This is a genomic window from Devosia nitrariae, assembly GCF_030160115.1.
GTDB classification, from domain to species: Bacteria; Pseudomonadota; Alphaproteobacteria; order Rhizobiales; family Devosiaceae; genus Devosia; species Devosia nitrariae.
Genome location: NZ_BSNS01000014.1, coordinates 1 through 55,193, shown reverse-complemented (window position 1 = coordinate 55,193; position 55,193 = coordinate 1). Strand labels below are relative to the sequence as shown.

General features: G+C 64.0%; 52 protein-coding genes and 2 pseudogenes. 32 read left to right on the top strand and 22 right to left on the bottom strand.

Annotated elements, in window-relative coordinates:
- Positions 1-202: 202 nt before the first annotated feature.
- Positions 203-1,279 (top strand): mechanosensitive ion channel family protein, encoded by a 1,077-nt coding sequence (locus tag QQK18_RS15815; RefSeq protein WP_284341325.1) that lies wholly within the window; start codon positions 203-205, stop codon positions 1,277-1,279.
- A 147-nt stretch (positions 1,280-1,426) separates the two neighbouring features.
- Here QQK18_RS15815 and QQK18_RS15810 read toward each other — a convergent pair whose 3' ends face one another.
- Entirely contained in the window at positions 1,427-2,878 is a 1,452-nt protein-coding gene (locus tag QQK18_RS15810) for a sulfatase family protein (RefSeq protein WP_284341324.1), read from the bottom strand.
- A gap of 146 nt (positions 2,879-3,024) precedes the next feature.
- On the opposite strand from QQK18_RS15810, the gene QQK18_RS15805 reads away from it, so the two are divergent.
- On the top strand, positions 3,025-3,936 hold the full coding sequence (locus QQK18_RS15805; RefSeq protein WP_284341323.1) for a LysR family transcriptional regulator: 912 nt from the start codon (positions 3,025-3,027) through the stop codon (positions 3,934-3,936).
- A 28-nt stretch (positions 3,937-3,964) separates the two neighbouring features.
- Here QQK18_RS15805 and QQK18_RS15800 read toward each other — a convergent pair whose 3' ends face one another.
- Entirely contained in the window at positions 3,965-5,491 is a 1,527-nt protein-coding gene (locus tag QQK18_RS15800) for an ABC transporter substrate-binding protein (protein WP_284341322.1), read from the bottom strand.
- Positions 5,492-6,017: 526 nt separating this feature from the next.
- Here QQK18_RS15800 and QQK18_RS15795 point away from each other — a divergent pair.
- The 4 genes from QQK18_RS15795 (at position 6,018) to QQK18_RS15780 (ending at position 8,500) form a co-directional block, all read left to right on the top strand.
- Complete coding sequence (locus QQK18_RS15795) at positions 6,018-6,842, top strand: DUF6544 family protein (RefSeq protein WP_284341321.1); 825 nt, start codon at positions 6,018-6,020, stop codon at positions 6,840-6,842.
- Positions 6,843-7,035: 193 nt separating this feature from the next.
- Positions 7,036-7,512 (top strand): COG4315 family predicted lipoprotein, encoded by a 477-nt coding sequence (locus QQK18_RS15790; protein WP_284341320.1) that lies wholly within the window; start codon positions 7,036-7,038, stop codon positions 7,510-7,512.
- Between the two features lie 48 nt (positions 7,513-7,560).
- Positions 7,561-8,160: an NADPH-dependent F420 reductase gene (locus tag QQK18_RS15785; protein ID WP_284341319.1), complete on the top strand. Its 600-nt coding sequence runs from the start codon at positions 7,561-7,563 to the stop codon at positions 8,158-8,160.
- Positions 8,161-8,332: 172 nt separating this feature from the next.
- Positions 8,333-8,500 (top strand): hypothetical protein, encoded by a 168-nt coding sequence (locus QQK18_RS15780; protein ID WP_284341318.1) that lies wholly within the window; start codon positions 8,333-8,335, stop codon positions 8,498-8,500.
- Positions 8,501-8,576: 76 nt separating this feature from the next.
- On the opposite strand, the gene QQK18_RS15775 is transcribed toward QQK18_RS15780, so the two are convergent.
- Together QQK18_RS15775 and QQK18_RS15770 are read right to left on the bottom strand one after the other, a co-directional pair.
- Positions 8,577-9,524, bottom strand: a complete 948-nt coding sequence (locus QQK18_RS15775) for an ankyrin repeat domain-containing protein (RefSeq protein ID WP_284341317.1) — start codon at positions 9,522-9,524, stop codon at positions 8,577-8,579.
- Positions 9,525-9,598: 74 nt separating this feature from the next.
- Positions 9,599-10,210, bottom strand: coding sequence for a hypothetical protein (locus QQK18_RS15770; protein ID WP_284341316.1), 612 nt, complete (start codon positions 10,208-10,210; stop codon positions 9,599-9,601).
- Between the two features lie 480 nt (positions 10,211-10,690).
- Here QQK18_RS15770 and QQK18_RS15765 point away from each other — a divergent pair, with 480 nt between their 5' ends.
- Both QQK18_RS15765 and QQK18_RS15760 read left to right on the top strand, forming a co-directional pair.
- Positions 10,691-11,038: a helix-turn-helix domain-containing protein gene (locus tag QQK18_RS15765; RefSeq protein ID WP_284341315.1), complete on the top strand. Its 348-nt coding sequence runs from the start codon at positions 10,691-10,693 to the stop codon at positions 11,036-11,038.
- 3 nt (positions 11,039-11,041) lie between these two features.
- Positions 11,042-11,617, top strand: a complete 576-nt coding sequence (locus tag QQK18_RS15760; RefSeq protein ID WP_284341314.1) for an RES family NAD+ phosphorylase — start codon at positions 11,042-11,044, stop codon at positions 11,615-11,617.
- 13 nt (positions 11,618-11,630) lie between these two features.
- On the opposite strand, the gene QQK18_RS15755 is transcribed toward QQK18_RS15760, so the two are convergent.
- Positions 11,631-11,990, bottom strand: a complete 360-nt coding sequence (locus tag QQK18_RS15755; protein ID WP_284341313.1) for a YybH family protein — start codon at positions 11,988-11,990, stop codon at positions 11,631-11,633.
- 216 nt (positions 11,991-12,206) lie between these two features.
- Here QQK18_RS15755 and QQK18_RS15750 point away from each other — a divergent pair, with 216 nt between their 5' ends.
- Positions 12,207-12,983 (top strand): SDR family oxidoreductase, encoded by a 777-nt coding sequence (locus QQK18_RS15750; protein WP_284341328.1) that lies wholly within the window; start codon positions 12,207-12,209, stop codon positions 12,981-12,983.
- A gap of 96 nt (positions 12,984-13,079) precedes the next feature.
- Here QQK18_RS15750 and QQK18_RS15745 read toward each other — a convergent pair whose 3' ends face one another.
- The gene (locus QQK18_RS15745) at positions 13,080-13,886 is read right to left on the bottom strand and encodes a DUF1206 domain-containing protein (RefSeq protein ID WP_284341312.1); all 807 of its coding nucleotides are present in this window, start codon (positions 13,884-13,886) and stop codon (positions 13,080-13,082) included.
- A gap of 88 nt (positions 13,887-13,974) precedes the next feature.
- Positions 13,975-14,772 (bottom strand): phosphatase PAP2 family protein, encoded by a 798-nt coding sequence (locus QQK18_RS15740; protein WP_284341311.1) that lies wholly within the window; start codon positions 14,770-14,772, stop codon positions 13,975-13,977.
- A 465-nt stretch (positions 14,773-15,237) separates the two neighbouring features.
- On the opposite strand from QQK18_RS15740, the gene QQK18_RS15735 reads away from it, so the two are divergent.
- Positions 15,238-17,034 carry a DEAD/DEAH box helicase gene (locus QQK18_RS15735; RefSeq protein ID WP_284341310.1) on the top strand — a complete coding sequence of 599 codons (1,797 nt, stop codon included), beginning with the start codon at positions 15,238-15,240 and terminating at the stop codon, positions 17,032-17,034.
- A 55-nt stretch (positions 17,035-17,089) separates the two neighbouring features.
- On the opposite strand, the gene QQK18_RS15730 is transcribed toward QQK18_RS15735, so the two are convergent.
- The 3 genes from QQK18_RS15730 to QQK18_RS15725 form a co-directional block, all read right to left on the bottom strand.
- Complete coding sequence (locus tag QQK18_RS15730; protein WP_284341309.1) at positions 17,090-17,437, bottom strand: DUF3088 domain-containing protein; 348 nt, start codon at positions 17,435-17,437, stop codon at positions 17,090-17,092.
- 140 nt (positions 17,438-17,577) lie between these two features.
- Entirely contained in the window at positions 17,578-18,009 is a 432-nt protein-coding gene (locus QQK18_RS27585; protein WP_431307857.1) for an NUDIX domain-containing protein, read from the bottom strand.
- Between the two features lie 182 nt (positions 18,010-18,191).
- A complete protein-coding gene (locus QQK18_RS15725) occupies positions 18,192-18,497 on the bottom strand; it encodes a hypothetical protein (protein ID WP_284341308.1) in 306 nt (101 codons plus the stop codon).
- 397 nt (positions 18,498-18,894) lie between these two features.
- On the opposite strand from QQK18_RS15725, the gene QQK18_RS15720 reads away from it, so the two are divergent.
- From QQK18_RS15720 to QQK18_RS15710, 3 genes and pseudogenes are all read left to right on the top strand, one after another.
- Positions 18,895-19,452, top strand: coding sequence for a TetR/AcrR family transcriptional regulator (locus tag QQK18_RS15720; RefSeq protein WP_284341307.1), 558 nt, complete (start codon positions 18,895-18,897; stop codon positions 19,450-19,452).
- A gap of 115 nt (positions 19,453-19,567) precedes the next feature.
- A complete protein-coding gene (locus QQK18_RS15715) occupies positions 19,568-19,789 on the top strand; it encodes an alpha/beta fold hydrolase (protein ID WP_284341306.1) in 222 nt (73 codons plus the stop codon).
- Positions 19,728-20,342, top strand: a pseudogene (locus QQK18_RS15710) (alpha/beta fold hydrolase); the annotation flags it as partial. The gene QQK18_RS15715 and the pseudogene QQK18_RS15710, both read left to right, overlap by 62 nt.
- On the opposite strand, the gene QQK18_RS27580 reads toward QQK18_RS15710, so the two are convergent.
- The gene (locus QQK18_RS27580; protein ID WP_431307858.1) at positions 20,243-20,641 is read right to left on the bottom strand and encodes an alpha/beta-hydrolase family protein; all 399 of its coding nucleotides are present in this window, start codon (positions 20,639-20,641) and stop codon (positions 20,243-20,245) included. The pseudogene QQK18_RS15710 and the gene QQK18_RS27580 sit on opposite strands and share 100 nt — an antisense overlap.
- Positions 20,642-20,862: 221 nt before the next feature.
- Here QQK18_RS27580 and QQK18_RS15705 point away from each other — a divergent pair, with 221 nt between their 5' ends.
- The 5 genes and pseudogenes from QQK18_RS15705 to QQK18_RS15685 all read left to right on the top strand — a co-directional run bounded on the left by QQK18_RS15705 (position 20,863) and on the right by QQK18_RS15685 (position 26,900).
- The gene (locus QQK18_RS15705) at positions 20,863-21,975 is read left to right on the top strand and encodes a helix-turn-helix domain-containing protein (RefSeq protein WP_284341305.1); all 1,113 of its coding nucleotides are present in this window, start codon (positions 20,863-20,865) and stop codon (positions 21,973-21,975) included.
- 179 nt (positions 21,976-22,154) lie between these two features.
- Positions 22,155-23,183 carry a glutaminase A gene (glsA, locus tag QQK18_RS15700; protein ID WP_284341304.1) on the top strand — a complete coding sequence of 343 codons (1,029 nt, stop codon included), beginning with the start codon at positions 22,155-22,157 and terminating at the stop codon, positions 23,181-23,183.
- Complete coding sequence (locus QQK18_RS15695; protein ID WP_284341303.1) at positions 23,180-24,805, top strand: MFS transporter; 1,626 nt, start codon at positions 23,180-23,182, stop codon at positions 24,803-24,805. Before glsA ends, QQK18_RS15695 begins: the two co-directional genes overlap by 4 nt.
- Before the next feature lie 37 nt (positions 24,806-24,842).
- Positions 24,843-25,556 (top strand): annotated as a pseudogene (locus tag QQK18_RS15690) (META domain-containing protein); the annotation flags it as partial.
- 84 nt (positions 25,557-25,640) lie between these two features.
- Entirely contained in the window at positions 25,641-26,900 is a 1,260-nt protein-coding gene (locus QQK18_RS15685) for a metal-dependent hydrolase family protein (RefSeq protein ID WP_284341327.1), read from the top strand.
- A 150-nt stretch (positions 26,901-27,050) separates the two neighbouring features.
- Here the strand turns inward: QQK18_RS15685 and QQK18_RS15680 are convergent, their stop codons facing one another.
- The 6 genes from QQK18_RS15680 to QQK18_RS15655 form a co-directional block, all read right to left on the bottom strand.
- The gene (locus QQK18_RS15680; RefSeq protein ID WP_284341302.1) at positions 27,051-28,109 is read right to left on the bottom strand and encodes an ABC transporter ATP-binding protein; all 1,059 of its coding nucleotides are present in this window, start codon (positions 28,107-28,109) and stop codon (positions 27,051-27,053) included.
- A gap of 20 nt (positions 28,110-28,129) precedes the next feature.
- Complete coding sequence (locus QQK18_RS15675; protein ID WP_284341301.1) at positions 28,130-30,238, bottom strand: ADP-ribosylglycohydrolase family protein; 2,109 nt, start codon at positions 30,236-30,238, stop codon at positions 28,130-28,132.
- 27 nt (positions 30,239-30,265) lie between these two features.
- Positions 30,266-31,099 (bottom strand): carbohydrate ABC transporter permease, encoded by an 834-nt coding sequence (locus QQK18_RS15670; RefSeq protein ID WP_284341300.1) that lies wholly within the window; start codon positions 31,097-31,099, stop codon positions 30,266-30,268.
- Positions 31,096-31,941 (bottom strand): carbohydrate ABC transporter permease, encoded by an 846-nt coding sequence (locus tag QQK18_RS15665; RefSeq protein WP_284341299.1) that lies wholly within the window; start codon positions 31,939-31,941, stop codon positions 31,096-31,098. Before QQK18_RS15665 ends, QQK18_RS15670 begins: the two co-directional genes overlap by 4 nt.
- Positions 31,942-32,002: 61 nt before the next feature.
- Positions 32,003-33,319 (bottom strand): ABC transporter substrate-binding protein, encoded by a 1,317-nt coding sequence (locus tag QQK18_RS15660; RefSeq protein WP_284341298.1) that lies wholly within the window; start codon positions 33,317-33,319, stop codon positions 32,003-32,005.
- A 26-nt stretch (positions 33,320-33,345) separates the two neighbouring features.
- Entirely contained in the window at positions 33,346-34,353 is a 1,008-nt protein-coding gene (locus tag QQK18_RS15655) for a LacI family DNA-binding transcriptional regulator (RefSeq protein ID WP_284341297.1), read from the bottom strand.
- A 384-nt stretch (positions 34,354-34,737) separates the two neighbouring features.
- On the opposite strand from QQK18_RS15655, the gene QQK18_RS15650 reads away from it, so the two are divergent.
- Positions 34,738-35,535, top strand: a complete 798-nt coding sequence (locus QQK18_RS15650) for a glycerophosphodiester phosphodiesterase (protein WP_284341296.1) — start codon at positions 34,738-34,740, stop codon at positions 35,533-35,535.
- A gap of 100 nt (positions 35,536-35,635) precedes the next feature.
- Here the strand turns inward: QQK18_RS15650 and QQK18_RS15645 are convergent, their stop codons facing one another.
- On the bottom strand, positions 35,636-37,291 hold the full coding sequence (locus tag QQK18_RS15645) for an MFS transporter (protein WP_284341295.1): 1,656 nt from the start codon (positions 37,289-37,291) through the stop codon (positions 35,636-35,638).
- 394 nt (positions 37,292-37,685) lie between these two features.
- Between QQK18_RS15645 and QQK18_RS15640 the strand changes: the two genes are divergently transcribed.
- From QQK18_RS15640 to QQK18_RS15630, 3 genes are all read left to right on the top strand, one after another.
- The gene (locus QQK18_RS15640; protein WP_284341294.1) at positions 37,686-38,060 is read left to right on the top strand and encodes a hypothetical protein; all 375 of its coding nucleotides are present in this window, start codon (positions 37,686-37,688) and stop codon (positions 38,058-38,060) included.
- Positions 38,061-38,178: 118 nt separating this feature from the next.
- Positions 38,179-38,607 carry a VOC family protein gene (locus tag QQK18_RS15635; RefSeq protein WP_284341293.1) on the top strand — a complete coding sequence of 143 codons (429 nt, stop codon included), beginning with the start codon at positions 38,179-38,181 and terminating at the stop codon, positions 38,605-38,607.
- A 92-nt stretch (positions 38,608-38,699) separates the two neighbouring features.
- Complete coding sequence (locus QQK18_RS15630; protein WP_284341292.1) at positions 38,700-39,506, top strand: helix-turn-helix domain-containing protein; 807 nt, start codon at positions 38,700-38,702, stop codon at positions 39,504-39,506.
- Between the two features lie 72 nt (positions 39,507-39,578).
- Here the strand turns inward: QQK18_RS15630 and QQK18_RS15625 are convergent, their stop codons facing one another.
- On the bottom strand, positions 39,579-40,472 hold the full coding sequence (locus QQK18_RS15625; RefSeq protein WP_284341291.1) for a LysR family transcriptional regulator: 894 nt from the start codon (positions 40,470-40,472) through the stop codon (positions 39,579-39,581).
- Positions 40,473-40,735: 263 nt separating this feature from the next.
- On the opposite strand from QQK18_RS15625, the gene QQK18_RS15620 reads away from it, so the two are divergent.
- Genes QQK18_RS15620 through QQK18_RS15605 form a run of 4 tightly spaced genes read left to right on the top strand, consistent with a single transcriptional unit; the run spans position 40,736 to position 45,375 of the window.
- A complete protein-coding gene (locus QQK18_RS15620) occupies positions 40,736-42,013 on the top strand; it encodes an ABC transporter substrate-binding protein (protein WP_284341290.1) in 1,278 nt (425 codons plus the stop codon).
- Positions 42,014-42,039: 26 nt separating this feature from the next.
- Positions 42,040-42,981 carry a carbohydrate ABC transporter permease gene (locus QQK18_RS15615; protein ID WP_284341289.1) on the top strand — a complete coding sequence of 314 codons (942 nt, stop codon included), beginning with the start codon at positions 42,040-42,042 and terminating at the stop codon, positions 42,979-42,981.
- Between the two features lies 1 nt (position 42,982).
- Positions 42,983-43,831 carry a carbohydrate ABC transporter permease gene (locus QQK18_RS15610; RefSeq protein WP_284341288.1) on the top strand — a complete coding sequence of 283 codons (849 nt, stop codon included), beginning with the start codon at positions 42,983-42,985 and terminating at the stop codon, positions 43,829-43,831.
- A 50-nt stretch (positions 43,832-43,881) separates the two neighbouring features.
- Positions 43,882-45,375 carry a sulfatase gene (locus QQK18_RS15605; RefSeq protein ID WP_284341287.1) on the top strand — a complete coding sequence of 498 codons (1,494 nt, stop codon included), beginning with the start codon at positions 43,882-43,884 and terminating at the stop codon, positions 45,373-45,375.
- A gap of 53 nt (positions 45,376-45,428) precedes the next feature.
- Here the strand turns inward: QQK18_RS15605 and QQK18_RS15600 are convergent, their stop codons facing one another.
- Positions 45,429-46,385 carry a GlxA family transcriptional regulator gene (locus QQK18_RS15600; protein WP_284341286.1) on the bottom strand — a complete coding sequence of 319 codons (957 nt, stop codon included), beginning with the start codon at positions 46,383-46,385 and terminating at the stop codon, positions 45,429-45,431.
- 88 nt (positions 46,386-46,473) lie between these two features.
- On the opposite strand from QQK18_RS15600, the gene QQK18_RS15595 reads away from it, so the two are divergent.
- Positions 46,474-47,358: an alpha/beta fold hydrolase gene (locus QQK18_RS15595; protein WP_284341285.1), complete on the top strand. Its 885-nt coding sequence runs from the start codon at positions 46,474-46,476 to the stop codon at positions 47,356-47,358.
- Between the two features lie 359 nt (positions 47,359-47,717).
- Here QQK18_RS15595 and QQK18_RS15590 read toward each other — a convergent pair whose 3' ends face one another.
- Together QQK18_RS15590 and QQK18_RS15585 are read right to left on the bottom strand one after the other, a co-directional pair.
- Positions 47,718-49,118, bottom strand: a complete 1,401-nt coding sequence (locus QQK18_RS15590; RefSeq protein WP_284341284.1) for a sulfatase — start codon at positions 49,116-49,118, stop codon at positions 47,718-47,720.
- A 25-nt stretch (positions 49,119-49,143) separates the two neighbouring features.
- A complete protein-coding gene (locus tag QQK18_RS15585) occupies positions 49,144-50,055 on the bottom strand; it encodes a LysR family transcriptional regulator (protein WP_284341283.1) in 912 nt (303 codons plus the stop codon).
- Positions 50,056-50,269: 214 nt separating this feature from the next.
- On the opposite strand from QQK18_RS15585, the gene QQK18_RS15580 reads away from it, so the two are divergent.
- From QQK18_RS15580 to QQK18_RS15560, 5 genes are all read left to right on the top strand, one after another.
- The gene (locus QQK18_RS15580; RefSeq protein WP_284341282.1) at positions 50,270-51,553 is read left to right on the top strand and encodes an extracellular solute-binding protein; all 1,284 of its coding nucleotides are present in this window, start codon (positions 50,270-50,272) and stop codon (positions 51,551-51,553) included.
- A gap of 13 nt (positions 51,554-51,566) precedes the next feature.
- Positions 51,567-52,487 (top strand): carbohydrate ABC transporter permease, encoded by a 921-nt coding sequence (locus QQK18_RS15575; protein WP_284341281.1) that lies wholly within the window; start codon positions 51,567-51,569, stop codon positions 52,485-52,487.
- The gene (locus QQK18_RS15570; RefSeq protein WP_284341280.1) at positions 52,487-53,377 is read left to right on the top strand and encodes a carbohydrate ABC transporter permease; all 891 of its coding nucleotides are present in this window, start codon (positions 52,487-52,489) and stop codon (positions 53,375-53,377) included. The genes QQK18_RS15575 and QQK18_RS15570 overlap by 1 nt, the downstream gene beginning before the upstream one ends.
- Before the next feature lie 84 nt (positions 53,378-53,461).
- The gene (locus QQK18_RS15565; protein ID WP_284341279.1) at positions 53,462-55,027 is read left to right on the top strand and encodes a sulfatase; all 1,566 of its coding nucleotides are present in this window, start codon (positions 53,462-53,464) and stop codon (positions 55,025-55,027) included.
- A 30-nt stretch (positions 55,028-55,057) separates the two neighbouring features.
- Positions 55,058-55,193 (top strand): ATP-binding cassette domain-containing protein (locus QQK18_RS15560; protein WP_284341326.1); only part of this gene is annotated, 136 nt, incomplete at its 3' end.

Here is a 55,193-nt window from a genome sequence, read left to right as displayed (position 1 = left end):
GGCCATGACAGCAATGTGACAGGCAGCCGTTAACCGCCAATGACCCGCAAGGTTACAATGGAGGGTGAGACTGGCGGGCAAAATCCCGTTTTGCGGCAGCGGTGGGAGCTTCGATGAGGCGAAGCGCGACGCGCTCATATCCAGGTGCTATCCTACTGGTGCTTGTTCGCGCCCCATTCGTCGGCGACATCCGGGTGAACCCATGGAACAAGGCGACAAGGAACAGGAGAACCTTGCCCGGCTCGAACGGGCCGCGCAGGAGACTGCTGATCCAAAAACCATGCAGCGAAAGGCGAAGGAGCCCGCGGAAAAATTCCGTTTCACCCTGACCAGGGAAGGCGTCTGGTGGACGGTTGGCTATGCTGGCGCTGCATTGCTGCTCTTTGGTATCCAAGTCCTGATCAATTGGCTGGAATGGCTTGACGCGCCCTTGCGCGCTCGTGTGCTGAATTACCTTGGGGGCGGCCTTCTCATTTTCCTTATGCTGACCGTCGCCAATGTCATTGAAGTCGTTCTCATTGGCGGAATTCCCAATCGCGTTTCACGGTTCAACCTGAAGCGTATCTTTCGATTGCTCGTCGCCATCACCATCGTCTTCGTGGCCATTTCGATCTTATTTGTGAACTGGTACGCCGCGGTGGTTTCGCTGGGTCTCATCTCGCTGATCCTCGGCTTTGCGCTGCAAATGCCGATCTCGAGTTTCATCGCATGGATTCATATCCTGATCAGGGCGCCTTATCGCGTTGGCGATCGCATTTTCATCGGCGATGCCCATGGCGACGTCATCGATGTCAGCTATCTCGACACGACGTTATGGGAATTCGGCGGGGAACATCTTTGGACCGATCATCCAAGCGGACGCGTCATCAAGTTTCCCAACTCCACCGTATTCAACACGCCGGTCTTCAACTATTCCTGGCCGCTGTTTCCCTATGTCTGGAATGAAATCAAGTTCCAGGTCGCCTATGAAAGCGATCTGGAATTCGTGGCGCAAACGATGAGAGAGGTCGTGGACGAGCAGATCGGCGACGTCATGAGCCAGAAGGTGAAGATCTATAAGCACATCCTGTCGAAAACTCCGGTGGACGAACTCGAGGTGAAGGAACATCCCGTGGTTCATTTTCGCGTCAGTGAATACGCTTGGCTCGAGGCGATCGTGCGTTACCTGGTGCCGCCGAAGGTAGCGGGACGGACCAAGACACGCTTGATCAAGGAAATGCTGGCGCGAATGAATGCAGAACCAGATCGCGTGCTGTTTCCGAAGAGCAATTCGAGGTGAACGTCCTCGCGGCACGTCGGCGAGGAGCCATCCCCCGCGCGCGGTCAAAGGAGCTGCAGAAGAGCGCGGTGGCGCCGGCCATCAGAGTGAATTCGAGCACCCTATCGATCTCCCCTGTTGGTTCCGATGCAGTTGAGGAGTCGTAAGTCACTGGCACCCGTGCCCGTCGTGAAGGCGGGCGACGATGCGATCGGCGTCCCCGGTGCGCCCTTTGGCACGCAGGCGCGCCAGCCATGGTTCGAGCCGCACATATTTGAATGGCCCCGTTCGGATGACTTCGCCCATGGGGTCAGGCATGCTGCCGGGGCCAAGATTTTGCTGCAGCCAATCGTTCAAGACGCCGTCGAGGTCACGCGCGACCTCGGGCTTGTCCTTGATCAGATTGCGCGTCATGCGGCGGTCAACGCGCATGTCGTAGAGCATCACGTCGTCCCAGGGGAACAGCCCGGGATGATAGTTGCGGATGTAAAGCCATTCCGGCGTGCGCACTGCTCGCTGGCAGGTATAGAGGCAATGGTCCCAGACGAGATAAGGCCGGCCGGCCCACGGTTCGCCGCGCAGGGCGTCCGTGAAGCTCTCTCCGTCCCAGCCCTGAGGCACCGGAAGGCCCAACAGCTCGCACAGCGTCGGATGCACGTCGACATTGTAAAGCAGGCCGTCGTGAGACCTGTCCGGCGGCGTGACACCCGGCCAGCGGATAATCAGAGGCACGTTGTGGACGGGTTCGGAAGCCGAGACGTGGTCCCCGTAGATCCCTTGCTCACCCATGGATTCGCCGTGGTCGGCGCTGATGACGATCGCGACGTCGTCGAGCACGCCGAGGCGGTCGAGCACGGAAAAGACCTCGCCGATGCGGTCATCCATGTAGCGGATGGAGGCATCATAGCCATCGACGAACTGCTTGAAATCCTCGACGGTGTCGATACGCGCCGGCATCAACTCGTTTGGGGGAGTGCCGTCACGCGCCGGGTATAACTCCGTGGCCGCAAACGGCCCGTAATTGGCCGCGTGCTCACGAATGGCCCCGGCGTCCGGCCAGTCCGGGGCGGGCTGATCCCTGAGCGCATCGAAATACGCTTGCGGCGGTTCGTAGTTTCGATGCGGATCCCAGTACTGGATGTGCAGGAAGTAGTTTTCGCTCGCGCCGTTCCTTTCGAGCCAGGGCAGCACGGCGGCGTTCACCTCGTCGGCCGTTTCGTCGCCGCGCTTGAGGGTTGAGGTGTTGAATTCCTCCCAGCCGGCATAGAACCAGTTGGCGAGATGCCGGTCGGCGAAAGACGAGAAGCTGACCGTACGGTATCCGTTCTCGCGAAGGTATCGCGGCAGCAGCGGTGCGAAGGTGTCGTATTTGTCGATGCCCGGGAAGCGGAACTCACTTCCCGGCCCCCAATGGGTGAGCGCGCCATGATGAATGCCGAAGCGCCCACTCATGAAGCTGGCGCGCGAGGGCACACAGGGCGAGCTGTTGACGTAGCACCGGTTGAAGCGAACGCCCTGGCGGGCGATGCGATCCATGTTGGGCGTGATATCGCGGTGATAGCCGTAGCAGCCGAAATGATCGGGCCGCATGGAATCGATGTCGAACCAGATTACCCGCATGAAAACAGATCCCGCAGTTCATTTGAACGAGCACCGGGCGGGACGCGCCGCGTCGGCTTCAACCGCCCCTACCAATTGCAGGGATAAGAAACAAATGCCATTATGAGAGCGAATGATTAAAGAGGGTTATCGCTGTGCTTGACCGGATGAACCTGCTGTTCCGATTTCGCACTATCGCGGAGGCCGGCAGCATCCGGGCAGCGGCCGAGAGCCTGAACATCACCCAGCCCGCGCTTTCGCGTTCTCTCAACCTGCTCGAGGCGCACTATCGTCAGCCGCTTATGGAGCGGCATGCACGCGGCGTGCGGCCGACCGCCTTCGGGCACAAGCTTCTGTCGACCGTCTCGCGCATGTCGCGGGAATGGGAACTGGCCGAGTTGGACCTCGCAGCCGAAGACATCAGCGTCGAGGGTGTCCTGCGTATCAATGGCGGTCCGCTGTGGACCTCCTCCGTGTTGCCGGTCGTCGCCACCCGGCTGCAGGAGAGGTTCCCCAATCTGACGCTGGAGATCGGCTACCATACGGGAGAACTTCTGCTGGACGACCTCATGCAGGGCCGCGTTGACGTGGCGCTGGGGGGCTTCCCGAGGCTCGGCCGCCTCGCTTCCCAGTTGGTGGCCCATCAATTCACCAGCGTGCGCGACCGTATCGTGGCGAGAGCTGACCACCCGATCCACCAATGCAAGCCCGACGATTACGCCGCCATCCTTGCCTATCCGTGGATTGTGTTCTCGGCCGATCCGATCTACGGAGCGCAGACTCAGCACGCGGTCGTCGAGCGCACCGGTATGTCGCCCAATATTCGCATTCGATCGACATCGCTGCTCGCGATCATCAGGCTGCTGCAGGAAGGCGACTATCTCTGCATGCTTCCTGCGGCTGCCGTCACGGAACTGCACGGGCCGCAATTGCGGCCCGCGCCGGTTGAAGTGGGCAGGGTCGTGGCCGCCTCCGGCGCCCTCTATCTAAAGTCGATCGCGCACTACGAGCCGCTTCGCGTGCTCATCGACCTGTGCACGGCTTACTTCGAGGAACAACAAAAGGAAGAGGCGGCCTGAACGAGCCGAACGTCGGCGCAGGCGCGGCCTACGCCGCCTTGTAGTCCTCGGCCGTGTAGTCCTTCGACGGATCCCAGTTGCCGAAGACGAAGTCGTCCCGGCTGACCTCGGCTCCGTTCGCCTTTGCCGTTTCGATCGCGGCGTCGAGCGCCGTGTTGGTCGCGGAAACCAGCTCGGTGAGGCTCTCCTTGACTCCCTGGATCTGGCCCGTGACCAGGCCCTGCACCGTCTCGGCGAGACTGGGAGTCGGCGGTGAGTAGGCCTTGGCGACCTCAGACAGCTGGGCGTTGGCCACAAACGGATTTGGGCCGACCCGCACGAACTTGTCGAACAGGGCCACCACGGCTCGCGATCGCTCCGACATCTGCGAGTTTTCGATCGCGGAGCGGAAAACCGGAGCGTCGGCGACGCCGTCGATGTTGGCCCAGTCGATCTGGCCCTGCTCGGTCCCCAGATAGTGGAACACGTCGGCGGCGATCTCCGGGTTCCTGGACAGCGCGTTGATGTAGACGGTAACGCCCTGCGAGGCGACACCTTCGCCAGTGGTGTATCCCTGTTCGACGCCTTGCGGGGTTGGCGGCTGAGCCAGACCGAAGTCGAAATCCGGATTCTCGCGTTCCCATTGCGGAACGTTCCACGGACCCTGCAGAATCATGCCGGCCGCGCCCTGAGGCATGAAGGCGCGCGCCTGCGGCGCATTCATGCTCATGGAACCCGGGAAGATACTTCCGTCTGATTGCATGGCGATGAGCAGCTCGACGGCCTCGACGAACTGGTCGGCGTCGAAGACGACCTCGCCGGTGCGAAAGTCGATGCCGGCATAGATGGAACCCGCTCCGCACGAGGCTCCCGCCAACTGCGCCAGGGTCCTCACGACGTCGTTCCAGCGATTGACCTGCGCGCCGCCTATGATGAAGCCATAGGTGCGACCGCCGCTGCCTTCGGTGATCTTGCGCGCCGCCTCGCGAAAGGTATCCCAGGTCAACGGCTCCGACTCGGGATCGAACCCGGCATCGTTCATCAGCTTCCGGTTGAACAGCAGGGTCGCCGCACAATAGCGCCCGGACGTGTATGGCAACCCATAGGTCTTGCCATCAAACATGTTCAGGCCTTCGAGGAATGCGCCGGCAGGGAATTTCGCTTTCCAGCTCTCGATGTCGGGGATCAGATCATCGTATGAGCGCACCCAGCCTTCCTGCACTGCGGAGCTCGGCTGGGCCCCGAGGGGCAGACAGAAAACGTCCGGCGCCGTGTTGTTTCGGATGCCAAGTGGCAGGACAGTAGCGATTTCGGTGAAGGGGAGGCCATCGTAAACGGTCTCGATGCCGCGCTCCCTGCCGTACTGCTCGAAGAACTGCCTGAAGAACACGGCCTTCTGGTCGCCGCTGTCCAGCCAGCGGAACGGACCGTCCGCCTTCAGCTCGCCGATCGGCTCGGGAATGTTGAAGTCATAGGCGGAGGCGCGGCGGGTGCCCAGGAACGTGGCCGCGCCCAGCGCGGCGGTACCGGCCAAAAAGGAGCGTCGGCTCAGGCCCCTTCGAATGATCGAGTCCATTGTTACCTCCCTTGGATAAGTGATGCCGCCGCAGCGTTACGGTTGCGCTCTCCCAGTCGGCCCAGGGCTCGTGTATCAATGGGGGGTATAAACCACAAATACCATTATGTTGGGCACTGCCCGTGTTTCTTTATCGCAGTTGCGAGCCTTCCGACGCAAAGAGGCTGAGTTAGCCTGGAACATCTGGTCCCTCGACTGGCCCGATCCCGCGTCTGGAAGCCACGCCGTGACCTCGCGCGCGATCGATACCCAGTGGCAACATCCAGCCGGCGATGGACGACCCCCTGATGACCACGAAAGTGACGTTCTGGGAGACGAATGGGCAGGTGACGCGGAACGTCGTCATCGGCTGAAGATGGGTGGCCGGATCCAGGGTGTCGCGATCGATATGATCGCCCCCCCGCGCGGTCTTGCCGTCCCGTCGGCAGAGCCTTGAGAGGACCTTCGAAACTGGTCCAGGGGGCGCTACATTTGTGGCAAGCACCTTGATGCGACCGGCCAGGCCTTGCCCATGTGGAAGTGGATTTTGCTCGCTGTCGTGGTGGCACTCATCGCTGCCGTGGTGGTTGCCTATGGTCTCTATCGCCGGGCTACTTCGGACGCCGAGGCCGCCATGGCCGATGTCGCCGCGCGAGCGAGACCGGCTGGCCGCACCTTCGATAAGGCCATGCTCTCTGTTCTGCCGGAGATCGCACAACGCTACTTCACGCACGCAATCGCCCCGGGGACCCCGCTGAGTTCGACGGCGCGCCTGGAGATGCAGGGCACCTTCCTGCTCGGTGACAAGAGCCGGTTCCAGACCTATGAGATGCAGGCCCGTCAGATACTCGCTCCACCGGCGGAGTTCGTATGGATACCTGAGATGAAATCGGGACCAATGCACATCTCGGGTTCCGATGCGCTCGTTCGAGGAGCGGCCTGGACCCGCTTCTGGATCAACGGGCTGCTCCCGGTTGTCAACGCGCAGGCGTCGCCGGACCTCTATCGCTCTGCACTTACGCGTGCCGCCATGGAGGCCATCTGGGTGCCGGCAAGCCTGTTGCCGGAACACGGCGTCAGATGGGAGCAGACCGGCCCCAATACGGCCCGCCTTTTCTTCACCACCGACATCGAGCCGGTCGACATGACTTTGGATGCCGATGGTCGGGTGATCGAAATCGTCACCATGCGCTGGAGTGACGTCAACCCTGACAGAACCTTCCGCCTACAGCCCTTCGGCGGGACAATCGAGGTCGAAGCGACTTTCGGTGGCTTCACTGTTCCCAGCCAGATCAAGGTGGGCAACCACTACGGCACCGACCCGTATCTACCCTTCTTCCAGGTTCGCCTCATATCGGCGGACTACCTTTGAGAGTTGCGGCCGCCGCTCGGGCTCATGGCCAGTCCGTTGATCGCCGAACGCGGGTCCAGCGGTGGTGCGGTACGCGCAAAGACGAAGAAGAGACCAGCTGCCGGGAACTCCAACGGCGTTGCCCATTCGAACCTCAGCTGCGTTGTGCCGTTACTCTATGCGCCGCTCGAGCGCGACCTCATGGAGAAATCCGATGCGCACCTTCCTGATCACCCTTGCCGGCCTCAGCACACTTGCCGGATCTGTATTGGCTCAAACGACTGATGCACCCCTGACCACGGCGACCAATGCCGAAGAAGGCGAGTACCTCGTGGACGCTTCCGGGATGGCTCTCTACATGTTCAAGGCCGACACACGGGGCGTTGAAGGCACGCCCGCTGCAAGTGCCTGCGAAGGCGATTGCCTTGGCGTCTGGCCACCATTGATCGTCGTCGATGAGCCGGTCGGCGACGCCAAGGTCAGGGCTGAGCTGCTCGGTACCATCACGCGGCCCGACGACCTGCTGCAGGTCACCTATAACGGTTGGCCGCTCTACTACTATGCGCAGGATCTCGCGCCCGGCGACATCAACGGCGACGACATCGAAAGCTTCGGCGAGGACTGGTACCTGATTGGACCGAACGGCAATCGTCCCGATCGAGACGATGAAGAGGATGACGACAACGACTAGAACGGTCGGCTCGACTGATGCCGGGCGTGGCGACCAAGGAGAACGGATATGAAGATCGGAATTCTGGGAAGCGGCCAGGTCGGGGGCGGGATCGCGCGAAAACTGTTGGCGCTCGGCCATGACGTGATGATGGGTTCGCGCAACGCATCGACGAAGGCGGAGGAGTTCCCCGGTATCAAACTCGGCACCGCCCCGGAGGCGGCCGCCCATGGTCGTTGGGTGATCAATGCCCTGCCCGGCGAAGTCGCGTTGCGGGTGATCGGCCAGTGCGAGGTCGACGGCAAGATCCTGATCGATATCGGCAACTACGAAAGTGCCATCGATCAACCGATCACGACGCCGCTCGGCGAAGCGATCCAAAAGGCGCATCCGCGCGCACGCGTTGTGAAGGCGCTCAACAGCGTCAGCGCGCATCTCATGATCGATCCTGGCAACCTGCAACAGCGGCATACGGTCTTTCTTGCGTCCAACGACGAGCCGGCCAAACGTGAGGTCACGACATTGCTCGAGAGCTTCGGCTGGAAGGACGTCATCGATCTCGGTGACCTGGGAGCGTCGAGGGCGATGGAACAGCTCATTCCGCTGTGGATGCGCCTTGAGGGGAAACTCGGGGGACCACAGTTCAATCTTGCCGTCGTGCGTGGATAGGATTCCTCGCGCGGGCCGAGGGGGTAGCGCTCACGGAAGGAACGGGTCGAGCCAACAGTGCGGGGGAGGCCATCAAACACTCCTTCTGGGGCCTGCATTTGACGCTCTCTCCGCGTGACGCCCCGATGGAACGGTCGGCTCGACATTCACACGAACTCGTCAGGAGGATACGATGAGCGGAATCATTGTCGCGCTGATCGCGCTCGGAGCCGCGCTCCTTGCGGCACTGGCTGTTCACTTGACTGGCGGCGGCGTCTCCAACCGGCGGAGCCGCACAACGCTGACGATCGTTGTCGGCTTCGTCGTCTTCGTCGCCGTCGTCAGTTTCCTGCCGACGTAGTCATAGACGGGCGTGGGTGAGCTTGCCGCCTCGTCCGGGTCTACAGCCGCAAGCTCAAAACGACCGCACTACGCAGTCAGCCTGAGACGCCGGATTGGTCTTCGCCCAGGAGGAATGCGGTGACGTCCTCCGAGAACTGGCGGCGCGTGCCGGCGACAACGACGTGTTCGGGATGTTGGGGATCTCGCTCCGCCCTCGGCATCCCGTACTCAACGAGAGCCTCGGCGCAAGCTACCCAATCGCCGTCCTCGACCGGACGGTTGAGTGAGGCCCAGCTCAGCGTGCCGCACACATTGTCCCCGTATCCATGCTTTTCCGTCCAGGCGGCGCCACGCCCGAGCAGGTGGCGCGCCAGCGTGGCGTCGCCGCGGAATACCGCCTGGTTCAGAACGCTCGCGCGCCAGTCGCCGCCCTCTATGTCGATCGGCCAGCCGAGGTCGGCCATCAGCATGGCAGGCCCGGTACAGCCCGCCGCCGCGAGTTCGGGAAGCATCCGTAGACGGGCCTCGCCGAGCGCGCCTGGAAGGTCGGGCCGCCTGGCACCGATAAGCCGGGCCGCCTCCGCGTCGCCGCGCGCGCAGGCGGCCACGAACAGGTCCTCGTCATCGAGCTCCGCGTTGTCGCCTTCCCCTTCCAGGATCGCGGCGACCTCCGGCAGGCCGTATCGCAGAGCCTGCACATATGCGCTGACGCCGTCCTTCGTCCTGGCCGCAGGGTCGACGCCCGCGGCGAGCAGGGCCTCGACATGGGCGGGCGAACGCCGCCGCCGGATCGCCCAGAGGAGCAGCCGGCCGCCTTTCAGATCCTCGGCGCCGACCGCATGCGACAGGAGCAGCTTGAACGTGCCGATGTCGTCGAGATCGAGACACCGAAAGAGCGCGTTCGTACCGCCGACCACGGCGCCGGCCTCGAGCAGAAGCGGTGTGCAGACCGGGTTGTCGAGCGAATGGTAGAGCGACTCGCCGTCGTTGGGATCGGCGCCGGCCGCCAGTAGCCGGCGAGTGAGGTCCGGGTCGAAATTCACGCCGGCGGCGCCATGAAGCGCCGAGACCCGCCACTCCTCGGGCGGCGCTTCGGCGGAGGGCGCCCAGCGCTTGGTTACGGTGCGGTTGGGGTCGGCGCCGCGTCGAGCAAAAGATCGACCGTGCGATGAAGGCGGTCGCGATATTGCGGTATCGAGAGCAGGCTCGAATGGCCGGCGGCTATAAGAGGCGTCAGCTCGAGCGGGCCACCGGGCCGGTCGATCCATGCCGCGTCCGACTCGATCCGCCGGCGGACCGTCTCGGCGTCACCGACGGCGCAGGCGATCCAGGGGTCCTGCCGGGGCAGTTCCGGATTCTCCTCCAGCAGCCGCGCCGCGATCTTCGGCCTGGCGCGGTTCGTGCCGCCGGCGATGTCGCCGGAATAGACCAGCCTCAGGAAGGCGGTCACCAGCGTGGCGGGATCGGTCTCCCGCACCCGGCTGATCTCGACAAACGTCTTGAGATCGGCCCAGGACGCAAAACCGTATTCGCGGGCGATGCAGGACTGCGCGTCGTGCAGGCGCAGGCCCAGCGCCAGGATTGCGTCGTGATCGCGGCCCGCCGCGGCGGGCAGGCCATCTCGGCAGCGCTGGACCGCGTCGGGCGCATTGCGCCTGTAACCGGCCAGCAATTCCTTGGCCTGACGTTTCAGGTGATCGATATCGGGTCGGCTGGGAAGCGACTTCATGGGAATCTCCGTGCATCTTACGCCGACGACCCGCAATTCGGCTGCACAAAGGGTTGGAAGATGTCAGCTCTTGGCTACAAGTGGGCTCTGCCCTTTCCGCGGGTCCGGATGCGGCTTGTACCGCACCGCAGAACCTTTGTGGGCGCGCCGACCCTGTCAAACGGCGCGAACTATCGGGAGGTTCGCGCGCGAACTCAAACACGACCGTTCTCCGACCGGCAGCTCAACGGCGGGCACGCCCGACCGCGAGAAATTGCTCAGGCTGCTGGGGCGGCGTGAGCATCGACGTTTGGCTCGTTCACTTGAACGTCAAAAGCTTGACTTTGCATATGTGTTTCAGATAGTGTCCATTGTGAAACCGATATGGAACGAACCCTGTGTCTGGTAATGTCACGCACGCTGCCCGGCAAGGGCGCTCCGCGTGCGAAAACGGTGGCAGCCCTCGGTCATAAGCCACGGCAGTAACCTTGAACAAAAGCGATGATTGGTATGCAGGGAGCGGTTCCAAGATTTCTGGACGAGATTGGCAAGTCGGGTGGCCTGAAAGGCACCGACATCGCCAACATTATGGACGTGTCGAAAGCGACGGTTTCCAGATGGCGCGCTGGTGACATCAAGCCTCAGCCGCGCAATGAGCTCATCCTTTCCGACCTGCATTACGTCGTAATGAGACTGACGGACTATTATTCGTCCGATGAGATTCGCATCTGGCTTTACGCTCGCCATCCTCAGCTAAATGGGGAGCGTGCCATCGATTTCATCCATCAGGATCGCGCTATCGAGGTCCTTAAAGTCATCGATCGCCTCGATAACGAAGTCTATCTCTAACATATGGTGCACACTCGCAAACGGCGCGACAACGCGCTGATCGACGCGATCGAAGCACACACGCCGGCCGCCTTCGCCGGAACGGCATGGCGTGTCGTCAAGGAGGGCAGGTCTCCCCTGGTCTGCTCCCGCGCCGGTGGTCGTTGGGACGATGGAACATTCGACGTTCTCTACACCTCAAGGGAACGCGATGGCGCCATCGCCGAGGTGTACTTCCATCTCGGGCGGGGACAGCCTGTGTTTCCGTCGCAGGTGAGGTACGGCATCCACGAACTGGATGTGTCGTTGGCAGGGGCACTGAAGCTGGTCGACCTGTCAGCCTTGTCGGCGCTGGGGCTCGACACGTCTAGATACGGCCAACTCTCCTACGATCGGGTAAGCAACGAGTATCCGCGCTCACAAGATATCGCAGAGGTTGCACATTTCCTTGAATTTGATGGTCTGATTGTCCCCAGCGCGCGGTGGTCGTGCATGAACATTGTGCTCTTTTGCGACCTCGTTCTCCCTGACGCAATGGATGCCATTACCGATCACGGCACAATCGACTGGACGGAATGGGCTGAGCGCAGCGTCCGCTAACGGTTCTTCGCGATCACGTTGCTGGTCCGATGAATGGGTGATCGATCGCCCACAGCCATGTTCCGTCCTCCTGCTGCGCTGCAACCTCGGCGGTAACCGTGCCGTTCGCCAGGACGGTCGACGTCAAGGCAACGCGGCCATTGATCAGTGGTGCAGACTGCTTGCCGGGGGGAAACTGCGGCCGATCCCTGCACAATTTTGCGTAGAATGACCTGATCTCGCCGTGGCCACGAGCGGTTTCCCCATCAGGCAGAACCAGGACCGCGTTCTCTGTATAGAGGCTGACAATAGCTTCCACGTCAGCGTTGTTGAGCGCGGTCAACAAGAGCCGCGAAAGGTTACCAGGGCTGAGGGCAGGGCCGGTTCTTTGCATGCGCGATCCTCCAAACATTGCCGCTACTGCAACAATGATCGACCTGGCGTCGGGTTCACTGACCTCCAGCCATCGCTCCCGGGGTCCGGAGCTTATATTTGCGGGAACGCCGAGCAGCTTTCGCGGCTGGAAAAACCAGCGTACCGTGGGTGGGCAATCTCTCTACGGGGCCGAGCAAACAGATGCCCCGCGGACCGCGCTGAGGGGCAGGACGTGATGCGGCTAAACGCCAAGACGGCAATCATTACCGGAGGTACGAGCGGTATCGGACTGGCAACGGCGCAGGCGTTCGTTCGCCACGGGGCGGACGTCACCATCACGGGCCGGGAGCCGCGGCGGCTCGAGGTGGCGCTGGCTCGCATCGAACACAACTGCACGGGCGTGGTCGCGGACGCCGGCGACGATGAGGCCATGGAAGCGGCCATGCGCAGCGCGGCGGCACGGTCGGGCGGCATTGATATCGTGTTCGCCAATGCCGGGCACTACGTTCATTCGGCGCTCGGGCACACGACACGCAAGGACCTGGAAAATCAGCTCGGGGTCGTTGCCAACATTTTCATGACCGTTCAGCTGGCGTTGCCGCATCTTCGCGACGGCGCCTCCATCATCCTCATGGGTTCGGTCTATGCCTCGATGGGCCCGCCCGGAGCGGGCGCCTATGCTGCCAGCAAGGCAGCGTCGGCCGCTCTGGCCCGCTCGCTGGCATCGGAACTGTCTCCCCGCCGTATCCGTGTCAATGTGGTTGTTCCCGGAGCGGTCGATACGCCGAGCTGGGGCATGGACGCCATGGAAACGTCCGCTCGCGACGGGCAAAAGAAGCGACTTGGTGAGCGTGCGCCGCTCAATCGCATGACCACCGCCGACGAGGTGGCCAACGCCGTGGTTTTTCTCGCCTCGGACGAAAGCTCAGGCGTGCAGGCGGCCGAGATCGTCATCGATGGCGGGACAACCGGGGCGCCGGCAGGTTCTCCCCGTTTCATCCGAGGGGAATGAGGCTCGGGCCCTGATCGGGCACTCTCCGGAGATCGCGGCCGCTCAACCGCCGGGAACGCGATGCGATCTGCGCGCTCCAGCCTGTTGTGTCGCGGGTCACTTACCAACGTCCGCCAAGGTCGGCGCGTCGATCGACCTGTACCGCGCCTCGATGAGACCATAGACGCCAAACGCCATAAGGCCGAGGGCGATGGCGCCGTAGAGCCATGGGCCGAACGGAAGGCCACGCACATAGGCGAGCGCTTCGGCAACGCCGCCGGCCTGCTCGGGCGAAACCGTGAACGCCGCATAGCCCAGGAACCCGCCGATGATGGCGATGACCACGCCGCGCGCAATCAGGCCGAATTTGCACGCCCGGTCCATCCAGGTCCTGTGCTCTGCCGGCAGGTGCAGGCGATCGCGATAGCGGCCGCTGCCGCCATACCAGATCTGAACCAGCGCGGCGGCGATCACGCCGGCAGCCACCAGCCCCAGGAGCAATGGGCCGAACGGCTGCTGCAGCACCCAGGCCGATGCACTCTCCTCGCCATTGCTGTTTCCCCCGCCTCCGCCGCTCCAGGCCAGCCTCGCAGCCGTCAGCATCAGGAAAAGATTTGCGCCGGCGCTGACCAGCTGTCCGGCCCGGTTGAGAAAACCCTTGGCGTCGTCGTCGACGTTGTCGGCATTGAGCAGGCCCTGGGCCAGCTTCCAGAGGACGTACCCCAGAAGCCCGAAGGCGACCAGGCCGAGCCATATCCGACCAAAGGGCGCACGCAACAGACCCGAAAGCGCACCGGACGTATCCTCTGATCCGCCGCCGCCCCAGAATGCCGAGGCCAGCGCGAAGCCGCCCAGCAGGAGGTAAACGACGCCGCGCGCGGCATAGCCCAAGCGGGCAAAGGTCTCGAACTTGTTCTTCTGCATCGCAGTTGCGCCTCCTGAGGCTTTGCAACGAGCAGCGCTCCGGGACGTTCCGCGAGCGCTGGCAACATCAAGGTGAAGGAGGCGCTTCCTAGTCTTCCCGGCTGACGCCTTCGCTGCTCTGGCCGGCGGGCTTGTCGACGGAGCCGCGCCGTTGCAGCACCAGGGCAACGATGCTGCAGAACAACGCCCATGCCGAGCCCAGGCACCATCCGGCGAGGATGTCGCTCGGGTAATGGACGCCCATGTAGAGCCGGCTCAACCCGACCAGGAGCGTCAGCAGCAACGCTGCGCAGATATAGAAGATCTGCAGGCGATGGGTTGGCGCGAAGCGGGCCAGAAGCGCCCCGAGGGTCAGGAAGGTCACCGCCGAAAGCATGGCGTGGCCGCTGGGAAAGCTGGCGGTGAACTGCTCCGACATGGTGGTGAGGTCCGGCCGCGGCCGGTTGTACCCCATTTTCAGCAAGGTGCTGATGAGGGTGCCTCCGATGACGGAAACCAGGACGAAGAGCGCAGCCGAGCGCATTCGGGCCAGGTACAAATAGCCGCAGACCAAGAGGACGATCAGCGCGAGCAGGGAGAAACTGCCCAGGGCCGTGATGTCGCGCACCATTTCATGGACCCAGGCCGGCCCGATCAGCCTCTCGGGATCCGCCGGGTCCCGGAACAGCATGAGAATTGTGCGGTCGAACGCCTCGATCTCCCCTTCGAGCACTTCGTCCGAGATCTGCAGGAAGGCGAGAACCAGTCCGCTTCCGACCGCGAGCATCACCAGGAGCGGTGCTTCGGAAAGGACCAGCGCACCGAGCTTGTGACGGCGCAATGTATCGACAAGGCGCGTAAACATGGCCCTCGCGCGATGAAGCGTGTTGCGATCCGACGTGTTCACATCATGCGCTCCAAGCATCTGGCATCACGCGATTTTCGCGACGCCCGGTTCCCACCTCTGCGCATCCCGTTCCGCCCGGTTTGCTGCAAGCACTGCTACGGCAACGCTCGTTACGTGGGCACGTTCCCGGCGGTTGTTCGACAACGCTCTCACCGGCTGCTGCTGGACCGCAGCGTCGACGCGCCAAGGACCGCGTTCTGCTGCCAGCGGAACGCCTCCAGCCCCAGGATAGCAACAGTTCGTTCGAACAATGACAGACGTCGCAGTTGCGCCACTGTGCAGTTGTTAGGTACTAGAGCCTTTCCCGTTTCGATTGAATCGGAACGGGAGCTCCAATTTCCCTTGAATTGTCGCGTTTTCGAACCGCAAAAGTGGTGTCCATCCCGGATCGGTCCGGGACGGGCTTTTGCTGAAAACGCTCCAGGCGGCGGCTGCGCGATGCGGCTTCGTCACAAAGGTCGCAAAATGACTGAAACCAACGACGCGCAATTTCCACCGGCTCCCATCCACCCCGCCCTTGCGACCGCGCTTGAAGCGAGGGGGTACAGCCAGCTGACGCCGGTCCAGATCGAGATGGCGAACAGAGGCCAGGCCGAGGCCGACCTTCTGGTTTCGGCGCAGACCGGCTCGGGCAAGACGGTGGCCTTCGGCATCGCCATCGCCTCGACGCTGCTCGGGAGCGCGCAACACTTCGAGGCGGCCGACCGGCCCCTCGGGCTGATCATCGCGCCAACGCGGGAACTGGCGATCCAGGTGCAGCGGGAACTCGACTGGCTCTACGGGGCAACGCAGATCCAGACTGCGACCTGCGTCGGGGGTATGGACATGCGCAAGGAGCGCCGCGCGCTCGAGCGCGGTGCGCATCTGGTGGTGGGGACCCCCGGGCGCCTGCGCGATCACATCACCAAAGGCGCGCTGGACCTTGGCGCGCTGCGCGCCGTGGTGCTCGACGAGGCCGATGAGATGCTCGACCTCGGTTTCCGCGAGGACCTCGAATTCATCCTCGGCGCGGCGCCGGCGGAACGCCGCACGCTGATGTTCTCGGCAACGGTGCCGCGCGGTATCGCGGAACTGGCAAAGACTTTCCAGAAAGATGCGCTGCGCGTGGCGGCGTCCGTGTCGAGTGACCAGCACGCCGATATCGAATACCAGATGATGCTGGTGCGGCGCGACGAGCGCGAACACGCCGTCATCAATACGCTGCTCAACTCCGACAGCACGAGCGCGCTGGTGTTCTGCCACACGCGCGAGGCGGTGCGCCACCTCACCGCGCGCCTTGCCAATCGCGGCTTCTCGGTGGTCTCGCTTTCGGGCGAGATGGCGCAGTCCGAGCGGTCGAACGCATTGCAGTCGATGCGCGACGGCAGGGCGCATGTGTGCGTAGCGACGGACGTTGCGGCTCGCGGCATCGACCTGCCCAACCTCGATCTCGTGATCCATGCGGACGTGCCGAGCAACCCGGCAACTCTCCTCCACCGGTCCGGGCGGACAGGGCGTGCAGGCCGAAAGGGCGTGTGCGTGCTGATCGTGCCCGAGCACAGGCGCAGCGCCGCGCAACGTGTGCTTTCGCTGGCCAATCTCACGGCGATCGTTCGTGCCGCGCCGGGCATTGCCGAGATCGAGGCGCGCTACCGCAGACAAATCCTCGACACGGCGCTCTCGGCCGACGAACCGGACGAAGCGGAAGCGGCGTTCGTTTCGGAGGTGCTCGAGAAGGTCGCCCCGGAGCGCATCGCGGCAGCGTTCCTACGCCAACAGCTCACGGCCCGCCCGGTGCCCGAAGACCTTGCCCCTCTGCCGGTCGCCGAGTTGCAGGCAAGAAAGACCAAGCGTGACAGTCAATTCGAGCACGAGGGCGGCCCGCGTGAGCCGCGCAAACCGGACATGGAGGGCGGCGTGTGGTTCACGCTGTCGGTCGGCCGCAAGCAGCGCGCCGACCCGAAATGGCTGCTGCCGATGATCTGCAAGGCCGGCGGTGTGACGAAGCGCGACGTCGGCTCAATCAAGATCGAAGACACGCAAACCCGTTTCGAGATCGCCGCCGACAAGGCGGCCGGCTTTACAAAGCAGATCAACCGGCCCGGCAGCACCGAAAAAGGTGTCGTCATCGCCCCGGCTGGCGAGGTGCCCGGGACAGCGCGGCAGGCAAAGCCCAAATTCGGCAAGGCCGGCAAGCCGGGCAAGAAGCCGGCGCACCGGGGCCAAGCCGCGCCTGCGGATGGCGACCATGCCCGCAAGCGCAAGGGCAAGCCGAAGCGTTGAGGGTGAGTGTGTCGACCGTTCAGCTGCGCCGGTCTGCCTCCCGTCGTCCGACGGCCTATGGATGGGGATCGGGGAACCCATGTCTTTCCGATAATGCTGCGAGTATCTTGTCCTTGTCCGCGATGAAGGCCCGTCCCTCATGTGTGCCGGTCTGGTGAGGTGAGGTTTCGCCATCCGCCAGCACGAGGAGGGGCAGCGACTGGTTTTCCTCTCCCAACAGTTCTACCACCGGGCGTCTGGGTCGGGGCCATGCGATCCTCTCGACCACAAGACGACTGGCAAGTTCGGGAAAGGAGGCCAGCACCCCCTCCATGAGCGCACAATGCCAGCAATAGAATGTCCGGCCGGGGTAGGCCGGATCTTCAAAACCGGGTCGCAGCAAATACAGTCTGTCACGTTGCATTCATACCCTGACTACCGCCTGAACCGGTAGGTTATCGCTCGCGGCGGCTGAGATTCGTTACGTTCACATTATGTGCAGTTCTGCGGGAGAACACACGACCGCATAGGCCGCAAAAGTAGCCCTCGGTGCGGTGTCGTGCGTTAACCAAGCTCCCTTGCCACCAACCGGATTTGGGCGGCTACCTCGTCGGGTGCGCAACGCGCGCATGCTTCTTGCGCGCTCAGCCATGCGTACCGATCATGCTCGGCATCGAGAGTGACGGCCGCCGCGAACGGCGCCTCGGCAATGTATATCAGCCAATTGGCCGTGGCTTGGCCGGCGCGCCGTAGCGGCAGGGTAAGCCCGGTTTCTTCCTCTAATTCGCGACGCGCGCCTTCATCTGGATGTTCACCCGGCCAACGGGCGCCCGCAGGCGGTGTCCATGCCCAATCGCCTGCGTAATCCGGACCCCGTTCCGCGCGATGCAGGAGCAGGAACTCTATCGCACCCCCGGCCCGGCGAAAGACAATGACGGAGGCGCCAAAAGGTGGATCAGAGGTTATCGCCAGTCCATCATATGTGGTATCCGGCATGGGCATTGTCGTCGTCGGTCGTCGCAGCTCTCATGAGAGCGATCTCAGACTAGCAGATACATGCCGAACCAAGCTTGCGCTGGCGCGGTATCTCAGGCCAGGTCCCGCCTCAGGGCCGGGATGACATCAGGCGTAGGGGAGCGCCGGTTGCCAAGGCCCGACATTGGCAGGGGCGTGCGCCCTTAATCCTTGCCGTCCAGAGGCATGGAGTTGAGGCCGCTCTCGTAGAGCTTGAGCGTTGCCTCGATGTCATCCAGATGAATGGCAAAGCCATGTTCGATGGCCTCTACCTGGCGGCGGACGAGATCGCGCCTGGACATGAGTTCGAAGCGCTCGCTCTCGAGTTCCTTGACGGCCAGGTCGATACGATCACGGTGCGTGGCCAGCCGCTGCACCATCGTGGTGGTCTGCTTCGCCGCCTCGGCGATAACAACCTCGGCGTTGGCGTGATCGTCGTCTACAACTTTCAGGGTGGTCTTGGCGCGCATGGTCGCTTTCCTTTCTTAGCAATCTTGCCAACTCGGCAAAATCTTCTTGTCGAGCGCTGCATTCTGAAAAGTACACGAGCGGAATTCGAGTTTTCAACGTTAACCCATTATTTAGCTTAACACAAAAGGTAAACGGCGCTGCCATGTCCACCTCTGAAACCAGTTCGAACAACTGGTCGAAAGGTCGGAGTCGGCCGGTGCTCCCGCGACCATTATGTGCAAAGACGCTGTCCAGCGCCTTCACCGGCACCGACCGTCATCCACCCCGTGCATATGGGCCTTGGGCGTGGATCTAGAGGCTGTCAGCACCTCCCCGCGCAGCTCTGCGCCCCTGCTGGCGACCGGCGCATAATCGTGCATAGTCGAGCTCATGCGCTGAGTGCTGTTCAGGAAGCTTATGCCCCGCCCCAAGACCCTATCGGACGAGGACGTCCTCGCTTCTGCCCTCGAAGTGCTCGCCAGCCGCGGCACGAGCTTTACGCTCTCGGAGGTTGCCGAGCATGTCGGTCTGTCGCGGGCGACCTTGATCCAGAGGTTCGGCGATCGGGACGCTATCCTTCTCAGGATGGCTCAGCATGAAGTTGCCCTGACCCGGACCTGGCTCGACAGCCTGCCGGTCGAGACGGGACCCGATGCACTCTGGCGCTTCCTCGAGACGATCGTTCTGAGTATGGGTGCGGGTGAGGGATTTTCAGTGCGGGTCGCCATCGCAGCGCTCGAGATTGAGAATTCGGCCCTGCGTGTCCTTGCCGGTCAGCGTTATGCACTGGTGCAGGAAGCAATCGCCGCCCGGCTCCCCGACACTCCGGAACGTGCAGAAACGGCCGCGCATCTCCACACGGTCATCGCTGGCGCCAGCATGCAATGGGTGGCGTCCGATGGGACGACGGGCCTGTCGGACTTCATCCTCAAGCGTCTCCGCTGGGCCATCGAGCATCTGGTCCACGCCCCTTGACATGGTCGCTTCCCATTTATAACTAACGTGTAGGTTATAAATGAAAGATGGATGCGGCACCGGGACATCCTCGCGGTGCCTCCAGCTGCATGCCATGGGCGCGGGAGACGATGAGATGTCGGATGGCAATCTGAGAATGGTGCACACGAACGGCGCGGAGCTCGCGACCGAAGCGCGGGGGGAGCCGAAACGCGGGACCATCCTGCTGGCGATGGGCGCAACGGCTTCGATGGTGTGGTGGCCGACATCGCTGGTCGACGCGCTGGTCGCCGGCGGCTACCAGATCATCCGCTTCGACCATCGCGACACCGGCCAATCGACGACCAACGCACTATGACGTCTTCGACCTTGCCGACGACCTCATCGCCGTTCTCGATGCCTATGGCGTGGTAGCGGCGCACCTGGTCGGCATGTCGCTTGGCGGGTACGTCGCGCAGATCGCGGCGCTCAAGTATCCCAACCGCGTACTGACGCTCACGCTCATCGCCAGTGAGCCACTGGGCATCGAATACCAGGGGGAGGGCATTGCGCCCGAGTTCATGGAGCACTTTGCCGGCATGGGAGACCTCGATTGGTCCGACCGTGAAGCGGTCACGCGCTTCCTGCTGCGGATCTCCGAACTCAGCGCCGGCTCGGTCGTACCGTTCGACCACCATGCACCAGTCGGCCGTATCGAGCGGGAACTGCGGCGGACCAGCAGCATGCAGAGCGCCTTCAATCATGCCATGGTCGGCGGCGAACTCGCGCCGGGGATGACCGCCGAAGCGCTCGACCTGCCCGTGCTGGTCGTTCACGGCAGCGAGGATCCGATCATCTCAGTCGCGGCTGCGCGCACCACGGCCGGGGCGGTCGCCGGATCGCAGTTGCTGATCCTCGAGGGCAGGGGACACGAACTGCTCGAACAGGATGTTGGGCAGATCGCAGCTGCCGTTCTTCGGCTTGCTGAGCGCCCGTCGTGATCGGGAAAGCGGAGCAGCTTTCGCAGCTGGAGAACGGCGTGCACTTTGCGATCCAGTAGTGGTGGAACGTCCAGGGGATGCCAGGATACGGCGGGCGAAACGCCCGCGCCTCTGGGCTCGGCGAGCCAATCGGACGCCTGGTAGAGGATCGACCAGCCAAAGAATACGATCGGATCGCTGGGATATTGCAGGAACGCGAGCCGGATCGGGCCCCGTGTTCTATTCGGGATACTCGGCTCCCCGTCGCTTGAAACAGGTGCGGCGTACCTGGCTCCGCCGTTGCGCCGGCCCGACGCACTGCTGTCTCTGCGCTGCTGTGGCAGGGCAGGTCGATATTGTCTCCAATTGATGAGAATTATTGGTTCGGTGCGGATATGGTTCGGTCACATAATTGACCTAATACAAGCAAACGCATATTTACAGTATTCAGCTGGCTTGTTCGTGAGGGAACATGTCGTCAGCAGTTGCGGCCCGCCACGACATTCCGCCGACATTTGACCGGCGGCTGCCAATGCCTGCGACCACGCCAGGCGCGTCGGTGCAGAGCTTTGCGTTCTCCACGCGCGAGGTGCCGCGCGAGGAGCAGTTCGAAGCGTGGCGCCGCAGCTATGCGGAGATGCTCGACCTAACGGCCGACGATGTTGCGGGAGGGTTCCGCGCGGACCATCAGGTCTGGGATCTCGGGACCTTTGCATTTTCACGCATCCACACACAGGGGCTGGGATATTCCAGCCTTCCCAAGCGTGGCCGGCGCGACCCGCTCGATCACTGGCTGCTGACGCTCTTCCTCGATGGCCGCTCGACGACCCTTACCGACAGCAACAGGCTCGACGGCAATACGGGCATGGTGCAGGTGCATCCACTCGGGCGCGCCTTCGAGGGCACGGTCAGCCGGAAAAACGATCTGCTGATGTTGTTCGTGCCGCGCGATTTCTGCCGCGACATGGCTCATATCCTCGATGCTGCTGCGTTTTCCCGGCTCGAGGGCGGCATGGGGCGGATTTTTGCCGACTACATGATCAGCCTCGCCCGCCAGCTCCCCAAACTGGATATCGCGGATCTGCCGGAGCTGGCCGCGACGACGCGCGCCATGCTTCTCGCCTGTGTCTCGCCCTCGCCGGAACGGCTGGAAGAGGCTGAGGACGCGATATCGAGCGTGCTGCTGGAGCGCGCCCGCCACTACATTCAGACGCACCTCGGCGACGCCGGGCTCGGGGCTGTCGGGCTCCCGCGGGAGCTCGGAATTTCGCGGTCGCGGCTCTATCGCCTCTTCGAGCCCGCCGGCGGCGTCATGCACTACATCCAGCGGCGGCGCCTGGCCGCCGCTCACGCGGCTCTGGCTGATGCCAATGACCGCCGGCGCATCCTGGAGATTGCCGAGTGCTGGTGCTTCAACGACGGCGCCGAGTTCAGCCGGGCGTTCCGGCGCGAGTTCGGCTACAGTCCGTCGGAGGTACGCGCCGGCGCCCGGCGCGGATCGCTCTCGCCTCTCGCAACCCGGCCGGACGAGGAGGCATTGCCGGTGCAGCGCCTCAATTTCCTGCTCCGTCGCCTTCAGGCTTGATATTCAGGTGATGCCGGTCTGCGCGTCCCGCGAGGGAACTTCTGCCCGTTCCCGGTGGACATTATCTATTAACGCCAGATCGTTTTGAGACGCCGTGACAACGTTTGGGACTCCGGGCGATGTGTTCCCGACCGAGAGGGATGTAGCATTCCAGTGTTTCCCGACGATCGAGGGCGACTATGTTCCAAGCCGATGAGCGGACATACGTCTCCACTGGACATCTTCCGCCGGCGGCCGACGTCTCAAGACTGATCGAGCGGGTCTATTCCCGCTACGCCGCCAATTCCGACGGCGAATGCTCGCAGGTCTATCCGGCCCTGGCGCGGGTTCCGCGCGATCTCTTCGGTCTTTGCATGGCAGGCACGGACGGCCAGATGCATGCGGCGGGGGCGGTCGATCACCTGTTCACCATCATGAGCGTGTCGAAGCCGTTCGTCTTTGCCCTGGTCTGTCAGCAGATCGGTCCGGACGAAGCGCGACTGAGGCTGGGGGTGAATGCGACGGGCTTCGCGTTCAACTCGGTGGTCCCGCTCGAGATCAGCCCGGACGGACGCACGAACCCGATGGTCAACCCGGGGGCGATCGCCGCGACGAGCCTTATTTCCGGCGATACCTATGATGCCAAATGGCAGACTATTGTCTCCGGACTCTCGGCGTTCGCCGGCCGGGACTTGTCGATCAACGAAGAGGTCCTGGCATCGGCGCGGGCAACGAACCTGCGCAATCGCGGGCTTGCCCATCTGCTGCACAGCGCCGGCCGGATCTACTGCGACCCCATAGACGCGCTCGATCTCTATACGCGCCAGTGCTCTCTCGACGTCACCGCCAGGGACCTGGCGGTGATGGGCGCGACGCTGGCGGACGGGGGCGTAAACCCCATCACCGGCCAGCGCGTCGTCGATCCGATGACCTGCCACTATACGCTGGCGGTCATGGCGACGGCCGGTCTCTACGAGACGTCGGGCGATTGGCTCTACGAAATCGGATTGCCCGGCAAAAGCGGCATTGGTGGCGGCATCGTGACGGTGTCTCCCGGAAAGGGAGGGCTGGGAACCTTTGCACCTCTGCTCGACGGAGCGGGCAACAGCATAAAAGGACAATTGGCGGCGAGGGACCTGTCGCAGGAGCTAGGGATCGACCTCTTCCTCTCCAAGCCGCAAGCCGATGCAGAGGACGCGAGCCAGCCAGTGAGGGAGGCCTCCAGATGACAGCCGCAACGATGTCCCGGGACGTATCCGACAGAGTATCGTGGATCCCGATGATCGCCATAGCCCTGGCGCAGGTGATGATGTCGTACAACGTCGCCTCGTTGCCGGTGGCCATGGGAGGAATGGTGGAATCCTTCGGCGTTCCGCCAACGACAGTGGCGACCGGCATCGTCACCTATTCGATGATCGTTGCCGGCTTCGTGATGCTGGGCGCCAAGCTCAACCAGCGCTTCGGTGCGCTGCAGGTTTTCCGCGTCTGCGTGGTGCTGTTCGGACTTGCGCAGGTGACGATGACGTTGAGCCCGACGGCCCTGGTCATGATTACGGCCCAGGGGCTTTCGGGTGCGGCTGCGGCCGCCCTCGTCCCGGCGCTGGTGGCGCTCATTGCCGAGAATTACAAGGGCGACCAGCAGGCGACGGCGCTCGGTACGCTCGGATCGGCGCGTGCCGCAGCGGGCGTTTCCGCGTTCCTGATCGGGGGCATCCTCGGGACCAATTTCGGCTGGCGGCCGGCGTTCGCGCTGATGGTTGTCCTGGCCGCCTTGATTTTCCTCATGAGCTTCCGGCTGAAAAGGGACCAGGGGGCGCCCGAAATCAGGATCGACTTCGTCGGTGTGATCCTGGCTGCCGCGTCCATCGTGACGCTCAGTTTCGGCTTCAACAATCTCAATGGCTGGGGCCTCCTGCTCGCGACGCCCAATGCGCCGTTGTCCCTTCTCGGGATATCGCCCGCACCCATCCTGATCGTCATCGGCATCGTGCTCGGCCAGGCGTTTTTCATGTGGACCCATCGGCGCGAGAGCCAGAACCAGACCCCGTTGCTGGCGCTGGCGGTAATCGACTCTCCCGTCGAGCGGGCGGCAATCTACGCCATGTTCGCGGTCGTTGCGCTCGAAGCGATGCTGAACTTCTCGGTGCCCCTCTACATCCAGATCGTCCAGGGGCGCACCCCCTGGGACACGGCGGTCGCCATGCTGCCGTTCAACCTGACGGTGTTCTTTGCCGCAATTCTCGTCGTCCGTTTCTACAGAACCCTGACACCGCGCCAGATCGGGCGCATCGGCTTCGTCCTCTGCACCCTGGCGCTGTTATGGCTGGCGTTCGTGGTTAGCAACGACTGGAGCTCGCTGCCGGTCCTGGTCGGCCTCGTCGTCTTCGGCATCGGGCAAGGCGCGCTGGTGACGCTGGTGTTCAATGTCCTGGTGACGGCTTCGCCGAAAGAGCTGGCGGGGGACGTCGGGTCGCTGCGAGGAACCGCGAACAATCTCGCCAATGCCGTCGGCACCGCAGTAGCGGGTGCCTTGATGGTGGGTCTCCTCAGCGCAGCCGTGCTCTCGGGTATTGCGGGCAGTGCCATCCTGACCCCAGAGCTGCTGTCGCAAGTCGATCTCGGCAGCATCAATTTCGTCAGCAACGATCAATTGCAGGAGCTGCTCGCCGGCACCGCGGCAACGCCCGAAGAGGCGGAGGAGGCTATCCGCCTCAACACCGAAGCCCGCTTGTGGGCTCTCAAGATTGGCCTGCTCATCATGGCCGGCGTGTCGCTGCTGGCGATCGTGCCTGCCGGAGGCCTGCCCAACTACGTCCCCGGGGAGATACCAGACCCGTCGGCCAACAAGTGAGAAGTTCAGAACGCTCGACACAGTTCGGAGAACGGCCATGAAGGTTCATACGCTCGTGCGCGCGGCATATGTGTGCGCAGGACTCCTTGTTATCGCGGCAGTCCCCTTGGTTGGAGCAGCGACAACGGCGCAGGAGCAGGGCACGACCTACTTGTGCGACAGCGGCAACAGCATTGTGGTGCGACAAGCCGATGGCGGAACCGCCGTGCAGCTCGACTATGACGGCCGCACGTTCGAGCTAAACCAGGTCGCAGCCTCGCCGGAACGGTTCACGACCGAGATGGGCCTGCGACCGGACCACGGCCTCGACTGGTCGAGCGATGGCAGTCGGGCGCGCCTCAGCGAAATGATCATGGACCATACGGTGCCCGAGCCCACGGTGATCGAGACGTGCAGCCTCGATGCCGCACCCGCCAGCGCCGCGTCCGTCACAGCGGACACCACGTTGCCGCTGGGCACCTGGCGGCTGGCAACGCTCGAAGGGGCGGAGGTCGACGCGGATGCCGGGGCAGTCATGACCTTCCATGCCGACGGCAGCGTCAGCGGCAATGGCGGCTGCAACACTTTCGGCGGCCATGCAATGCACACCCCCACGGGCGTGTCGATCTCCGACGTGTTCTCGACGCGGATGGCCTGCGAGCCCGAGAGGAACGCTGTGGAGGTTGCATTCCTGAGCGTTCTCGAGCGCGTTACTGCGCAGCGAGTGGAAGACGGCATGCTGGTGCTTTACGGCCCGGACGGCGAGAACCTGGCAAGATTTGAACTCACCTCGACCGACCTCGGCGCCGGTGCATCGCCACCCGATCCCGCGCCTGCGGTCAACGACGGTGCGACGTTGTTTCGAGACGTGCGCATCTTCGACGGCAAGAGCGAGGAGCTTTCCGGCCCATCGAACGTGCTCGTCGAGGGCAATCTCATCGCTGCAATCTCAGAGGACGCGATCGAGACCGGGGACGCCGAGGTCACCATCATCGAGGGCGATGGCCTGGTGCTGATGCCCGGGCTGATCGATAACCACTGGCATGCGATGTTGATCCGCAACACCCCGGCACAGACGATCCATGGCGATGTCGGCTACAACAACATTGTGGCTGCCGATGAGGCAAGCGACACGCTGATGCGGGGTTTTACGACGGTTCGCGACGTCGGGGGACCATCCTTTGGGCTGAAGCAGGCCATTGACGAAGGCCTTGTCGAGGGACCACGTATCTATCCCTCGGGCGCAATGATCACCGTAACCAGCGGTCATGGCGATTTCAGGCAGTTGTCTGAGCTTCCCCGGACGATCGGTGGCCACATGGCTCGCATGGAACAGGTCGGTGGCAGCATGGTGGCCGACAGCCCGGACGAGGTCCGGCTTCGGGTCCGCGAGCAGCTCATGCAGGGCGCTTCACAGATCAAGCTGACAGCCGGCGGCGGGGTCTCCTCCCCGTTCAGTCCGATCGATGCGTCGACCTTCACGCTGGAGGAGCTACGCGCCGCTGTGGAAGCGGCGGAGAACTGGGGCACTTACGTTACCGCCCATGCCTTTACTCCGCAGGCGATCAGACGGTCGATCGACGCCGGCGTCAAGGTAATCGAGCACGGGTTCCTCATGGATGAGGCCACGGCACAATACATCGCCGAGCGAGACGTCTGGTTGAGCTTGCAACCCCTGCCGGACGCGATGCGCACCGGCTTTCCCGAGGGATCGGTGCAACGCGCGAACGCCGAGAAGGTCTTTCCCGGGATCGACGGGACCTACGAGTTGGCCAAGAGATACAACATCAAGACGGCATGGGGGACGGACGTCTTGTTCTCCCAGGCGCTCGCAACGCAACAGGGCGCGATACTCGCATCGCTCGAACGCTGGTACACACCCGCCGAAGCACTCGTCATGGCGACCGGAACCAACGCCGAGCTGCTGGCGCTGTCTGGCGAACGCAATCCCTATCCCGGTAGGCTCGGGGTCGTCGAAGAAGGCGCGCTTGCCGACCTCCTGCTCGTCAATGGCAACCCGCTGGAGAACCTTAATCTCGTCGCAGACCCCGACGCCAACTTCCTCGTCATCATGAAGGATGGGATGATCTACAAGGATCTGGTGTCGGGCGAATAGGCTCGTCACACGGCTGCTGCGCCTGCCGGTCCTGCCGGCAGGCCGCTCAATTCCTGTCTTCGATCTCGTCCTCGATCGCCTCGTCCAGATGGGTCCCACCTTCGCGCCTAATGGGATCAAGTCCGGGACAGGCTTTTTGCTGAAAACGCTCTAAGCCAGCCGAAGTCCGGACAGGGGATCGAAGAAATGCGTCACGCCTTGTGACAGCGACAGGTGGACGACCGCGCCGTCGGCCAGCGGGATCCGTTCCCGGAAGAGGCAGACGAGCTCTTCGTCGTCGACCCGCATCACGGCATAGGTCTCAGAGCCGGTCGGCTCGACGACGCCGATCGTGGCCGGCAGGCCACTCTCGCCGGTGAGGGCGATGTGCTCCGGGCGCTTGCCGACGAGCACCTCCTGGCCTTCATCGACGGCTGCCGGCGGGCGCAGGTCCGTTGCCTGGCCTGAGGAGAGCACGAGCTCGTCGCCCCGCCGTACCGTCCGAAGCAGGTTCATCGACGGAGAGCCGATGAACTGGGCGACAAAGCTGTTGGCCGGGCTGTCGTAGAGCTCGAGGGGCGTGCCGATCTGCTCGACGCGTCCGGCCTGCATGACCACGATCCTGTCGGCCATGGTCATGGCTTCCACCTGGTCGTGGGTGACATAGACGATGGTGGTGCCCAGCCGCTTGTGCAGGCTCTTGATCTCGGCACGCATGGCCACGCGCAGCTTGGCGTCGAGATTGGACAGCGGCTCGTCGAAGAGGAAGACCTGCGGGTTGCGCACGATCGAGCGGCCCATGGCCACCCGCTGCCTCTGGCCGCCCGAGAGCTGGCGCGGATAGCGGCCGAGCAGGTCGCCGAGCCCGAGGATCTCGGCGGCCTCGGCAACGCGCCGCCGCTTTTCTTCCGCCGGTGCCTTGGCCAGCGTCAGCGAGAAGGCCATGTTCTCGGCCACGGTCATGTGGGGGTAGAGCGCGTAGTTCTGGAACACCATGGAGATGTCGCGCGCCTTGGGGGGCAGGTCGTTGACCACCCGCCCGCCGATGCTGATCGTGCCGCTGGTGATGTCCTCCAACCCGGCGATCATACGCAAGAGCGTGGACTTGCCGCAGCCGGACGGACCGACGAGGACGACGAACTCGCCATCGTCGATGTCGACGCTGACGCCATGCATGATCGCCACATTGCCGTAGCTCTTCCTGACATTGCCGATGCTGACCGGTGCCATGGCGGTTTCCTTTCGTTTCCTCAGGCGGCCGACACGCGGACGGCGTCTGTCGAGAGAGCGCCCTCGTGGATGACAAGGCCGATGCCGCCGTCGCGGAGCGCCAGCTCGCTGTCGTCGCTGGCCGAGAGCGAGCGTCCGCCGACGGTCGCGGTGATGGTGTTGCCTTCGACCTTCGCCTCGAAGGGGATGGTGGTTTCGAGGGCGAAGTCGAAGTCGCTCGACGCGAGCACCGTGACCTCCTCGTCGCGGGTCCGCACGATCTCGAGCCGGTTGCCGCGGGTCACGCGCACGCCGTAGTAGCGGCGCAGGCCCTGGACCCGCAGGGCGAGGCCTCCGTAGTCGCCCAGATGCACCATGACGTCGGCCTTGACCGCATAGTCGGTCCATTGGCGCGTGCCGTGGCTGACCATGCCTTCGCCGCGTGAATGGGAGATGCGAAAGCTCGGCGGGAAGCGCTTGGAGAAGAAGTCGACGCCGTTGACCCAGGCCATGCGCCAGAAATCCCCATCCCCCTTGGGGCGATGGAGCGTCAGCTCGGGAGCGCCGTCCCAGCGCATATGGTCGAGCAGGATGCGACCGGACGCGCGCCGGCCCTCGGGCGAAACGGCAAGGCCGATCTCGGCGATGGGCCGGCCGTCGAGGTCGGGCAGGCGCCAGCTCAGCACCGCGTCTTCTCCCGGCTGCACGGTCCGCGCTTCACCATCGATGTCGCGCATCTCATCGGCTTCATCATAGATGCGGATGCGCAGGCGAACCGTGACGGCGCCCTGATTGTCCCGCGGAGCGACCACGCGGGCCGACAGCGTCTGGCCCGGGTAGACGAGCGGCGAGGCCATCAGGTCGTAGGTGCGCATGTTGAGCATTTCGGGCGGCGAGAAGGTCGGGGTGGTTACGACCGCGACCTGGGTGGGGCCGAGGGCCTCGTAGGTAATGGCCAGAGCCCGACCACCCTCGAATTCGACATTTCCGACGCTCGGGGTGTGGTCGGTACCCGGCACGCCAAGCGCGCGGAACCCCTGCCGGCTTCCGGGGAGGGAGAAGTGGAACTGCGCACCGTTCTTGGGCGGGTCGAGCGGCGCTTCGCCCGCAAGGCGCCGGCCGATGTTGGTCAGATAGTAAGCGGTGCGCACCGCGTCGTTGATCGAGTTGCCGCCGTCGGCCGAGGAGATGAGCAGCCGGTCGGCGACCGGACCGCGCCAGTCGGGGCCGGCTTCCAGCCCCTCGAGACCCAGCATGATGCCCTGCAGGCATCCGACATTGCCGGCATTGCAGTCGGTGTCCCAGCCCGAGGTGTTGACGATCATCTGGGCCTTCTGGAAGTCGTCGGGCGCATAGAGCACCGCCATGATCATCAGGGCATGGTTGGGCACGACATGGCAGTTGCCCGGATATTTGTCGTAGCCGTAATGGTCTTCTATGAGCTGCCGGCAGGTGCGCCAGTCGGCGTTCTCCTTATGCCAGCGGCGGATGTCGCCGATCAGCCGGGCGATGAGGCTGTCGGCAGGGATGACCGAAAGGCCCGTATCGATGAGGGTGTCGATGTCGCTGGTGCGGAAGGCCTCGGCCTCCATGGCCGCCCACAGCATGGCGGCATGGACGGATTCGCCGTCATGGCTGACCTTGCCGGCCTGCTCGGCGAGCCGCGCGGCGAGTTTAGGCTGGCCCGGCGCTACCAGCGCCCATCCGTCGATGAAGATCTGCGCGCCGATCTGTTCGGCGACGGTCTGGCCATTGGTCTCGATCGCGCCGGAGGCCGGGGCGGGGATGCCCTTCTTGAGGTTGAGCCAGGCGGTGTGCTCGGTGGAGTTGCCGTTGCCGCCCCACCAGAGGATTGAGCGCTCCTCGCAGATATAGTTAAGCCAGGCCTTGCCGATATCCTCAGCCTTCAGATCGGGAGAAATGCCGTAGTCCTCGAGCGCGCGCACGAAGGTGAAGGTACCGGCGACGTCGTCGTCGGTGACGACGAGCGGCTGGTTGAGGCGCTCGTGGACGTAATACTCGATGGGCCCGAGCTCGGCCATGATGCGCTGATACGTCCAGCCCTCGAACGGGCGGCCGAGATAGACGCCGACCAGCTTGCCCAGCACGCCGGCATAGACGCGTTCGAGATAGTCGTTGGGAACGGGCATGAAGGTTTTCTCCGATTCTTGAAAAGGTCAGCCCTTCACCGAGCCGCCGGCCATGCCTTCGATGAAGCGCCGCTGCAAGAGGATGAAGAGGATGATGACGGGCAGGACGACGATGAGCGCCGCAGCCATGATCTCACCCCAGTCGCTGCTGTACTGGCCCGACAGCAGGAAGAAGGAGACGATCGCCGTGGTGGTGTCGGCGCGCTGCAGGAAGGTCGTGGCGATGAGGAACTCGTTCCACGAATAAAGGCCGATGATCAGCGCCACGGTCAGGATGCCGGGCGAGACGATCGGCAGCATGACCTTGGTGAAGACCTGCCAATGGCTGGCGCCGTCGATCAGGGCCGCTTCCTCGAGTTCCTTGGGCACGGCGAGGAAATAGGTGCGCAGCAGCATGACGGCAAAGGGCGACCACACGGCCGTATAGACCACCGATACGGCTACTGCGTTGTTGATGAGCCCGAGCTTGGCGAAGCCGAAATAGAGCGGGAAGAGGAACAGCTGGATGGGCGCCGTGGTGGTGGCGAGGAGATAGAAGGTGATGATCTTCCAGGACTTGATCTTGCGACGGGCCAGCACATAGGCGGTCAGCGAGCCGGTGGTGCAGACGAGCACGATGGTCAATCCGGAGAGGACCGCGGAATTCAGCATGGTCTGGCCAAAGCGGGCATCGGTCCAGGCGCGGGTGAAGTTGTCCCAGCGGAAGGCTTCGGGCCAGGCCAGGGGGTTCTGCACGATCTGCGCGGCGGGCTTGACCGAATTGATCACCAGCAGGGCGATCGGGAAGAGGGTGACCACCAGCAGCAGGGCGAGCAGCGCGTAGGTGAGGACGAGCGTCGCCCGGCTTTCAATCAGTCTCATCGGTCGAACTCCCGGGCCTGCTCGCGGATATAGAAGGCGGTGGCAATGAGCCCGAAGATGGAGATGACCACGGCGACGGCCGCAGCCTTGCCGACCGCCAGGTCATAGAAGGCGCTGCGGTAGGCGAGGGTGGAGAGCACTTCGCTCGAGAAGGCGGGCCCACCCTGGGTGAGGATGTAGACGAAGTCGAACACCAGGAACGACCAGATCACCGTCATGATCATCATCAGGGTGATGGTGGGGCGGATGCCGGGCAGCAACACGTAGCGCATCATCTGCCAGAAGCTGGCGCCCTCGATGCGGGCCGCCTCGATCTGCTCCTGCGGCACCTGCCGGAGCGCGGCAAAGAAGATAACGCAGAGAAAACCCCACCAGTGCCAGAGATCGACCGTCGCGATGCCGAGCAACGCCGTCGAGGGCTGCGTCAGCGGATCGAGGGTGGGGAACCCCATGCGCTGCAGCATGCCGTTCACGCCCGACACGGGGCTGTAGATCATGCCCTGCCAGATGCGCGCCAGGATTGCCGTTGCGATGATCATGGGCAGGAAATAGATGACCTGGAAGAACATGCTGCCGCGCCTTGCGACCAGCAGGAGCGTTGCCGCGAGCAGGCCGATGCCGATGGGAACGGTGAGGAACAGCAGGGTCCAGATGATGTTGTTGGTCAGCGCCGTCCAGAAGACGCGATCGGCCCACAGGGCCTGGAAATTCCCCATGCCGATGAAGACCGGCATGTTGATGCCGTCCCAGCGGAAGAAGGCCAGCGCCACGGTCAGCAGGGCCGGCACCAGGATGATGGCGACGTTGATGACCAGCGTCGGAACGACATAGAAGCGATGCATGGGAGAACTCCGCCGTGGAGGCGGCGGCGGGCCGCCGCCTCTGCGTTCGTTGGAAGGATGGTCAGCGCGCCGGTATCGCCGGAACCTTGCCCTCGGCCATTTCCTGCTGGAAGGTCGCGTCCCACTGCGCGAGGTATTGCTCGACCGTTGAACGGCCGAGCCAGACCTCCTCGATACCGCTCACCATGAACGAGTTGGTCGCCGGCGGCAGGAAGGTCCAGGTGGTGTAGCCGTATTCGTCTTGCGCCACCGACTGGGCGAGCGTCTGCATGGCCTCGGTATAGAGCGGCAGGACGTCGTCCCCGAGGGTGATGCCGGAAAGGTCGCTGAGCGGCGTGTTCCACTCGCCCTGCCATTCGGTGTTCATCGCGGTATAGGTCTCGTCGCTGAAGATGAAGTCGATGGCGGCGGCCGCTCCGTCCGGGTTCTGCGAGGTGGCGGCCACCGAGAAGGTGGAGCCGACGCCCAGCGGGAACACCGGCTCGCCCACATCCTCAGTGCTCGGAAAGCCGACGAAACCGGCTTCGGCATTGGCGGGCGGGAAGTACGTTTCGATGTGCTGGAACTGCCAGGTGCCCGAGGGCATCATGCCGGCGCGTCCGGCGGCGAGCTCGGCCACCTGCTGCTCGCCGTTGAGCGAGAAGTAGTTGGGCCCGAAATATCCCTTCTGCCACCACTCGTTGAGCCGGGTGATCGCCGCAGCGAAAGGCTCGGATGTCCAGGGGATCTCGCCGTTGAGGGCCTTGTAGACGTTCTCCGGCCCGGCGATCGCGTTGAGCGCGAGCGACACATAGTGCTCATTGGTCGGGCGCCACAGGGCGTTGCCGGACGAGAAGGGCACGATGTTTTCGGCGAGCATCGCATCGGCCAGTGCCTCGAGCTCGTCAATGCTGGTTGGCGGCGTCCAGCCATGTTCCTCCAACAGGGTGGCGTTGTAGAAGAGCCCCAGTGTCTCGTAGGTCTTGGGCACGGCATAGAGCTGACCGTTGTACCTGCCCATCTCGAGGAAGACCGGCAGGATGCGCTCGTTCCAGCCGAACTGCTCGGCATAATCGTCGAGCGGCAGCAGCTGTCCCGCCTGGGCCATCGGCGCCACATAGCTGGGACCGGCGGTATAGACGATGTCCGGCCCCGTGCCCGAGAGCAACGCCACGCGCATCTGGTTGTCGAGCTGGGCCCCGCGATAGTCGATGCTGAGGCTGTCGTCCGGGTGCGCCGCGTTGAACGGCTCGATGATGTTGCGGGTGATGACCCCCTGCTGTTCGGGGGTGGCGGTCTCGTACCACCAGGTGATGGGGCCGGCGGCCAGGGCCGCTCCGGTCAGCGCGGTTCCGGCCATCAAGGCGATGGCGGTCTTGATGAAGAGGCGTCGTTCCATGTTCTCCTCCAGTGAACGATGTAGGGTCAGGACGATGCCCGCTCGATAAGCTCGAAGGGCATCTCCAGGGCGGTGCCGGCGCCGTCGCGTTCGCCGCGAAGGCGCTGGATCAGGATCTCGGCGGCGCGTTCGCCCATCCGGTCCTGGAACTGTGTGACGGTGGTCAGCGGCGGCGTGACCAGGGGGGCGGCCGAGATGTTGTCGAAGCCGACCACGGCGACATCCTCGGGCACCCGCAAATTGCGATCGCGCAGCGCGCGCATCACGCCGATGGCCATGAGATCGTTGGCGGCGAATATGGCTGTGGGATTGAAGCCGCTGTCGAGAATTGTGTTGGCGGCGTCGAGCCCCGCCGTTTCGGTGAAGCTGTCCTCGGTGACGACCAGCGGCTCCAATCCGGCGGTCACGAGCGCCTCGCGGTAGCCGTCGATGCGCGTGCGCTGGGGGCCGCCGACGCCCGCGACCATGGCGATGCGGCGATGTGCGTGCGCGATCAGGTGGTTGACGACGACCACGGAGGCCGCGCGGCTGTCGACGAAAATGTCGTCGATCGGCAGGGGGCCGCCGGCCTTGCGGGACGATTCGATGCGCACGATGGCGATGGAATTGTCAAGGAGGAGCTTCAGATCGGCGGCGCGCAAGGTGAAGAACACGCCGACGACGCCGTCGACCCGGCCGCGCAGGGCCCACTCCAGAAAGTGCTGCTCATTGGCGGCAATGCCGTCGGTGTTGAGGGTGATGACGTCGTAGCCTTCGACCTGCGCAATCCTCTGCACACCGCGGATGAGGGCAGGGTAGAAGGGGTTGGTGATGTCGGGAACCACGCAGGCGATGGTCATGGTCCGGCGGGTCTTGAGCGCCTGAGCGAGGCTGTTGGGTACATAGCCCAGCTCCCGCGCCGCATTCTGGATGCGCTGAACGGTTTCGGGCGGCAGGCTGGTCGCATTGCCGCCGCCGAGCACCATCGAGACCGCGGCCTGGGACACCCCGGCGCGCAACGCCACGTCCTTCTGCGTTGTCCTCCGCAGCGTCATTTCACCGTCCTTATACGTATTAGTTGTACGTATAAGTGGGCGGATGCGCAGTTGTCAAGGCGACCTTGCCGTTGGGGTCGCGGATGGTGCCGGTTTGTAGCGGTCGGTGGGTGAATTGGCTCGCGGGCTTCGATTTCGAGATCAAGGTCATCGCCCGCATACCGTCGACAACTTGAGTTCTTCCCGTTCCGATTGAATCGGAATGGGGCTATCGCGCTTTCTGAAAGCGTTGCGACCAGGATGCCGGCAGAGGACGGTCACGCACGAACGTCCTCTGCCGGCGCGGCCGAGTGAGCACTGCCATTGGCCCTGAGCAGACTGGCGGAGCGCCGTTGATGGGCGGAAGACAACGCAATACCCTCGCGGTCAAGGAGGGCCATTGTCATGAAACTTGCTGATCCGTTCAGGATCATCGCGCATCGTGGGGCAAGCGGCTACGCCCCAGAGAACACGATGGCTGCCTTTCGTCGTGCGGTTGAAATGGGCGCTACTGAGGTCGAGACCGACGTCGCTTTTACCCGCGACGGGCGTCTTTTGCTTTTCCATGATCACACGCTCGAACGGACCACCAGCGGAACTGGTCTGCCCGAGGATTATTCGTTGGCTCAGCTCCTGGAGCTCGATGCCGGGTCGTGGCATGACCCAAAACTCTCGTGGGATCGCGACTATGCGGGCGAACGGCTGATTACCCTGGAGGAGTTGCTGGACGCCTTCGGACCATCGCTCACCTACCATATCGAGTTGAAGAAACCGATGCCCGGGCTGCCTGAGGCCGTGGTCGCAGCTCTTCAGACTCGGGGGTTGGCGGACAGAGCTTTTCTGTTTTCGATAGACGATGAGGAGGGCTTGAGACGGGCCAAGCTGCGCGAGCCTCGATTGCGCATTGCCTGGGCGCCCGAAGAGCTACTGCGCACCGATCCGCGTCGCGCCGTGGAGCAATGTGTCGCCAACGGCTTTTCCATGATTACCCTCAACTCAGCCAACCAATCCCGCGAACTGATCGATCTGGCACACAGCCTGGGGATCGAGGCGCGAAGCTCAGGCATATCGAGCCGCGAGAAGATGATCGCCGCAGCCGAAATGGGTTGCAACGGCATGACCATCAATTGGCCTGATTGGCTGCTCGAGTATGTTGGCAAGATGCGTCGCCTTGAGCGAAATGCCGGGTTGATCAGCGGTTAGGACCCATTGTTTGCCGGGTACTACCTTTACGACCCTGGCCGGCGGCGGAAGTTGTGGATGGTGGGTTACCTCAATCGGTAGCTTCGGCGTTCAGACGCTCCTAAAGCTCCGTCGATTGACGCGTGACGAGATCCTCGCTCGTCGGCACGGTTTGCCGCTCTATCATGCGATGAACGTGCGGGGGTTCGCTGCCGCGGTGGAGGCTGCGCAGGAGGCTGGTGTTCTCGGCGTCGGCCTTGGTGCGCCGCAGATTGTGCCTGACGTAATCCACCCATGTGGGAACATGGTAGGATTCCACCCAGATCTCGGGCCGTTCCAGATCGCGCAGCACTGCCCATTGCCGCGCGCCATCGCGGATGCGGATGCGCCGGCGTTCGGCCATCAAGGCGAGGAACCGGGGGATATCGGCCTCATCGATCTGATAATCGACCATCACCATTATGGGACCGCTGCGCGGCTGGAGTTCCAGTTTCAGTATCGGTTCGTTGAAGGTGTTGAGCGGGTCGAGGTCGCGCGAACCGAACCGGGGCAGCGGCAGGCGCACGCCCGCAATCGCGCAACCAAGCAGCACGGCGCCTGCCAGACCCAGCGACCAGGTGAGGCCCGAGGCATCGGCAACCGCGCCCCAGCACCAGCTGCCCGCTGCCATGCCGCCGAATGTCGCCGTCTGATAGAGCGAGAGGGCCCGCCCGACCACCCAGCGCGGCGTCGAAAGCTGGATCGAGACGTTGAACAGCGATAGCGCCAAAACCCAGCCGGCGCCGGCGGGCATCAGCAGGACAAAGCTGAGAAGCGGATGCCGGCTGAGGCCCAGACCCAGGCAACACACCGCAAACGCGACGCAGGCCACCCGCACGATGGTTTCGTTGCCGTAGCGCGCCCGGATGCGCGCGTTGAGCAGGGCGCCGCCGATGGCACCAAGGCCAAAGAAGCCGAGCAGGGCGCCGTAGATCAGTGCGCCGCTCCCCGCATAGCTGGCGGCGACCGCGGGCAGCAGCGCGAGGATGCTGACGGCTCCGAAGCCGAAGAGGAAACCGCGCAGCAGTACGGTGGTCAGATTGGGCGAGAGGGAGACATAGCGGATCCCCGCCCACATGGCGCTGCCGAAGTGCTCGCTGGGCAGACGGCTGGGTGCACGCTCCGGCTTCCAGCGCGACAGGGCCCAGATGAGCGGCAGATAGGAGACCGCATTGAGCGCGAACGCCGCCGCGGCGCCGGCAATGGCAACGATGAGGCCGCCGATGGCCGGCCCGACGCTGCGCATCATGTTGAAGCCCATACTGTTGAGCGTCACGGCTCCCGGCAGGTCGTGCCTCGGCACGATGTCGCCCATCGATGCCTGCCAGGAGGGGTTGAACAAGGCCGTCCCGCATCCGATGAGGAAGGTGAACGTGAGCAGAAGCCATGGCGTCAGCAGGCCCATGAAGCCGAGGACCGCCAGAAGAACAGAGACCAGCGCCATGCCGACCTGGGCGACGATCATGATGATCCGCCGGTCGAAATTATCAGCCAGCGCCCCCGCGGCGAGGGAGAACACCATGATGGGCAAAGTGGTCGAGGCCTGGACCAGCGCCACCATGTTGTAGGAATCGGTCAGAGTGGTCATCAGCCACCCCGCGCCCACGGCCTGGATCAAACCCCCAAGGTTCGACACGAGCGTCACGATCCACAGAAGACGGAAGGTCCGGTGACGAAACGGTCCGAGGACCGTGGACTGCTCTTTGGCGGACGACGAGTCGGCACCCGCGTTGGTCACGCTATGCTCCACTGCAAGATCGGGATGGCTCTTCGGGCAGAAGTCGACACCGTCTTGCTGCCAAATCCCTGCTGACTGTTGGCTGGCGGCAAGGTGCCGGCCCAAATCAGCGGCAACTTAGCCGAGCCAAACGAAACTTCCCAGCCTGCGGTCATTCGATCCGCCCAGCACGGGAGGGGGACAAGACAGGCCGGTATCGGCTGGAGCCTCGGCTTCATCGCCGGCACGGTGATGATCACCGACCTTTGCGTCCGCAAGAAGCGGCCAGGACGCAGACCTTCAGAGAACTCGTCGTCTTCAGCGTGTCGAATAGCCATCCTTATTACCTGCAACGTAATCGCATTGCCCTCCGATCCACGGTCAAATCCCGCCATCACGAACCTAGAGACCAGCAATGACGCTCAACAGAATCCTCGCTTTCGATGCTCTCACCTGCGCGCTGATGGGTAGTGTGCTGATCTTGTCGGCACCCGCCTTGTCGGCGCTGATGGTGCTGCCGCAGGACCTGCTTTTTATCGCAGGATGCGTGCTTCTGCCGATCGCCCTCTTCATGGCGGTCCTGGCCCGTCAGGTCCGCCCCTGGACTGCCGGTGTCTGGCTCGTCATCCTCGGCAATGCTGCCTGGGTGGCCGGGAGTCTCGCCCTGGTCGCCGTCACAGGCCCCAACCTTCTTGGCACCGGCTTCCTGATCCTTCAGGCCCTGGTCGTGGCCCTGCTGGGGTTAGCCGAATTCAATGCGGGCCCGCGCCGTCCGGCAGGTTTTGCGTGAGGAGGGACTGGTGGACGTAATTGGCCGCCGCACTTTTCTGGCAACCGCATTCGCCCTCTTCGCCGCCATGCCGGCCCTTGGACAAACCGATCTTCCCGCAAATCATGGAGGACCTGCAATGAAGGTTCGCGACCTTTATCCGCTCATCACCACCCCGGCTCTCGCTGAAGCGCGGGACTTCTATGTCAGCCATTTCGGCTTCCAGGTGGCCTTCGAAGCCAGCTGGTTCGTCTATCTCGTCGGTCCGGGTGAAGACGGTACGCGTGGAGCAACGCTTGCCTTCATGCATCCCGACCACCCCTCCAATCCGCCGGGCCCCGAAACCTTCAACGGCCTCGGCATGATCCTCACGATCGAGGTCAGCGATGCAGCATCGGTGTTCGACCGGCTCAAGGGCAGTGACGCGCCGATCGTCCACCCCCTGACCGACGAGAAATGGGGACAGCGGCGGTTCATGACCCGTGACCCCGCCGGTATCCTGGTCGACATTGTCGAGCAGATCGAACCGGCCGCGGGATTCTGGGATCAATACATGACCCAGGATTGACAGGCGGCGACCAGGCGGACGCCGGGGCACTCGCGCCGCGGCGTCCCGATATTGCTAAACTGAAGGCTATTGGCACCAGGAGCATATTACAGATGACACAGCAGATGGCAGTCAGTGTCGGCGATCACCTTCGCGCCTGGCGGCAGCGGCATCATCTCAGCCAGCTCCATTGCGCACTCGAGGCCGACATTTCGCAGCGCCATCTGAGCTTCCTGGAAACGGGACGGGCAAGGCCCAGCCGCGACATGGTGATCCATCTGGCTGAACGGCTGAATATCCCGCTGCGCGAGCGCAACGCCGCACTGCTCGCCGCGGGCTTCGCTCCTGCCTATTCCGAGCGGGACCTCGATGACCCCGAAATGGAGGCAGCGCGCTCGGCAGTGCGCGCGATCCTGAAGGGGCATGAGCCTTATCCAGCACTGGCCATCGACCGCCATTGGCAGCTCCTTCATGCCAATGCCGCCCTTGGTCCCCTGCTCGCGGGAGTCGCCGACGCAAAGCTGCTCGAACCGCCGATCAATGTGTTTCGCCTGAGCCTCCATCCCGATGGCCTGGCTCCCCTGATCGAAAACCTCAGCGAATGGCGTGACCACCTGCTCCATCGGCTGAGCCGGCAGATCGCTGCGACACGCGATGATGTATTGGTCCGCTTGCGGGCGGAATTGCTGGCCTATGGCGAGAGCCAGACCAACGCACCCGGTTCTGCCAGCGTGCTGGTGCCGTTCCGGCTCAAAACCGCGGGCGGAACCCTGTCGTTCATCTCGACGACGACCGTCTTCGGCACCCCAAGAGACGTGCTGCTATCGGAACTGGCTATAGAAGCCTTCTTTCCGGCCGACGATGCGACCACACAGTACCTGGGCAAGCATCGGCCACGCGGATCGGAACGTGAGGACTAAGTTGAATTGACGCGGTTTCAGCAAAAATGGTGTCTGAAGCGCTCCAGCCAGACGTCACCGGTCGGCCCGCCCTCACACCATCTTCGGCAAATCCACCTGCGCCGCGTGCTCGCGCGCACGGCGCAGGAAATCGCGCACGATCGGGCGATCGAGGGAGCGGGCGGGGTAGATGACGCCGGAGTCGTCGCTTTCGCCGGGGTCGTCGATGTCGATGGTGACGATGCCGAAATCGGCAAAGAGCGAGACGAAGCCGCTCGAGGCGGACATGACGAAGGGGGAGTGGCGCAGCAGCAGCAGGGCGTTGAGGATGGTGTCGACGCGCACGGCGAAGTCGCGGGCGTGGCGGGCGAGCTTGCCGGGGCCGGCATCGTCCTCGTAGCCGGGGCTGATCCAGCGCTGGGCGAGGAGGTCGTCGAGGCTGGCGACGCCCTTGTTGGCGAGCGGGTGGTTCTTGTCGCAATAGACGTAGGTTGCCTGGCGCACCATCGGCTCGAACTCGACTTCGACCACCGGGCCGTAGCGCGAGGAGAAGGTGCCAAAGACGAGGTCGTAGACGCCGTTGCGCAGGCCTTCGAGGCGGGTGCCCTCGTCGGCGATCTCGACATGGACAACGACATCGGGATGGGCTTGTGCAAACTGCCGGGTCACCTCCGGCAGGATGACGAGACCCCAGAGGTCGCCGGTCGCGATGCGGATGGCGGCCTTGGCCCGGCCCTGCAACTGCTCGATCTCCTCACGGGCCTCGTCGAGGGCCGGCAGGATGCGCACCGCCCGGCTATAGAGCGCCGAGCCATAGGGGCTGAGCTCGACGCCGGCGCCGTTGCGCACGAACAGCGGCGCGCCATAACCTTCCTCGAGCTTGTGGATGGCGCGCGACAGCGCCGGCTGGGAGATGTTGAGGTGCTTGGCCGCCGCCGAGATCGAGCCGCGGCTGGCGACCTCTACGAACTGGCGCAGCTCGCGCATCCGCTCCTCCGTGAGGGCATGCAAGATACGCATATCATATAGAAGCTTTGCATTTGACGTCCATAGCGCCCGGTGTTCTCAATATTGGTGAGACCGGTATGCGACAAGGAATTATGGTTCCGGAGCATTGCCTCGGCGATGACGGCCCGGACGAGACTTCCGCCAAAATACGCATAGCATAGCCTGCCGGTGTCGGGAGTTCGAGCAGCCGCCGCACCGTGCGCGCGGCTTGAGGCGCCTTCATGCGCCCAGTGGAGGAAGCAATGAAGAAGGACTACTGGCGCCGGCTGGCGCTCTCAACGACATGCCTTGTCACCCTTGCCGGATTTTCGAGCGCGGCCATCGCGCAGGAACAGGTGGAGCTGGTGTTCCGCCAGTTCGACCCGCCGACCGAAACCGAGGGGCTCGTTGCCGCGATCGAAAAGTGGAACGCCGCCAACCCCGACATCCAGGTGCGCATGGAAACCATGTCGGGCGCTGACACGCTGGCGCAGCTGGCGCGCGAGGTTCCGGCCGGGGCCGGGCCCGACATCCAGCACCTGGCGTTCGTGTGGACGCGCGACCTTGCCCGCTCCGACCTGTTGCTCGAGCTCGACCCGCTGATCGCGGCCGAGCCGCCGGGCGCGGGACTGGACGATTTCCTCGCGCTTGACCTGGCGACGCTCGACGGCAAGGTCTACGGCGTGCCTTGGACGTCCGACACCTTCGCCATGGCCTACCGGCCGGACCTCCTGGAAGGCGCGGACCTCGAATTCCCCGACACCTGGGAGGATCTCGCCACCGCCTCCGAGGCGCTGACCACCGGCGACGGCCAGTTCGGCTTCTGCTTTCCGGCCGGCAGCTCGCCCGACAGCGGCATGTGGATGCTGGTCAACTATTACCTATGGAGCAACGGCTCGACCCTCATCGACGAGACGGCGCCGGGCCAGTGGGAAATCGTCGCCACTGTCGAGGACCTTACGGCGACGATGACCTACTTCAACGACTTCTTTGCCTCCGGCTCGGCGCCCGAAAGCCTGATCACCGTCAACAGCTGGGGAGATCCGGAACTGGTGGGCGGGCTTGGGCGCGGCGACTGCGCCATCACCTTCTTTCCGCCGCAGACCTTCCGTGCGGCCGAGGCGCAGGCGGATGTGCCGCTGATGACGGCCGCGATCCCGGCCGGCAGCGTCAAGCGCATCTCGCATCTCGGCGGGCGTGCGCTCGGCATCAACCCCAATACCGAGCATCCCGAAGAAGCCTGGGCATTCGTCCAATACCTCCTCGGGCCGGACACGTTTGCGACCTACAACCAGTATCCCGCGCAAAAGTCCCTCGTAGCCGAACTCGACTTCCCCGAGAGCGAAGCGGGCTATGTCGAAATGATGCCGGTGGCGCAGACCTATGAGCGCTACATCTCCTCGCCGATCGCCGTCTCGTCGATGACGGCGCTGGTCAACCGCGAGTTCGGTGCGGTGTTCTCGGGCCAGCGCAGCCCCGAGGAGGCGAGCAAGGCGATCCTCACCGAGCTTCAGGACCTCCTGGCGCGCGGGCAGAATTGATCCAAATGAAGGCGTCATCGGATACCATGACGACACCTCTCCCCGACGCGCCGGCCGCGAGGCTGGCGCGTCCATGGGGCGCCCGGCTCGAGCCCTATGCCCTGGTGCTGCCGGCCATGGCGGTGCTGGCCTTCTTCTTTGCCGGTCCGGCGATCTACAATGTGGCGCTCGCCTTCCAGGACCTCAGCCTCTTCGATCTCGGCAAGGAGGGGCGCTGGGTCGGGTTCGACAATTTTGCCGAGGTGCTGAGCGACCCGTCGACCGGGCAGGCGCTCTACAATACTGCCGTGCCGCTGACCGCGGTGACGGTTGTGATCCGTCTCGTCCTCGGTCTGTTGCTGGCGCTTCTGCTCAACGCCACTGTCTTCAGGCGATGGCGGCTGGGCTGGCTGGTACGCTCGCTGGTGCTGATCCCGTGGGTGACGCCGCCGGTGGTGGCGGTGGCGGCCTGGAAGTGGCTGCTCGATGCGCGCTACGGCGCCGTCAACCAGTTGCTGGTGGGGACGGGGCTCATCGAGCAGGGCATCCCGTTCCTCGCCAAGACCTCGACGGTGTGGGGCGCGGTCGAGACGATGCTGATCTGGCGCGAACTGCCCTTCGTCGTCATCACCTTCCTTGCCGCGCTGCAGTCGATCCCCAGCGAATTGCGGGAAGCTGCGCGCATCGACGGGGCCAATGGTTGGCAGATCGAAACGCGGATCGTGCTGCCGCTGCTAAAGCCGGTGATCGCGGTGGTGACGCTTCTGACCACCATCTGGACGTTCAACAACTTCGTCTATGTGTGGCTCGCCACCCGCGGCGGGCCCGGCGACTATACGCAGGTGCTGGCCACGCAAATGTATACGACCTCGTTCGTCGACTATCGAATGGGTACGGGCGCGGCCATCGGCGTCGTGATGAGCGTCATCATGTTCGTCTTCGCGCTGGTCTATTTCTTCGTCATCTTCCGCGAGAAGGGGGAGAAATGAGATGGCGATGACCGCAGCATCTCCCCGGCGATTCCTTGCCGATCTTGCCGTTGCCAGCTTCGGCATCGGGATCCTGCTGATCCTGGCGTTCCCGTTCATCTGGGTGGTGCTGATCTCGTTCCGGCCGGATTCGGAGATCTTCACCCGCACCTTCCAGCTGATCACCAGCTTCACGCTGGAGAACTACTTCACGCTGCTCGACGGCTCGCCGTTTCCCACCTACCTGCGCAACAGCCTGATCGTCTGCACCATCGCAACGGTCCTGGCGGTTTCCATTTCACTGATCACAGCCTACGGGTTCTCGCGCAACCGGCGGTTCGCCGGGCGCCAGCTGCTGTTGATCCTCGTTATCGCCACGCAGCTCTTTCCCTTCGTCATCCTGATCACGCCGCTCTATGCGACATTCTTCGCGCTGGGGCTCATCAACAATCCCATAAGCCTCGTCATCTCCTACACCGCCATCAACCTGCCCTTCGCCATCTACATGCTGCTGGGCTATCTCGACACGATCCCGCGCGAGCTCGACGAGGCGGCGCGCATCGATGGGGCCAACACGCTGCAGATCATCTTCCGGGTGATCCTGCCGGTCGCCTGGCCCGGCGTGGTGGTGGTTGCCGTCTATGCGTTCGTTTCGGCCTGGGACGAGTTCCTCTTCGCGCTGACGCTGATGACCTCGGACGCCAACAAGACGGTGCCGGTGGGGCTTGCCGGGTTCTTTGGCGAATACACCACGCAATGGAACCTGGTGATGACCGCCTCGGTGATCTCCACCCTGCCGACGCTGGTGCTGTTCATGCTCTTGCAGCGCAAGCTCGTCTCGGACCTGGCGGCCGGATCGATCAAGCAATAGCGCGCCGTGTCCTCGTCCAACCCCCAGTTTTTCGGAGTGGGATAACCCCCATGAACATCATCCTCGTCCTCATCGACAGCGTGAACCGCTCGGCCCTTTCCGCCTATGGCGGCACCGAATTCGCGACGCCGAACCTGCAGGCCTTCGCCGACAGGGCCTTCCGCTTCGACAACCATTTCGTGTGCAGCCTGCCGTGCATGCCGGCGCGGCGCGAGATCTTTGCCGGGGTGATGAACATGCAGTGGCGCCCATGGGGGCCGCTCGAGCCGTTCGATCTGCGCCTGCCCAAGCTCCTCGAGCAGGCCGGCTACACCACCGCCATTGTCACCGACCACTACCACTACTGGGAGGAATCGGCGAACGGCTACGTGCAGAGCTTCCAGGGGGCCGAGTTCGTGCGCGGACACGAGCTCGATTTCTGGAAGCCGCTCTTGCCCGAGGCGGAGCTGCCGCAATGGGTGCGCAATATCGAGAAGTGGCGCCCGGGTTACGGCCACCGCTACTATTCCAACATCGCGCAGTTCGGCGACGAGCGGGACTTCTTCCCGGCCAAGGTGATGAGCGCGTCGAGCGATTGGCTGACGGCGCACAAGCAGGGGAACCCGTTCTTCCTGCAGGTCGAATCCTTCGACGTCCACGAGCCCTTCGACGTGCCCGAACCCTATGCCTCGATGTATGGCGACGGGACGGCGCGCGACCGCTTCACCCTCTGGCCGCCCTACCAGGACGCGGCAAAGCAGGCGGAGTTCCTGGCGCAGGCGTCTCCGGAAGAGATCGCGTTCGTGCGGTCCCAATACGGAGCCAAGCTCACCATGACCGACCGCTGGTTCGGCAAACTGCTGGAGACGCTCGACAGCCAGGAGCTCTGGGACGACACCATGATCATCGTCACCACCGACCACGGGCACGACCTTGCCGACCGCCATGGCTTCGGCAAGCAGTTCCCGCACTTCGACAGCCATGCCAACATTCCGCTCCTGGTCTGGCACCCGAGGTTCCCCGGCATCGGCCGGGCCATCGAGGGGCTGACCAGCACGCTCGACATCTTCGGCTCGGTACTCGATGCGGCGGGCGTGACCCTGCCCTCGGGCACGCATTCGCGCTCGATCCTGCCGATGATCGCGGAAGACGGGGACGGGCGAGAGGCGTTGCTCTACGGCACCTTCGGGCAAGGGCTTTGCTGCACCGACGGGGAGTGGACGCTGATCCAGCCGCCTGACCGATCGATGCCGGTCTTTGCCTACTCCACGATGGTGCCGACGACGATCATGGCGCCGGACCAGCCGATCGAGCACGGATGCTTCATTCCGGGAGTCGACATGCCGCAGTGGCGAATCCCCTTCACCGCCGACCGCCCCGGCGACCGCCGCCCGCTCGACAGCGAACCGCTGCTCTACAACCGCAAGGCCGACCCCGGCCAGCGGAACAACCTGTTCGCAGGCGCGCCGGATGAGGCGCGGCGGATGACGGCGCTGATGCGCGAGACGCTGGCCGCGGCAGGGGCGCCGGCGGAGTTGTTCGTGAGGCTGGGGCTGGTGGGGTGAGGCCGTGTGAGGCACGACGCCTCAACTTCCGCAGGAAGTCATCCGGCGCGGGTTCACGGCGCCGCCGATGCGCCGTCCATGCGCGATGACCGTCGCAGCGTCTGCGGCGGCTGACCGAGGGCGCGCAGGAAGGCGCGGCGCATCCGGCCGGCGTCGCCGAAACCCACCTCGCGGGCGATCTGGTCGAACGAGCCGAAGCCGGCCTCGACGGCATCGCGCGCCGCTTCCAGGCGCAATTGCTCTACGGCCTTGGCCGGAGTCGTCCCGACCTCGCGCAGGAACGCCCGGGAGAAGTTGCGCGGGCTCATCGCGGCCCGATCCGCCAACTGCTCGACTGTCAGCGGCAGATGCAGATTGCTTTTGACCCAAGCCATGAGCGCCTCGAAGCGCCCCGAATGTCCGCCCAGTTCGATGAGGCCCGAGAATTGCGATTGGCCACCGGGGCGGCGGCTGTGCACGACCAGGTGCTGGGCGGTGCGGCGGGCGAGCGGCGCGCCGAAATCGTCCTCGATCAGCGCCAGGGCCAGATCGATACCGGCCGATATCCCAGCCGAGGTCCAGATATCCCCATCGCGCGTGTAGATTCGGTCGGGGTCGAGCCGCACCCGCGGATAGCTGCGACGGAAGCGCTCGGTGCTGTCCCAGTGCGTGGTTGCGGCGCGTCCATCGAGCCGCCCCGCTTCGGCGAGGAGGAACGCGCCCGAGCACACACTGGCGAGCCGGCGCGGCCGAACCGACACCAGCCAGGCAACGATCGAGCCGAAAGCCTCCATATCCCACACCAACTGGCCGCCCGAGACGATGATGGTGTCGAGGCCTTCAGCCGTCAGCGGCCCGGCATCGAGCCTGAGCCCGCATGAGCTTTGCACCGGTCCTGCGACGGGGGCGAGGATCTGCAGATCGTAGCCCTCTTCGACGTAGCGGGACGCCAGCTCGAAGGCGGTTGTGGGACCGATCACGTCAAGGAACTGGAAGCCCGGATGGACAACAAAACCAACATGCCGTCTCATGACCGTTTCTGCCCGTGTTTTGTCGTTTGCGACAAAATCGCCTGGGTCTAGTCTTTCAGTCAACTCAAGGCCATTCCAGGAGACAGAAATGTTGAGGCAGACGCTTCTTTCCATCGCCACCGCCCTGGTGGCCGCGTCGGCAGCCCCCGCGCTGGCGCAGGATTCCGCCTCATCCGAACCCGTCGGCGCGCGCGTCGATGTCAACGGCATGCAGATGTATTACGAGGTCTCGGGCGAGGGTGATCCGCTGATCGTCCTGCATGGCGCCTATATGAACATCCTGACCATGGGCGAGATCATCCCCAGGCTCGCCGAGACCCACAAGGTCTATGCGCTCGAATTGCAAGGGCACGGCCGCACGACCGATATCGACCGGCCGATCACCTATCAGAACCTTGCCGATGACGTGGCCGCGTTCATGGATGAGGTCGGCATCGAAAAGGCCGACGTCTTCGGCTACTCCATGGGCGCGATCGCCGGGCTGCAGCTCGCCATCCGCCACCCGGAGAGGGTCAACAAGCTCGCTGCCGCTTCTGTCGCTTATGACCTCGAGGGCTGGCAGCCGGCGTTCACCGAGGCGATCCCGCAGATGACGGTGGAGATGATCGTCGAAATGCCGTTCGCCGAGGAGTATCGCCAACTCGCCGCCGACCCGGAGGGCTTTCCGGCCCTGGCCGAAAAGCTGATCGCGCTCGAGCACGAACCCATGGCCTGGGAAGAGGACGTTGCTGCGCTCACCACGCCGGTGCTGATCATCACCGGCGATGCGGACGTCAACACGCTCGAGCACGCGGTTGCGATGTTGCGGCTGCTCGGCGGCGGTATCATGGGCGACATGGGCGAGCCGCTGCCCGAATCCCGACTGGCGGTCCTGCCGGCGACGTCGCACACGGCCGTCATCACCCAGGTCGACCTGCTGCATGCCTTTATCGAGCCGTTCCTGAAGGGCGAGACGCCGAAGGGGTTTTTCTGAACAGAGCGTTGACGGGGTGAGGGGTGCGCAAGGCCCCCTCATCCGCCTCGCGCTGTCGCGCGCCACCTTTCTCCCACGAGGAGAGAAAGGAGGGTGGTCACCAGCCTCGCGGGGCGACATGAGAGGTTGAGGATGCTGGCCGAAGCGCCGGCGCAGAGATATTTGGCAGTATTTCACGCGATGCAGCCCAGGGCGATGAGGACTCACCCAACGCGTCAACACCGAAATCGGGGCGTTGGCCGCCGAATCGATCGGCCTGCCCAACCGCCGCCAACTGTCATCCAGAGCATTTCCCGTTCTGATTGAATCACACAACGGGAGCCCCCGAGGACAGGCTCCGCGCCCGAGGAGGGAAGGGATCACATCCCTTCCGGGGGAAAATAGTCGTGCGGGTTGGGTTGCGGGACGAGGGCCATAACGTCGCGCGACCAGTCGTCGAGGCGCAGGCCAAGCTTTTCGACGAGGTCGGGACGCTCGCTTGACAGGTCGTGCCGTTCCTCGATGTCCTCGGCCAGGTTGAAGAGGGCAAGGCGTCCGTCCTCGAACCAGCGGATCAGCTTGAAGTCGCCCTCGCGCACGGCCGCGCCCGGGGTGCCGCCCTGGTTGGAATAGTGCGGATAATGCCAGAACAGGGCTCCGCGGCCGGCGTTGCTGAGCCCCCGCCACTGCGCCCAGAGGTCGACGCCGTCGACATGCTGGCGCGGCCTTGCCGGCAGGCCGGCGGCGCTGAGCAGGGTCGGATAGATGTCGGGTGTCGAAAAGGCGAGGGGCGATTGTGCGGCCGGCACAACGCCGGGCAGACACGCGATGAAAGGTACGCGCACGCCCCCGTCCTGCATCCAGCCCTTGCCCTCGGCGAGCGGCGCATTGCAGGTGGGTGAACCCTCGGAGGTCGAGAGCCCGCCATTGTCGGAGGTGAAGACGATCAGCGTCTCGTTCAGCTTTCCGGCCGCATCGAGCGCGGCGACGAGGCGGCCGATATTGGCATCGAGATTCTCGATCATCGCTGCATAGGCGGGGTCGGACTGCACCGTGCGCCGTTCGACATGCTTGCCCCTGAGATGCCAGGCGGACATCGACTCGGCCTTGACGATCGCGTGGGTGTCGAGGCCGAGCGCGGCGGCCTTGCGCTGGTATTTGCCGATGAGGTCGCCGGGGGCCTCGAGTGGCGTGTGCACCGCATAGTGCCAGAGATTGAGGAAGAACGGCCGCTCGTCGGCCGTCTCGACGAGGCGGATCGCCTCGTCCGTCAGGCGGTCGGTCAGATATTCGCCCGGCGGCCCGTCCTCAAGCGTCGGGATTGCATAGGGGCTGAAATAGGTCGTGGGCGACCCCAGGGCGCAGCCGCCGATATTGACGTCGAACCCATGCCGCTCCGGTCCGTGCCGGGCGTCCCCCAGATGCCACTTGCCCACATGCCAGGTGCGGTAGCCGCCCTCGCGCAAGGCGCGCGCCAGCGAGAATTCGTTTTCCGGCAGCCCGTGGAAATAAGGCACATCCACCAATCTGCCGACACCATGGCCGCCGATATACTGGGTGATGCCGACGCGGGCGGGATATTTCCCGCTCATCAGGCTCGCCCGCGTGGGCGAGCACACTGGCGCCGCCGCATAGGCCTGCGTAAACCGCGTGCCGCGCGCGGCCAGCGCATCGATGTTGGGCGTTTCATAGAAGGTCGAGCCATAACAGCCGAGATCCTGCCAGCCCATGTCGTCGATCAGGACGAGGACGATGTTTGGTCTTCCACGCGAGATCGGCATCGTATGGCTCCATCTGGAGAGGGTTTCAGTGTGTCGAAGGCACCAGGGTCCGCGCGTTCCAGGCGCGCAGCAAGGTCTTGATCGGGCGGGAGTCGATGAAGGCGAGTTTGCAGATCAATTCGATGTGGATGACCCAGAGCGGGTCGTCGACGGTGAGGGGCAGGAGGCCCTGAGCCTTCCCCCGGGGGACCATGATTTCGTTGACGATGGCGAAATGGTCGGTCGCGGCCAGCACGTCGAGCATGACCGAGACGCTGTTGGTGCGTATGGCAGCGGTCAGGTTTTCGACGCGCCTGCCGAAGGTCTTCTTCGCGTTGATATCGAAATCGTGGTCATCGAGGAAGCCGACGCGCCGGTACTGGCAGAGATCCTCGATGGTGACGCGGGCCCGCTGCCGCAACGGGTGATCGCGCCGGCAGACGGCCAGCATGCGATTGGAAAAGAGATGCACGGCGGCGAAGTGCTCGGGCAGCGGGCGATCGGGCCGGGCGCTGATCATCACGTCGAGATCGCCGCGGATCACCTCCTCGATAAGGACGGTGGTGATGCCGGTCTCGACGCTGACCTGCACATTGGGAAACTTTTCGTAGAAGTCGACGAGCACGCGCGGCAGGCTGCTGACGGCCAGGGCCGGGCCGACGCCCATGCGCAGGAGACCCTTGGCCTCGATGGTCGAGCGCTGGACGTCGAGGGTCGCAAAGCGCGCTTCCTGGTCGATGGCGTGGGCGTAGCGGTGGAGCGCCTCGCCCGCCTCGGTCGGCTCCAGGCCTTTAGCCGTGCGCTTGAAGAGATCGCTGCCGACTTCGTCCTCGAGGGTCCTGAGGCTCTTGGTCAGGGCCGGCTGGGTAATGCCCTTGCGCTCGGCGGCGGCGCGCATGTTGCGCATCTCGTAGAGAACGAGAAAGTTCTCGAGATGCCGGGAGACGAGAAGGCGCATGGGTCATAACTAACGGATATCGATGATGTAACAATAGCTATTATCGCTTATCGGGCCTGCCGGATAGATTTTCAGCGAGGAGAGGGAAAGCGCCATCCCGCCATCCGTCCGCACGCCGCCGGCAACCAACCGTCCCGCAGAGGGCGAGCCGGAGAGGCCGCCTGGAATGGCTTGCGATGGACGTCCCCTACAAACATTCGTGGGAGGAGAAACGATGTCCATCAAAAACGCAAAGTTCAGCCGCCGTTCGGTGCTGAAAGGGGCCGCGGCCGGTGCGGCCGGCCTTGCGGCCGGTATCTATGCCCCGGCCATCCTGGCGCAGAACAAGTTCCTGTCGATCATGGTGCTGGGGCCGGACCAGAAGGCCACCGAGTGGATGAAGGGGGCCCTCGCCGAATTCAAGGCCGAGACGGGCTACGATGTGGAGCTGCGCCAGTCCGACTGGGGTTCTGCCTTTCAGCGCCTGCTGACCGCCGCTGCCAGCGGCACCATGGCTGATGTGACCATGATGGGCCAGGTGATGACGCCGGCCCTCGCCTCGCGTGGGGCGTTCCTGCCGATCGACGAACGCCTGGCCGCCTGGGACGATACCGACAAGTTCTATCCGGCGATGCTGCAGGATGGCACCTATGACGGCCGCTCCTATGCGCTGCCCGTATATGCGGACGTGCGTACCGCCGTCTACCGCTCCGACATGCTCGAACAAGTGGGCGTCGGCGCCGACGCACTGCCCACCAGCTGGGACGAGTTCAAGGCGCTTGCCATCAAGCTCTCCAAGAGTGAGGGCGGCCCGCTTGATGCGCCGTTCTTTTCCGGTCAGGACACGTCCGTCGGGCTGATGCAGACCTTCTCGCAGATGCTCTACCAGGCCAACGGTTCGTTCTTCGACGAGAGCGGCAAATCGGTGCTTTCGAGCGAGCCCGGCATGCGGGCGCTCGAATATCTGGTGTCGTTCTTTGCCGAGGGGCTCGCCAACCCCAATCTCGTCTACCAGGGTACGGGCCCGCGGCCGATGGTGCAAGGCAGGGCGGCGATGGCCTACAACAGTGCCAACGAATCCGCGAACGCGGCGCAGAACGCGCCCGAGGTGCAGCAATATATCGTTGCCGGCCAGCCACTCTCGGCCGATGCCGGCGGCGAACCCAGGACCATCGCCTGGATCAACAAGTTCGGCATTGGCGCCAACACCGCCGATCCGGACGGCGCCTGGGCGCTGCTCTCGTTCATCGCCTCAAAGGAGCAATCGGCAAAGGTCGCCGAGCTCTGGGGCGGGCTGCCGGCGCGCACCGACCAGGCCGATGCACCCTATCTCGCCAATGTCGACCGCGGCTTCGTCGAGGCGACGCAATATGCCGGGGCGCTGCCGACGGCGCCGAACCTGTTGCAGATCCAGCAGCAGGTGAACATCGCCATGCAGGCCGCCATCCGCCAGAGCGGCGGTGAGGCGGCGATCCTTGCCGATCTCGACCGCAAGATCGATGAGATCAATGCGGCCTGACGGCGTTGCGGTAATGGGAAGTGACGTGGGGGCGCGGCCGCAAGCGCGCCCCTTCACCCACGATCTCGAGCGCCGGCAGCGGCTGGCGGGGGAGATCCTCCTCAGTCCGGCGGCCGTGGCGATCATCCTCACCTCGGTGGTGCCGCTCCTCCTCGCCTTCTATTTCAGCCTGACCAATTATTCGCTGCTGGCGCCGCCGCAATGGGTGGGCCTTGCCAACTATCAAGCGATCCTGCGCGATCCGGTCTTCTGGGAGTCGCTGCGCAACACGCTCTCATTTGCCGTCAGCCAGGTCGGCATCGGCATCGTCGTCGTGGTGCTGGTTGCGGCGCTCTTTAATGGCTACCTCTTCGGCGGCCCGGTGATGCGCACCATCGTTTATCTGCCGCAGGCGGCCTCCTATGTGGTCGTCGCGCTGGTGTGGAACCTGCTGCTCGATCCGGCAGTGGGGCCGATCAACTCGGCGCTGATGGCGATCGACTGGGGCCCGATCTACTTCCTCTCGGATCCCGCCTGGGCCATGCCCTCGATCGTTGTGATGAGCATGTGGCGCAACCTCGGCTACTTCATGATCATCGTGCTCGCGGCGCTGAAGTCGGTACCCTCGGACCTGCTCGAGGCCGCCAAGATGGATGGGGCCAATGCGGTGCAGCGCTTCTGGACCATAAGCCTGCCGACCATCCGCGGGGTGGTGGCGTTCGTTGCCATCACCTGGTTCCTCGGCGCGCTGCAGATGTTCACCCAGTCCTACGTGATGACGCGCGGCGGGCCGGTCAACGCTACCCGCACCATCGTCTATCTCATGTACGATGAAGCCTTCACCAACCTTTCCATCGGCAAGGCCTGCGCCATGGCGGTGATGCTGTTCCTGCTGGTCGTGGTGCTGTCGCTGGTGCTGCGCTTCGTGCTCCGCCCGAAACGGGAGGTCTCGTGATGACTGTTGCCACTAGACGCGGCCGCGCGGCCCCGCGCATCGACCCCAAGATCACGGCCTCGGCCGCGTTCCATGCGATCGCCCTCGTCGTCACCGCGCTCTATGCCGTGCCGATGGCTTATACGGTGATGGTGGCCCTGACGCCCCATGGCGAATGGATCGGCGCCTGGCCTTCGCGCCTCGAATTCTCCAATTTCGCCGATGCGTTCCTCAGCGCCGACTTCCTGCGCTTCTTCATCAACAGCGCCGTCGTTGCCATCACCTGTACCATCACCCAGGTCGTTCTCTCGTGCGCGGCCGGCTATGCGCTGGCCATGCTCCCGGTCAGGGGCCGCAACCTGATGCTGCTGCTGCTGGTGGCGCTGCTGGTGGTGCCGCCGGAAGTGTCGCTGGTGCCGCTCTTCGTCATGGTCTCGCATGTGCCGCTGACCGGAGGTAACGACATCCTCGGCAATGGCGGGCAGGGCCTGCTCAACACGCTGCCCGGGGTGATGGTGCCGCATATCGTTTCCGCGCTCGCCATTTTCCTCATGCGCCAGTTCTATATCTCGCTGCCGGCGGAACTCGGCGATGCCGCCCGCATCGACGGGGCCAGCGAATTCCGCATCTTCTTCGAGATCTATACGCCGCTGGTGAAGCCCGCGGTCGCGGTGGTCGGGGTCTTTGCCTTCCAGGCGGCGTGGAACGATTTCGTCTGGCCGCTGGTGGTCACGTATTCGAATGACATGCGCACGCTCCAGCTGGGGCTGACGGTGTTCTTCCAGGAGAATTCCACCCAGTGGCCGCTGCTGATGGCTGCCGTCCTCGCCATCAGCGTGCCGATCGTCGTCCTCTTCCTCTTGATCCAGAAATTCTTCCAGTCGGGAGCGCTCTCGGGCGCCCTGAAGTAAGTCGCGGGGCCTGCGGCCGCTGCCAGCTCATCAACACAATCGCGGGCTTCGCGCCCAGGGTCTTGTTACGCCGAGGAGTCACCAATGAAGGCGATCATGGTCATGTTCGACAGCCTCAACCGGCGGTTCCTGCCGCCCTATGGCTGCGATTGGATCCACGCGCCCAATTTCCAGCGGCTTTCCGAAAAGGCCGTCACCTTCGACAATTGCTATGCCGGCAGCATGCCCTGCATGCCGGCCCGGCGCGAGCTGCAGACCGGGCGTTACAACTTCCTGCATCGCTCCTGGGGGCCGCTGGAGCCGTTCGACGACTCCGTGCCGGAAATGCTGCGCAAAGCCGGCGTCTATACGCACATGATCACCGATCACCAGCACTATTGGGAAGACGGCGGCTCGACCTACCACAACCGCTTCGACACCTATGAGTTCTTCCGCGGCCAGGAGGGCGACCGCTGGAAGGGGCGGGTGCCGGCGCCCGGCGAAACGCTGGCCACGGACCACCATGCGGCGCTCCACCGCCAGGACCGGATCAACCGCCAATATCTTGAGAACGAGGCCGACCATCCGCAGACCCGCGTCTTCGATGCCGGCATCGAGTTCGTGCGCACCAATGCCGATCGCGACCGGTGGCTGGTGCAGATCGAGACCTTCGATCCGCACGAGCCGTTCTTTTCCTACGATCGGCACAAGGCTCACTATGCGAGGCCCTATGACGGCCCCCAGCTCGATTGGCCGACCTACGGGCGCGTCACCGAGACGGCCGAAACGGTGCAGCATGTGCGCGACCAGTATTCGGCGCTCTTATCGATGTGCGACGCTTCGCTCGGGCGCGTCATTGACATGATGGACGAGCTCGATCTCTGGGACGACACCATGCTGATCGTCTGCACCGACCATGGATTCCTCCTCGGCGAGCACGGCTGGTGGGCCAAGATGGTGCAGCCTTGGTACGACGAGAACATCCACACGCCCCTGTTCATCTGGGACCCGCGGGCGAAGGCGAAGGGGCAGCGGCGCAAATCCCTGGTGCAGACCATCGATTTCGGGCCGACCCTGCTCGACTATTTCGGCGTCGCACCGACTGAGCGCATGGAGGGCCACGCGCTTGGGCAGACCGTCGCCAGCGACACGCCGGTGCGCGAGGCGGGCTTGTTCGGCGCCTTCGGCATGCATGTGAACGTCACCGATGGGCGCTATGTCTATATGCGCGCGCCCAGGGACGCCTCGAACCGGCCGCTCGACGAACACACGCTGATGCCCACGCATATGCGCTGGCAGTTCACGCGAGAGGAGCTCAAGCGCGCCGAGCTCATCGAGGGGTTCCCGTTCACCCAGGACGTGCCGGTCCTGCGCATTCCCGGAATGCCGTTCGGTGCCGGCAATGCCTTCGAGCTCGGCACGCTGCTCTTCGATCTCGAAACCGATCCGGGACAGGAGCACCCGCTCGAGGACCCGCAGATCGAGCTGCGGATGATCAATTTGATGCTCGAGCTGATGCGGGCCAATGAGGCACCGGAGAGCCAGTACCAGCGCATGGGCCTGCCCGCGCATGGACCCGCCGACCTGACGCACACGCGGCTCGGACGCGCGCCGCCGGCGGAAGTCCCTTGGCCCAGCGGAGAGGGCCGTCAGCTGGCGGGCCAGAAGTGAACGCGTGCACCGCAATGAGGAGATCGTCACATGTCGACCATCCGGATTGAGAACCTCTCCAAGCAGTTCGGCGCGGTGCCGGTGCTGAACGAGGTGAACCTTGAAATCGACTCCGGCGAGTTCGTGGTGTTCGTCGGGCCTTCGGGCTGCGGCAAGTCCACCTTGC

Bases quoted from the DNA above. Each gene is read 5' to 3' on its own strand.
- QQK18_RS15815 (WP_284341325.1), top strand. From the start codon at position 203: ATGGAACAAGGCGACAAGGAACAGGAGAACCTTGCCCGGCTCGAACGG.
- QQK18_RS15810 (WP_284341324.1), bottom strand. From the start codon at position 2,878: ATGCGGGTAATCTGGTTCGACATCGATTCCATGCGGCCCGATCATTTC.
- QQK18_RS15805 (WP_284341323.1), top strand. From the start codon at position 3,025: ATGAACCTGCTGTTCCGATTTCGCACTATCGCGGAGGCCGGCAGCATC.
- QQK18_RS15800 (WP_284341322.1), bottom strand. From the start codon at position 5,491: ATGGACTCGATCATTCGAAGGGGCCTGAGCCGACGCTCCTTTTTGGCC.
- QQK18_RS15790 (WP_284341320.1), top strand. From the start codon at position 7,036: ATGCGCACCTTCCTGATCACCCTTGCCGGCCTCAGCACACTTGCCGGA.
- QQK18_RS15785 (WP_284341319.1), top strand. From the start codon at position 7,561: ATGAAGATCGGAATTCTGGGAAGCGGCCAGGTCGGGGGCGGGATCGCG.
- QQK18_RS15780 (WP_284341318.1), top strand. From the start codon at position 8,333: ATGAGCGGAATCATTGTCGCGCTGATCGCGCTCGGAGCCGCGCTCCTT.
- QQK18_RS15770 (WP_284341316.1), bottom strand. From the start codon at position 10,210: ATGAAGTCGCTTCCCAGCCGACCCGATATCGATCACCTGAAACGTCAG.
- QQK18_RS15765 (WP_284341315.1), top strand. From the start codon at position 10,691: ATGATTGGTATGCAGGGAGCGGTTCCAAGATTTCTGGACGAGATTGGC.
- QQK18_RS15760 (WP_284341314.1), top strand. From the start codon at position 11,042: ATGGTGCACACTCGCAAACGGCGCGACAACGCGCTGATCGACGCGATC.
- QQK18_RS15755 (WP_284341313.1), bottom strand. From the start codon at position 11,990: ATGCAAAGAACCGGCCCTGCCCTCAGCCCTGGTAACCTTTCGCGGCTC.
- QQK18_RS15750 (WP_284341328.1), top strand. From the start codon at position 12,207: ATGCGGCTAAACGCCAAGACGGCAATCATTACCGGAGGTACGAGCGGT.
- QQK18_RS15745 (WP_284341312.1), bottom strand. From the start codon at position 13,886: ATGCAGAAGAACAAGTTCGAGACCTTTGCCCGCTTGGGCTATGCCGCG.
- QQK18_RS15735 (WP_284341310.1), top strand. From the start codon at position 15,238: ATGACTGAAACCAACGACGCGCAATTTCCACCGGCTCCCATCCACCCC.
- QQK18_RS15730 (WP_284341309.1), bottom strand. From the start codon at position 17,437: ATGCAACGTGACAGACTGTATTTGCTGCGACCCGGTTTTGAAGATCCG.
- QQK18_RS27585 (WP_431307857.1), bottom strand. From the start codon at position 18,009: ATGCCGGATACCACATATGATGGACTGGCGATAACCTCTGATCCACCT.
- QQK18_RS15725 (WP_284341308.1), bottom strand. From the start codon at position 18,497: ATGCGCGCCAAGACCACCCTGAAAGTTGTAGACGACGATCACGCCAAC.
- QQK18_RS15720 (WP_284341307.1), top strand. From the start codon at position 18,895: ATGCCCCGCCCCAAGACCCTATCGGACGAGGACGTCCTCGCTTCTGCC.
- QQK18_RS15715 (WP_284341306.1), top strand. From the start codon at position 19,568: ATGTCGGATGGCAATCTGAGAATGGTGCACACGAACGGCGCGGAGCTC.
- QQK18_RS15705 (WP_284341305.1), top strand. From the start codon at position 20,863: ATGTCGTCAGCAGTTGCGGCCCGCCACGACATTCCGCCGACATTTGAC.
- glsA (WP_284341304.1), top strand. From the start codon at position 22,155: ATGTTCCAAGCCGATGAGCGGACATACGTCTCCACTGGACATCTTCCG.
- QQK18_RS15695 (WP_284341303.1), top strand. From the start codon at position 23,180: ATGACAGCCGCAACGATGTCCCGGGACGTATCCGACAGAGTATCGTGG.
- QQK18_RS15680 (WP_284341302.1), bottom strand. From the start codon at position 28,109: ATGGCACCGGTCAGCATCGGCAATGTCAGGAAGAGCTACGGCAATGTG.
- QQK18_RS15675 (WP_284341301.1), bottom strand. From the start codon at position 30,238: ATGCCCGTTCCCAACGACTATCTCGAACGCGTCTATGCCGGCGTGCTG.
- QQK18_RS15670 (WP_284341300.1), bottom strand. From the start codon at position 31,099: ATGAGACTGATTGAAAGCCGGGCGACGCTCGTCCTCACCTACGCGCTG.
- QQK18_RS15665 (WP_284341299.1), bottom strand. From the start codon at position 31,941: ATGCATCGCTTCTATGTCGTTCCGACGCTGGTCATCAACGTCGCCATC.
- QQK18_RS15660 (WP_284341298.1), bottom strand. From the start codon at position 33,319: ATGGAACGACGCCTCTTCATCAAGACCGCCATCGCCTTGATGGCCGGA.
- QQK18_RS15655 (WP_284341297.1), bottom strand. From the start codon at position 34,353: ATGACGCTGCGGAGGACAACGCAGAAGGACGTGGCGTTGCGCGCCGGG.
- QQK18_RS15650 (WP_284341296.1), top strand. From the start codon at position 34,738: ATGAAACTTGCTGATCCGTTCAGGATCATCGCGCATCGTGGGGCAAGC.
- QQK18_RS15640 (WP_284341294.1), top strand. From the start codon at position 37,686: ATGACGCTCAACAGAATCCTCGCTTTCGATGCTCTCACCTGCGCGCTG.
- QQK18_RS15635 (WP_284341293.1), top strand. From the start codon at position 38,179: ATGAAGGTTCGCGACCTTTATCCGCTCATCACCACCCCGGCTCTCGCT.
- QQK18_RS15630 (WP_284341292.1), top strand. From the start codon at position 38,700: ATGACACAGCAGATGGCAGTCAGTGTCGGCGATCACCTTCGCGCCTGG.
- QQK18_RS15625 (WP_284341291.1), bottom strand. From the start codon at position 40,472: ATGCGCGAGCTGCGCCAGTTCGTAGAGGTCGCCAGCCGCGGCTCGATC.
- QQK18_RS15620 (WP_284341290.1), top strand. From the start codon at position 40,736: ATGAAGAAGGACTACTGGCGCCGGCTGGCGCTCTCAACGACATGCCTT.
- QQK18_RS15615 (WP_284341289.1), top strand. From the start codon at position 42,040: ATGACGACACCTCTCCCCGACGCGCCGGCCGCGAGGCTGGCGCGTCCA.
- QQK18_RS15610 (WP_284341288.1), top strand. From the start codon at position 42,983: ATGGCGATGACCGCAGCATCTCCCCGGCGATTCCTTGCCGATCTTGCC.
- QQK18_RS15605 (WP_284341287.1), top strand. From the start codon at position 43,882: ATGAACATCATCCTCGTCCTCATCGACAGCGTGAACCGCTCGGCCCTT.
- QQK18_RS15600 (WP_284341286.1), bottom strand. From the start codon at position 46,385: ATGAGACGGCATGTTGGTTTTGTTGTCCATCCGGGCTTCCAGTTCCTT.
- QQK18_RS15595 (WP_284341285.1), top strand. From the start codon at position 46,474: ATGTTGAGGCAGACGCTTCTTTCCATCGCCACCGCCCTGGTGGCCGCG.
- QQK18_RS15590 (WP_284341284.1), bottom strand. From the start codon at position 49,118: ATGCCGATCTCGCGTGGAAGACCAAACATCGTCCTCGTCCTGATCGAC.
- QQK18_RS15585 (WP_284341283.1), bottom strand. From the start codon at position 50,055: ATGCGCCTTCTCGTCTCCCGGCATCTCGAGAACTTTCTCGTTCTCTAC.
- QQK18_RS15580 (WP_284341282.1), top strand. From the start codon at position 50,270: ATGTCCATCAAAAACGCAAAGTTCAGCCGCCGTTCGGTGCTGAAAGGG.
- QQK18_RS15575 (WP_284341281.1), top strand. From the start codon at position 51,567: ATGGGAAGTGACGTGGGGGCGCGGCCGCAAGCGCGCCCCTTCACCCAC.
- QQK18_RS15570 (WP_284341280.1), top strand. From the start codon at position 52,487: ATGACTGTTGCCACTAGACGCGGCCGCGCGGCCCCGCGCATCGACCCC.
- QQK18_RS15565 (WP_284341279.1), top strand. From the start codon at position 53,462: ATGAAGGCGATCATGGTCATGTTCGACAGCCTCAACCGGCGGTTCCTG.